Origin of the sequence: Frateuria sp. Soil773, assembly GCF_001428405.1 — a bacterium.
Taxonomy (GTDB): domain Bacteria; phylum Pseudomonadota; class Gammaproteobacteria; order Xanthomonadales; family Rhodanobacteraceae; genus LMSL01.
Genome location: NZ_LMSL01000035.1, coordinates 1 through 50,881, shown reverse-complemented (window position 1 = coordinate 50,881; position 50,881 = coordinate 1). Strand labels below are relative to the sequence as shown.

The window sequence follows — 50,881 nt, the reverse complement described above, 5'->3', positions numbered from 1 at the left end:
GAACGTCGCCGCCGGCACGGACGCGACCGATGCGGTGAACCGGGCGCAGCTGGACCTGGCGATCGCCGGGGTCGGCGGCGGCAGCAATCCGCTGGCGGTGGCCTACGACGATACGGACAAGGAGCAACTGACGCTTGCCGGCAACGGCGGCACCCGGATCGGCAACCTGCGTGCCAGCAACGTGCTGAGCGATGCGGCGACCGTGGGCCAGGTCGACGACCTGCTCGGGATCATCGGCGGCGGCGCCGCGCTGCAGGCCGGCGGTTCGATGGTTCTTCCCGGCTTCGCGGTCCAGGGCGATACCTACGGCAGCATCGGCGGCGCCTTCAGTGCGCTGGACGGAGCATTGAGCCGGGCGTTCTCCAGCATCGATGCGTTGCAGAGCCAGGTGGACCAGGGCGTCGGCGGCGGCAACCGCCACGTGGCCACCGACGGCGCCGGCAGCGGCGACGACGCGAGCGTTTCCGCCGGTTCCAGGGGCGTGGCCGTGGGCTCCGGGGCGAACGCGGGCGGCGACCACGGCACCGCGGTCGGCGGCGACAGCTATGCGGCCGGCCCCAACGATACGGCGATCGGCGGAAACGCCAGGGTCGCCGCCGACGGCAGCACGGCGGTGGGCGCTAACAGCAGCGTGACCGCCGCCGCCACCAACGCGGTCGCGGTGGGCGAGGGTGCCTCGGTGAGCGCAGCCTCGGGCACCGCCCTGGGCCAGGGCAGCAAGGCCACCGCCGCCGGTGCGGTGGCGCTGGGTCAGGGCTCGGTGGCCGACCAGGCCGATACCGTCTCGGTGGGCAATGCCTCGCAGCAGCGGCGCATCGTCAACGTGGCGGCCGGCACCGCCGGCACCGACGCGGCGAACGTGGCCCAGCTCGACGCCGGCGTGCAGGACGCGATCGCGCAGGGCAAGGCGTACACCGACGCCAATGCGGTGACCACGCTCAACAGCGCCAAGAGCTATACCGACAAGCGCGTCGCCGAGGCCAACTGGCAGTTCGACCGGCTGCGCGGCGAGGTCGACCGGCGCTTCCGCGCCGTGGATGCGCGGATCGACCGCGTCAACGCGATGGGTGCGGCCTCCACGCAGATGGCGATCAACGCCGCCGGCGCCAGCGGCAGCGGCCGGCTGGCGGCGGGCGTGGGTTTCTCCGGCGGCCGTTCGGCGCTCTCGGTGGGCTACGGCGCGCCGCTGGGCGAGCGTACGCGGATCAGCTTCGGCGCCACCGCGAGCGGTTCGGAAAGTTCGGCCGGCATCGGCTTCGGCGTGGACTTGTAGCAGCGCGCCAGCCGAAGGAGCGGGGCGTTAGGTGCCCCCGGGCGGCCTGTCATTCGGCAGGCCGTCCGTCCGGCGACCATTGCCTGCTCCTGCGGCAGGCACGACGTTGCGCCCGGCCATGGCCGGGCGTTCGCGTTCGTGGATTCAGGCGCCTGCCAGGGCCGCCAGCATCGCCTCCGCACCGGAGACGCGGAACTCGCCCGGCGCTTCCACGTGCAACTGGCGCACCACGCCGTCCTCGGCGTACAGCGCGAAGCGGCGCGCGCGCAGTCCCATGCCGTAGGCGCTGCCGTCCAGCTCCAGGCCCAGCGCCTGGGTGAAGCTGGCATTGCCGTCCGCCAGCATCTTCAGCCCCGGCGGCACCTGCTGGGCCGTGGCCCATGCCTTCATCACGAAGGCGTCGTTGACCGCCATGCAGAACACCTCGATGCCGCGTGCGCGGAAGTCCTCGAAGTGCGCCACGTAGCCGGGCAGGTGCTTGCTCGAGCAGGTCGGGGTGAACGCGCCGGGCACGGCGAACAGCACCGCCTTGCGGCCGGCGAACAGTTCGGCGGTGCGCTGGCGCCGGACTTCGTCGTCGCCGTCGATCACGGCGATCTCGACGTCGGGCAGGGACTGGCCGGTCTGTATGGTCATGGGCTCGAAACCTGAAGGATGGGCATCCGGCGGATGCTAAACCGCGGCGGCGGGCGTTGTCGCCTTGAATCGCCGGCGTCCGTACCTACTTTCCTTGGCAAGCGGCGCCGCTGCCGCAACTTTTCGAGGAAAACAGACGATGAGCCTTTACCGCAACCCGACCTGGCACTCCGCGCGCGTGTTCCCGCAGGACGTGCGCCATGCGTTCGACCGCTTCTTCGCGCCGGAGTCGCAGGGCCAGGGCGAAAGCGCGGCCGCGGCCGCCGGCCAGTGGGCGCCGCACGTGGACATCCGCGAGGACGAGCATCGCTTCGTGATCCTCGCCGACATCCCGGGCGTCGATCCGGCGCTGATCGACGTGAGCATGGACAAGGGCGTCCTCACCATCAAGGGCGAACGGCAGGCCGAGGCGCCTGTGCAGGGCAGCCGCTTCAATCGCGTGGAGCGGGCGCGCGGCGCCTTCCACCGGCGTTTTGCGCTGCCGGACACGGCCGACGCCGAGGGCATCACCGCCACCGGCCGCCACGGCGTGCTGGAGATCTCGATCCCGAAGAAGGCGCAGGCCGCGCCGCGCCGCATCGCCATCAACGCCGGCTGACCGGTCGCCTTGCATGCGGTTGGCCCGTGGCGGACGATGATCCGCCGCGGGCCGTGCCTTTTGCCCAGCCAGCGCGAGGGAGAGCTGAGTGGAGTTCAAAGATTATTACGACATCCTCGGCGTGAAGCCGGAGGCCAGCGAGGCCGAGATCAAGGCGGCCTACCGCAAGCTGGCGCGGCAATACCATCCGGACAAGAACAAGGAAGCCGGTGCCGAGGAGAAGTTCAAGGCCGTCAACGAGGCCAACGAGGTGCTGCGCGACAAGGAGAAGCGCCGTGCCTACGACCAGGTGCGCGCCGGCGGCTACCGCCAGGGCGAGCAGTTCCGGCCGCCGCCGGGCTGGGGCCAGGGCCAGGGGCAGGGCTTCGATTTCGGCGACAGCGGCAACGGGGATTTCAGCGATTTCTTCGAGAGCCTGTTCGGCCGCGCCGGCGGCGGTTCGCACGGGCAGCCGCGCTCGCGCCGCGGCCGCGACGTGCAGGCGCAGGTGCAGATCGACCTGCAGACCGCCTTCGACGGCGGCCGCACGCGCCTGGCGCTGCACGACGGCAACGGCGGCGAGCGGGTGCTGGAGGTGAAGATCCCCGCCGGCATCCAGCCGGGCCAGGTGATCCGCCTGTCCGGCCAGGGCCATCCGGGCTCCGCCGGCGGACCGAGCGGCGACCTGCTGCTCGAGGTGGGCATCCGCGACGATGTGCGGTTCAGGCTGGACGGCCGCAACGTGCTGCACGTCCTGCCGGTGGCGCCGTGGGAAGCCGCGCTCGGCGCCACGGTGCCGGTGCCGACGCTGGCCGGCACGGTCGACCTGCGCATTCCCGCCGGCTCGCAGTCCGGCCGCAAGCTGCGCCTGAAAGGTCGCGGCATGCCGGGCGCGCATCCGGGCGACCAACTGGTGGAAATCTCCATCCGCGCGCCCGCGCCGGACAGCGACGCGCAGCGCGCCGCCTACGAGGCCCTGCGCGGGCAGTTCCCGGGGTTCGATCCGCGGCAGTAGGTGCCGCGCGCGCATGCCGAGGAGTACCGAAGAAAAGCGGCGCCTGGCGGGCGGATGATCTTCCGGTCCGCTGGGAGCGCGTCGCGTACGGTGGCGCGTACCCGGCATGCCGAAGTCGAAAATTCCTGCCGGGCGAAGGCCGGCCGGTCAGGGCTTCATGCGTGGCTGCCGCGGTGCGCGTCGGACATGGCCAGCCTCGCCGCCCGTGGCGCCTCCCGGGCAGGCGTCCCTTGCCAGGTTCTCCATACAGCAACGGCGCCTCCCGGGCGCCGTCGTCGCGGATGCGTGGGGACCGGCCGCTGGCTCAGGCCGGCAGCAGGTCCTTCAGCGTGACCACCAGTTCTTCTTCCTTGATCGGCTTGGTCACGTAGGCCTTCGCGCCCTGGCGCATGCCCCACACCTTGTCGGTTTCCTGGTCCTTGGTGGTCACCAGCACTACCGGGATGTGCGCGGTGTCCGGGTCCTTGCTGATCGTGCGGGTGGCCTGGAAGCCGTTGAGGTTGGGCATCACCACGTCCATCAGGATCAGGTCGGGCCGTTCGCGGCGCGCCACCTCGACGCCTGCCGCGCCGTCTTCCGCGGTAAGGGCCTCATGGCCGAGCTTCTCGACGATGCGCTTGAGGCCCAGCAGTTGGGACGGTGAATCGTCGACGATCAGGATGCGTGCCATGAGATGGTGGTTCCCTTGTGGTTCAGGTGGATTCTAAGCCGCGCCTGCGGCGCTTCCAAGCTGCGGCGGTCAGGCCGCTTCGCCGAGGCGCACCACGGTGCGGCCGAAGGAGTCGCCGGCGAGCATGCGGGCGAAGGTGCCGTGCAGGTCGTCCAGGCCGATCTCGCGGGTGGCGATGCAGTCCAGGTGGCGAGGCTTCCAGTCGCTCGCCAGGTGCTGCCAGACCGCCTCACGGATCGCGCGGTCGGTGCCGGCCGAGGCAATGCCGAGCAGGCTGGCGCCGCGGATGATGAAGGGCATGACGGTGCTGTCGAAGGCGATGCCGCCGGCGTTGCCGCAGATCGCCACGTTGCCGTAGGGGGCGATCTGCGGCAGCAGGCCGGCCAGCATCGCGCCGCCGACGTTGTCCAGCGCGCCGCCGAAGCGGGCCGACTCCATCGGCTTGCCGCTGAAGGCGAGCTGGTGGCGGTCGATGCAGGCGCTGGCGCCCAGGCCGCGCAGGAAGTCGAAGTGGTCGGCCTTGCCGCTGATCGCGTGCACCTCGTAGCCGGCACGGGCGAAGATGTCGATGGCGAGCATGCCCACGCCGCCGCTGGCGCCGGTCACCGCGATCGGGCCGAGCGCGGGCGCCTGCCGGTTGTCCTGCATGCGCAGCAGGGCCAGCGCGGCGGTGAAGCCGGCGGTGCCGAGGATCATGCTTTCGCGCAGGCCGAGGCCGGCGGGCAGCGGGATCGTCCAGCGCGCGTCAAGCCGCACGTATTCGCCATAGCCGCCGTCGCGCGTCTCGGACAGGCCGCTGCCGGTGCACAGCACCGCGTCGCCCTCGCGGAAGGCCGGGTCGGCCGAGGCGGCCACGTGGCCGGCCACGTCGATCCCGCCGTTGAGCGGGAACCGGCGCAGGATCTTGCCCTTGCCGGTGCCGGCCAGGGCGTCCTTGTAGTTGACCGAGGACCAGGCGGCCTTGACCAGCACCTCGCCGGGCGAGAGCGCGTCGGCGGGCATCCGCTCGATGCCGGCGCGGTAGCCGGCGTCGTCGTCGTGGATGCGGAAGGCACGGAAAGTCGTCATCTCGGGTTCCTCTCCTCAGGCCCGGATGCTGGCCGGGCCGATCACGCGGGACGCATTGCCGCCATCGTAGCCGGCCATCCAGTCGAACAGGCCGTCCATCGATTCGCCGAACCATACGCTGTCGCGCTGGCCGGCGCGCACGAAGCCCTCGGCCACCATGTGGTCCATCATCGCGCGCAGCCCGCCGTAGTAGCCGCGCACGTCGAGGAAGGCGCAGGGATAGCGGTGCAGGCCGAGCTGGGCCCAGGTCAGCATCTCGAACATCTCGTCCATGGTGCCGAAGCCGCCGGGCAGGGCGACGAAGGCGTCGGACAGCTCGTACATGCGGGTCTTGCGCTGGTGCATGGTCTCGACCGTCACCAGCTCGGTGAGGCCCGGGTGGGCCACCTCGAGCTCGACCAACTGGCGCGGGATCACCCCGACCACCTTGCCGCCGCCGGCGAGCACCGCGTCGGCCACGGTGCCCATCAGGCCGACCTTACCGCCGCCGTAGACCAGGTCGATGCCCCGTCGCGCCAGCGCCGCGCCGAAGGCGCGCGCCTGTTCGGCGTACTCGGGGGAACCGCCACTGCTGGAGCCGCAGTAGACGCAAATGGCCGTAGGTTGGGGCATGTCGGGGGTCTAGTCGTTGGGCTGGGAAGTCGTCATTCCGGCGAAAGCCGGAATCCAGGGGCTTTTGCGATGGCTACCGAAGGCGCTGGATTCCGGCTTTCGCCGGAATGACGGTACGGAGTGCATCGGCGTACCAGGAAAACAAACGGCCCGCCGTGTCGCCACAAGCGGGCCGCATGCTCGCTGCCGCGGGCGGTCAGTTGCCCTTGTGGATGGCGCGCTTGTCGACCGACAGCGCGGCCTCGTGCACGGCTTCGGACAGGGTCGGGTGGGCGTGGACGATGCGGGCGAGGTCCTCGGCGGAGCCCTTGAACTCCATCGTCACCACGGCCTCGGCGATCAGCTCGGAAACGCCCGGGCCGACCATGTGCACGCCGAGCAGGCGGTCGGTCTCGGCGTGGGCGAGCATCTTCACCTGGCCGACGGCCTCGTTCATGGCGACGGCGCGGCCGATCGCGGCGAACGGGAAGGTGCCGACCTTGTAGGGGATGCCGGCATCCTTCAGTTCCCTCTCGGTCTTGCCGGCCCAGGCGATCTCCGGTTCGGTGTAGATCACCCACGGAATCGTGTCGTAGTTGATGTGGCCGGCCTTGCCGGCGATCCATTCGGCCACCGCGACGCCTTCCTCGGAACCCTTGTGCGCCAGCATCGGGCCGCGCACGGCGTCGCCGATCGCCCATACGCCGTCCACGCCGGTGTGGTTGTGCTCGTCCACCACGATGCGGCCGCGTTCGTCCAGCTTCACGCCGGCGTTCTCGGCCAGCAGGCCGTCGGTGTAGGCGCGGCGGCCCACGGCGACCAGCAGCTTGTCGACGACCAGGCTCTGCTCACCGTCCTTGTCGGTGTAGGTGAGGTGGACGCCGTCCTTCTTCGCCTCGGCCTTGTTGAGCTTGGCGTTGAGCTTGATCGACAGGCCCTGCTTGGCGAACTCCTTGGCGGCGATCTTGGCGATGTCCGCGTCGGCGGCGGCCAGGAATTCCGGCAGCGCCTCGATGATGGTGACCTCGGCGCCGAGGCGCTTCCACACGCTGCCCAGCTCCAGGCCGATCACGCCGGCGCCGATCACGCCCAGGCGCTTGGGCACCTCGGTGAAGTCCAGCGCGCCGGCGTTGTCGACGATCGCCTTGCCGTCGAACTTGGCGAACGGCAGCTCGATCGGCACCGAGCCGGAGGCGAGGATCACGTTGGCGGCGCTGATGGTCTGCCTGGCGCCGTCGCTGCCGGTGATCTCGACTTCGTTGCCGCCATCCTTGCCACGGCCGAGCAGCTTGCCCTTGCCGTAGAACGCGGTGACCTTGTTCGCCTTGAACAACTGGCCGATGCCGCCGGTGAACTGCTTGACGATCTTGTCCTTGCGGCCGATGAAGGTCGCCATGTCGACCTTCGGATTGTCGACGCTGATGCCGTGCACCGGGAAGTTGTGCGCGATGTTCCAGAACTGGCGCGAGGAATCCAGCAGCGCCTTGGACGGGATGCAGCCCACGTTGAGGCAGGTGCCGCCAAGCGCCTGCTTGCCGTCCTTGCCGGTGAAGGCGTCGACGCAGGCGGTCTTCAGGCCCAGTTGCGCGGCGCGGATCGCGGCCACGTAGCCGGCGGGGCCGGCGCCGATGACGATGACGTCGAATTTTTCGCTCATTTCATTCGCTCACTGCGGGATTCGGGATTGGGGATTCGGGATTCGCAAAAGCCGAAGGCGTGCGGCGCTGCGGCGAGTCCCGAATATCGTGCAGGATCCGGTGGGAGCGGCGGTTCGTGAGCGTCGCTAGGTGCGGCGCTTTTCCGAATCCCGAATCCCCAATCCCGAATCCCGGATGTTGCCGGGGCTCAGAGCCCCAGCAACATCCGCTGCGGGTTCTCCAGCTGGTCCTTGATGTCGACCAGGAACAGCACCGCATCCTTGCCGTCGATGATGCGGTGGTCGTAGCTGATGGCGATGTACATCATCGGCGCGGCGATCACCTGGCCGTTCTCGACGATGGCGCGTTCCTTGATCGTGTGCATGCCGAGGATGGCGCTCTGCGGCGGGTTGACGATCGGGGTGGAGAGCAGCGAGCCGAAGGTGCCGCCGTTGGTGATGGTGAAGGTGCCGCCCTGCAGGTCGTCCAGGCTCAGCTTGCCGTCGCGCGCCTTCTTGGCGTAGTCGGCGATGCCTTGTTCGATCTCGGCGAAGCCCATGTCCTGCACGTCGCGCAGCACCGGCGTCACCAGGCCCTTGTCGGTGGACACGGCGATCGAGATGTCCTGGTAGCCGTGATAGATGATGTCGTTGCCGTCGACCGAGGCGTTGACGATCGGGTGGCGCTTGAGCGCCTCCGCGGCGGCCTTCACGAAGAAGCTCATGAAGCCGAGCTTGATGCCGTGGGTCTTCTGGAACTGCTCGCCCAGCGACTTGCGCATCTTCACGACCTCGGCCAGGTTCACCTCGTTGAACGAGGTGAGCATGGCGATCGAGTTCTTCGACTGCATCAGGCGCTCGGCGATCTTGGCGCGCATGCGGGTCATCGGCACGCGCTCTTCCGGACGCGCGCCCGGGGTCGGCTTGGCGGCCGGCGCGGCGGCGGCGCTGCCGCCCTTGCCGTAGTTGACCAGGTCTTCCTTGGTGACGCGGCCGTCGCGGCCCGTGCCGGCGACCTTGGAGGCGTCGATGTTCTGCTCGGTGGCGACGCGCAGGCCGGCCGGCGAGAGGTCGGCGTTGCCTGCGGCGGCCTTCGGCGCGGCGGCCGGAGCCGGAGCAGGGGCGGCAGCGGCCTTGGGCGCTTCCGCGGCGGGCGCCGGGGCCGGCGCGGCGGCGCCTTCCTCGATGATCGCGATCACCTGCTGGCTGTTCACCGTGGCGCCGGTGTCCTGCTTGATCTCCTTGATCACGCCGTCGACCGGCGAGGGCACTTCCAGCACCACCTTGTCGGTTTCGAGGTCGACCAGGTTCTCGTCGCGCTTCACCGCGTCGCCGGCCTTCTTGTGCCAGGTGGCGATGGTGGCGTCGGAAACGGACTCGGGCAGGACAGGGACTTTGACTTCGATGGACATGGGAATTTTCCTGGAGTCTCTTTATTCAGCGGAATGGTCGGTGCCGACCGGCGCGACCAGCGCCTGCTCGACGAGCGCCGCCTGTTCGGCGACATGGGTGTTGAGGTGGCCGGCCGCCGGTGCCGGCGAGCGCGCGCGCCCCGCGTAGGAGAGGCTGCGCTTGCTGCCGACGCAGGCCTGCAGATGGTGGCGGATCTGGAACCAGGCGCCCTGGTTCATCGGCTCTTCCTGGCACCAGACCACTTCCTTGGCGGAGGGGTACTTGTCCAGCTCGGCGGCGACCTCGGGACGCGGGAACGGATAGAGCTGCTCGACGCGCACGATCGCCACGTCGGCCAGGCCGCGCTTCTCGGCTTCCTCCAGCAGGTCGTAGTAGACCTTGCCGGCGCACAGCACGACGCGCTTGACCTTCTTGGCCGCCAGCTCGCGGTGCTCGCCGATCACCAACTGGAAGCGGCCGGCGGCCAGCTCGTCCAGGCTGGAGACGGCCAGCTTGTGGCGCAGCAGCGACTTCGGCGTCATCACGATCAGCGGCTTGCGCACCGGGCGCAGCATCTGCCGGCGGATCATGTGGAAGTCCTGCGCCGGCGTGGTCGGCACGCACACCTGCATGTTGTCCATCGCGCACAGTTGCAGGAAGCGCTCGAGGCGGGCGGAGGAATGCTCCGGGCCCTGGCCCTCGTAGCCGTGCGGCAGGTACAGCGCCAGGCCGCACAGGCGGTTCCACTTCGATTCGCCGGAGCTGATGAACTGGTCGATCACCACCTGCGCGCCATTGGCGAAGTCGCCGAACTGCGCTTCCCAGATGTGCAGGGTGTCCGGATCGGTGGTGGCGTGGCCGTACTCGAACGCCATCACCGCCTCTTCGCTGAGCAGCGAGTCGATCACCTCGACGTCGGCGCCGTCGCGCACGGTGGCCAGCGGCATGTAGGTGTGGCCGTCCTTCTGGTCGTGCAGCACGGCGTGGCGGTGGAAGAAGGTGCCGCGGCCGGAATCCTGGCCGACCAGGCGCAGGTTGTGGCCGTCGTCGATCAGGGTGGCGTAGGCCAGGTTCTCGGCGAAGCCCCAGTCGCCCGGCAGCTCGCCGCTGGCCATCTTGCGGCGGTCGTCGTAGATCTTCGCCACGCGCGGCTGCAGCGTCAGGTCCTTCGGCAGGTCGAGGATGCGATGGGCCAGTTCGACCAGCTTCTGCTTCGGCACGCCGGTATCGACCGGGCTGGACAGCTTGCCGCCGAGGAAGCGCGACCAGTCGACCTGCATGTCCTTGGCCAGCGACGGGTCGAGCTCGGTCATCGTGTCGCCGGTTTCCAGCCGGTCGCGGTAGGCGTCGAACTGCTTCGCCGCCTCGCCGTCGGCCAGCACGCCTTCCTTGACCAGCTGCTGCTGGTAGAGGTCGCGGGTGGTCGGGCGCTTGCGGATGATCTGGTACATCACCGGCTGCGTCGCCGACGGCTCGTCGGCCTCGTTGTGGCCGTGGCGGCGGTAGCAGACCAGGTCGATCACCACGTCCTTGCGGAAGGTCTTGCGGAACTCGTAGGCGAGGCGGGTCACCTCGATCACCGCTTCCGGGTCGTCGCCGTTCACGTGGAACACCGGCGCGTTGACCATCTTGGCCAGGTCGGTGCAGTACATCGTGGAGCGCGCGTCCTGCGGGTTGGAGGTGGTGAAGCCGACCTGGTTGTTCACCACGATGTGCAGGCTGCCGCCGATCTTGAAGCCGCGCGCCTGCGACATGTTGAACAGTTCCATGTTCACGCCCTGGCCGGCCAGCGCCGCGTCGCCGTGCACCAGCACGGCCATCGACTGGGTGTGCTCGCCGTCACCGCGGCGGACCTGGCGCGCATGCACCGAGCCGGCCACCACCGGGTTGACGATCTCCAGGTGCGAGGGGTTGAACGCCAGCGCCACGTGCACGCCGCCCTTGGGCGTCTTGACGTCGGCGGAGAAGCCCATGTGGTACTTCACGTCGCCGGAATGGGCCGGGTCGTCCGGATGCTCGAACTTGCCTTCGAACTCGTTGAACAGCGTCTTCGGCGGCTTGCCCAGGATGTTGACCAGCACGTTGAGGCGGCCGCGGTGGGCCATGCCGATCACCAGCTCCTTGATGCCGTTGTCGCCGGCGGCGCGGACCACGTCGTCCACCATCGGGATCAGCGAGTCGCCGCCTTCCAGCGAGAAGCGCTTCTGGCCGACGTACTTGGTGTGCAGGTAGCGCTCCAGGCCCTCGGCGGCGGTGAGGCCGTCGAGCACGCGCTGCTTGCCTGCCTTGTCCAGGCCGGCGCTGCCGTTGGCCTGTTCGAGGCGGCTGTAGATCCAGCTGCGTTGCTCATGGTTGCTGATGTACATGAACTCGGCGCCGATGGTGCCGGCGTACACCTTCTTGAGGCGGGCGAGCAGGTCGCGCAGCTTCAGGCGCTGGCCGCCGCCGGCATAGGTGCCGCAGTCGAATTCGGTGTCGAGGTCGGCGTCGGACAGGCCGTGGAAGGCGAGGCCCAGGTCCGGCGCCTCCATCTTGTGGGCGAGGCCGAGCGGATCGAGGTCGGCGGCGAGGTGGCCGCGCGAACGGTAGGCGGTGAGCAGGCGCAGCACGCCGGCCTGCTTGCGCGCATGGGCGTCGTCGACCGGGCCGGCCGCGGCGGCGTAGTGGCGCTGTTTCTGCGCGGCCTCGATGCGGGCGATCACGGCCGAATGCGGCACGTCGCCGGCTTCGCGGCCCTTGAAGGATTGGAAGTAGTTGGCCCAGTCGGCGGGGATCGACGCGGGGTCGGCCAGCCAGGATTCGTAAAGCTGTTCGACATAATCGGCGTTGCCGCCGGCGAGTTGGGAAGACTCGAAAAACTCGCGAATCAGATTTGTGCTCACGTCACCACCGGCAGGGAAGGGAGGCTTGGCTGCCCGTCTGAGCGAAGGCGGGCAGCGGGCTGGATATAATCTTAACGATTATAGCCCTTGGCTGCTGCGGCGCGGCAAGCCAAAGCATCCGACCAAAGTCGAGACCGGTGCGCCGGATTCGAGCGACGGTGCGGCCGGATTCGCCGGGCATGGCGATCTGGCGCGTTTTGCGCAGCGCGGTCATCGCGCGCGCGGGTTGCGATGGCGAGCCGGCTTGCGTTCAGTTACGCCGCTACAGGTCGAGCGGCTGCAGCATGGTGGCGCGCATCGACCGTTCCCACACTTCCTCGAAGTGCTGCCGCAGAGGAGCCTGCGCGGCGCGGTCGCCGTCGGCGGCGCGTCCCTGCGGGCGGGTGGCCTCGGGCAGGAACAGGTAGCCGCCGGCATCGTTGAGCAGGTAGGCCGAGGCATAGGCCAGGTCCGCATCTTCCACCGGCACGCGGATCTGCAGCGCGCTGGGCAGGCGCTGCGCCAGCGCGACCAGCCGATGGCCGTCGCGCAAGGCGCCCGCCGGGTCGTGCAGCAGGATGCGGATTTGCGCGCCGCGGCCGGAGGTGGCGACGCGCCGCCACTGGGCGAGTTCCTCGGCGCTGCCGTAGTCGCCGCCGGCCAGTTGCGGCAGGTACAGGTCCAGCCGGTGCCGTGCCGCGCGCAGCAGGTGCAGCCGCGCGGCAGCCACTTCGGTGCGGTCGCCGGCCGGCAGCGGCACGCGTTCCGGCAGCGGGGCGGTGGCGGGTTCGCGGTCCAGGCGGGGCTCCGGATTCAGCGGCGCCGCGGCTTGTGCGGCAGGAGGTGGCCGTCGTTGACCAATGCCAGCAGCGTGCCGGCCTCGGCGTCGGAATGGTCGTGGCCGCCGGCGTAGGCACGCTGTCCGCACAGGGCCTCGGCCAGCGCCGGCGTCGCGGGGTAGGCGTGGCCGCATGCATACAAGGTGGCGCCGTCCTTGCCGCGGCTCCAGGCCATGCGCGACCAGGGGTGGCGCAACAGGTGCGCGCCGGCGTCGAGCTGCCTGCGCAGGGCGGCCGCGGTCAACGGCTTGTCGAGCGGCACCGGCGCCTGCGCATTGCGGTAGCGGGTGATGAAGCGGCCGAACCAGTCGCGCAGGCTGGCCTCGTCCAGCGCCACGGCGAACGGCAGGGCGCTTTTCAGGCGGGCCAGCGCGGCCTTGTCGATCTCGCCGGCGGCACGGGCCGGCGCCAGGTCGGGGTCGGCGTAGCGTTGTTCCTCGGACAGGCGTTCGGCGAGGTAGTCGGCCAGGTCGCCGGTCAGCTCCGCCTGCGACGGCGCGCGCATGCCCACCGAGAAGGTCATGCAGGGGCCGCCGAAGGCGACGCCGTCGTGCGGCACGCCGGGCGGCAGGTAGAGCATGTCGCCGGGTTCCAGCAGCCATTCGTGGGTGGGCTCGAACTGCGCCAACTGCTTCAGCTCGATGTCCGGGCGAAAGTCCTTCGGCGCGTCCGGGTCGGTGCTGATCGCCCAGTGCCGCTGGCCCAGGCCCTGCAGCAGGAACACGTCGTACTGGTCCACGTGCGCGCCGACGCCGCCGCCCGGCTCGGCGTAGGAGACCATCACGTCGTCCACCCGCCAGCTCGGCAGGAAGCGGAAGTGTTCCAGCAACTGCGCCACGTCCGCGTCCCACTTGTCCACGTCCTGCACCAGCAGGGTCCAGTTCCCCGGCGGCGTCCCGGCGAAGTCGGCCTCGGCCAGCGGGCCGGTCTTCACCGTCCAGCGGTCGCGCTTTTCGTCGTGGACGATCAGGCGCGACAGTGCGCCGTCCTCGCAGGCCAGCCCGGCCAGGTCGTCCGGCTCGACCGGCGGCACGAAGCCAGGAAAGGCATTGCGGATCAGCAGCGGGCGCTTCTGCCAGTAGTCGCGCAGGAACTGCGCCGGCGGCATGCCCAGCGGCTGCCTGGCGGAACCGCGGACTTCGATGGGAAAGGGGGCGGGCTTGGTCATCCGCGCATTGTAGCGGCGCGCGGCGGCCGCGATACGTGTGATGGTGGCTATATAGACGGTGGCTACATAGGTAGGAGGCGGGAATATAAGAGGTGCGGGGTAATCCGCTTTTTGCCCGTCATTCCTGCGCAAGCAGGAATCCAGCGCCTTTAGTTTTCAGGACGGAAGGCACTGGATCCCAGCTTCCGCTGGGATGACGAGCCAGTGCCAAGATGGTGAGCTAATGCCGGTATGACGGGTGTTTGCCGGAATGGCAAAGACCGGGCTGGTGGGCAGGTGCCAGGCTGGCGGATGGGTTGTGCCTTTCTTAATGCAGAGCCTTCAGCACATTGTTGAGCCCAAGGCCCAGCACCGCGATGGCCGCCAGCAGCGTCGCCGCCCGTGCCGGCATGCGCCTGGCGAACAGGGCGCCCAGCGGGGCGGCGAGCACGCCCCCGACGATCAGCCCCAGCACGGCCAGGCCGTGCGTGGCGCCCACGTGCCACAGGAAGCCGGCGCTGGCGGCGGCGCTGACCACGCACTTGGCCAGGTGCACGGTGCCGATCACGGTGCGCGGCGTGGCGCCGCGGGCGACCAGGGTGGTCACGGTGAGCGCGCTCCAGCCGCCGCCGGCGACCGCATCGGCGAAACCGGCCAGCAACCCGAGCGGGCGGGTGGCGCGCGGTACGTGGTCGTCCGGCTGCCTGCCGCTGCGCCGGCCGCGCAACAGCAGGAACAGGCCCATGCCGAGCAGGTAGGGCGTCAGCGCCAGCCGCATCCAGTCCGCCGGCACGTGGCTGACCACGTAGACGCCGAGCGTCGCGCCGACCACCCCGGGCACGACCAGGGCCCAGAACAGCCGCCGCCGCACGTTGCCGGCGGCCAGGTGGCTCAGGCCGGAGGCGCCGCAGGTGAAGGTCTCCGCGTAGTGCACGCTGGCGCTCGCCGCCGCCGGCGGCAGGCCCAGGCCGAGCAGCATCGCGGCCGAGGCCACGCCATAAGCCATGCCCAGCGCGCCGTCCACCAGTTGCGCGAACGCGCCGACGGCGACGAAGGTCAGGAATTCGGGAAGCGGCGTCATTGCGGGGCTGGCATCCGTGCGTGGCGCAGGGGCAGCGAGTATCTGGCGGCGCGATTTAACGCGGAAATAAGGTGTCGGCATATGCACATTCCGACACATCCTTTTGCCGTTTCCGGCCCGGAGTCTATGTTTGGACGGTAAGACGTATGGACGTCCAAAGGATTCGAGTGTGAATGCTGTCGTCGTGCCGGAGCTTCCGGCGGTTGCCATCGAGCCGGGCCGGCTTGCCCAGTTGGCGCAGGGACTGGAAGGGCTGACCCCGGCCCAGCTTTACTGGGTGGCCGCCTGGAGCGCGTCGCTGGCGGCACAGGCGCAGCCGGGTGGCACGGTTCCTGCCGCCGCCGGCAAGGCCGCGGCGGCGCGGCTGACCATCGTCTACGGCAGCCAGACCGGCAACGCCAAGCGCATCGCCGAGCAACTGGCCCGGCGCGGCGAGGCGGCGGGACTGCCGCTGCGGCTGCTGCGCGCCGACGCCTACCCGCAGCGCGAGCTGGCGCAGGAGCGCCACCTGGTCGTGGTCATAAGCACCCAGGGCGACGGCGAGCCGCCGGACGACGCCCGCGGCCTGTTCGACTTCATCGCCGGCAAGCGCGCGCCCAGGCTGCCCTCGCTGCAGTTCGCCGTGCTCGGGCTGGGCGATTCGAGCTACCCGCAGTTCTGCACCATCGGGCGCCAGCTCGACGCCCGCCTCGCCGAGCTGGGCGGCAGCCGCTTCGCCGACTTCGGCGAGGCGGACGTGGAGATCGAGCCGGTCTCCGAGCCGTGGACCGAGCGGGCGCTGGAGCAGGCGCGCGAGTTGCTGAAGCAGGCCGGGCAGCCGGCACAGCCGGCGCGGGTTCCCCCGCTGCACGCGGTGCCGCGCAGCAGCCATTCCCGCGAGCAGCCGTTCGCCGCCGCCGTGCTGGCCAACCAGCGCATCGTGGCGCGCGACAGCCTGCGCGACGTGCGCCACGTCGAGCTGTCGCTGGAAGGCTCCGGCCTGCACTACCAGCCGGGCGACGCGCTCGGCGTGTGGCCGCGCAACCCGCCGGCGCTGGTCGCGCAGTGGCTCGACGCGCTGCGCCTGGACGGTGCGAAGGAAGTGGCCCACCAAGGGCGCACGCTGCCGCTGCGGCAATGGCTGGAGCGCGAGCGCGAGATCACCCGGCTCGGCCGCCCGTTCATCGTGGCGCTGGCCGCGGTCAGCGGGGACGAGGCGCTGGCCCGCGTGCTGCGGCCCGAGCAGTCCGCCGAGCTGGCCGTGCTGCTGGCCAACGACCAGCCGATCGACCTGCTGCGCCGCCACCCGGCGCCGTGGCAGCCCGAGGTGCTGCTGGCCGCGCTGCGGCCGCTGGCGCCGCGGCTGTACTCGATCGCCTCCAGCCAGAAGGCGGTCGGCGAGGAAGTGCACCTGACCGTGGCGGTGGTCGACTACGAGGCGCACGGCAGCACGCACTGGGGCGCGGCGTCCACCTTCCTCGCCGCCGCCGACGAGGACGGCAAGGTGCCGGTCTTCATCGAGTCGAACGAGCGCTTCCGGCTGCCGGCCGACGGCTCGCGCGACATCGTCATGATCGGCCCGGGCACCGGCGTGGCGCCGTTCCGCGCCTTCGTGCAGGAGCGCCGGGAGAGCGGCGCGAGCGGGCGCAACTGGCTGTTCTTCGGCAACCGGCATTTCACCAGCGACTTCCTCTACCAGGTGGAGTGGCAGCAGGCGCTGAAGGACGGCGCGCTGCATCGGCTCGACCTGGCGTTCTCGCGCGACCAGGCCGACAAGGCCTACGTGCAGCATCGCCTGCGCGAGCGCGGCGCCGAGCTGTACGCCTGGCTGAAGGACGGCGCCCATCTCTACGTCTGCGGCGATTCCGCCCACATGGCCAAGGACGTCCATGCCGCCCTGATCGACATCGCCGCCACCCACGGCGGACTTTCCCCCGACGAAGCCAAGGCATGGCTCGCCGACCTGCTGACCCAGGGCCGCTACGCCCGCGACGTGTACTGACATGGCCGCCAAGCTCTCCGAACTCGAATACATCAAGGAAAACAGCCGGCAACTGCGAGGCTCCATCGCCGAAGGGCTGGCCGACACGGTCACCGGGAGCATCGCGGAAGCCGACACCAAGCTGCTGAAGTTCCACGGCAGCTACCAGCAGGACGACCGCGACCTGCGCGAGGAGCGCCGCAAGCAGAAGCTGGAGCCGCTGTACGCCTTCATGCTGCGCGCGCGCTTGCCCGGCGGCGTGGTCACGCCGGCGCAATGGCTGGTGTTCGACCGGCTTGCCTGCGACTACGCCAGCAGCGGCCTGCGCATCACCACGCGCCAGACCTTCCAGTGGCACGGCATCCTCAAGCGCGATCTCAAACCCACCATCGCGGCGATCAACCACGCCATGGCCAGCACCATCGCCGCCTGCGGCGACGTGCTGCGCAACGTGGTGGCGACGCCGCTGCCGCAGCAGTCCTCGGCGCACGCCGAGGCCTACGACTGGGCCGCCCGGCTGTCGGCGGAGCTGGCGCCGCAGACCACCGCCTACCACGAGCTGTGGCTGGACGGCGAGAAGCTGGTGGGCGAGGCGGAGCCCGAGCCGCTGTACGGCAGGACCTACCTGCCGCGCAAGTTCAAGATCGGCATGGCGATCCCGCCGCTCAACGACATCGACGTGTTCGCCCAGGACCTTGGCCTGATCGCGATCCGCGAGGGCGGCGCGCTGGCCGGCTTCAACCTCGCCATCGGCGGCGGCATGGGCGCCACCCATGGCGATCCGTCCACCTATCCGCGGCTGGCCGAGGTGATCGGCTTCGTCACGCCCGGGCAGTTGCGCGAGGCGGCCGAGCAGGTCATCGCCATCCAGCGCGACTGGGGCGACCGCGTCCAGCGCAAGCACGCGCGCCTGAAGTACACCCTGGACAACCGCGGCACCGATGCGTTCAAGGCCGAGCTGGAGCGCCGCCTGGGCTTCGCCCTGCGGCCCGCGCGGCCGTTCCGCTTCGACCACAACGGCGACCGCTACGGCTGGCTGGAAGGCGAGGACGGCCGCTGGCACCTGACACTGCATATCGAGTCCGGGCGCCTGCTGGACCGCGGCGAGCAGCGCCTGCTCACCGGCATGCGCGAACTGGCGAAGGTCCATACCGGCGATTTCCGCCTCACCTGCAATCAGAACGTGATCGTCGCCGACGTGGAAGCGGCCGACCGGGCGCGCATCGACGCCATCGTCGCCGCGCACGGCATGGACGGCTACCGCCAGCAGAGCGCGATCCGCCGCCACGCCATCGCCTGCGTCGCGCTGCCCACCTGCGGCCTGGCGATGGCCGAGAGCGAGCGCTACCTGCCGACGATCCTCGGCAGGCTCGAAGCGCGGCTGGAACACCATGGCCTGCTCGACGCGCCGATCCTGCTGCGCCTGTCCGGCTGCCCGAACGGCTGCTCGCGGCCCTACCTGGGTGAGATCGCCCTGGTCGGGCGCGGCCCGGGGCGCTACGACCTGCGCCTGGGCGCCGACTTCGTCGGCCAGCGGATGAACCAAACGTACCGCGAGAACGTGGACGAGGCGGCGATCCTCGAGGCGCTCGACCCGCTGTTCGCCCGCTATGCCGCCGAGCGCGCGGAGCACGAGGGCTTCGGCGACTTCCTGCTGCGCAGCGGGATCCTCGTGCCGGCGCCGGCGCGGCGCATCCCGGCCGGGGTGGTCGCATGAACGCGGTGCGACTGGCACAGGAGCCGCACGAGCCGCGCGCACTGGCGGCGTTGAACGCCGCGCTCGCCCGGCTCGACGCCGAGCAGCGCGTGGCCTGGGCGCTGGAGCACATCCCGGGCGAGCACGTGCTGTCGTCCAGCTTCGGCGCGCAGGCGGCGGTGTCGCTGCACATGGTGACGCGCCAGCGGCCGCAACTGCCGGTGGTGCTGATCGATACCGGCTACCTGTTTCCCGAGACCTATCGCTTTGTCGACGAGTTGACCGAGCGGCTTGCGCTGAACCTGAAGGTCTACCGCTCGCCGCTCAGCCCCGCCTGGATGGAAGCGCGCCATGGACGGCTCTGGGAGCAGGGCGTGGAAGGGCTCGACCGCTACAACCAAATGCGCAAGGTCGAGCCGATGCAGCGTGCGCTGGCCGAGCTGGACGTGGCCGCCTGGTACGCCGGGCTGCGGCGCGGCCAGTCGCGCAGCCGCGCGGCGATCGACTTCGCCGAATACCGGCACGGCCGCTGGAAGTTCCACCCGCTGGCCGACTGGAGCGACCGCGACGTCGGCCAGTACCTCGCCCGCCACGACCTGCCGTACCACCCGTTGTGGCACCAGGGCTACCTCTCCATCGGCGACACCCATACCAGCCACCGCTGGGAGCCGGGCATGGACGCCGAGGACACCCGCTTCTTCGGGCTCAAGCGCGAATGCGGACTGCACAGCATCGCGTAAGCCATCCGCCATCGCCCGCGATGGCTTCCTCACTCCCGACCGGAACTCCACTGCCATGAGCCAGACTGCGCTTGCTTCGAACCCCGACATCGTTCCCGACGACGGCCTGATCGCCCCGCACGGCGGCGTGCTGAAGGAACTGTACCTGCCCGCCGCCGAGGCCGAGGCGCTGAAGCAGCGCAGCGCCCGGCTGCCGGGCGTGGACCTCAACACCCGCCAGTTGTGCGACCTGGAGCTGCTGCTGAGCGGCGCGTTCTCGCCGCTGGAAGGCTTCCTCGGCCGCGACGACTACCAGCGCGTGGTCGAGGAACTGCGCCTGGCCGACGGCACCCTATGGCCGATCCCGATCACCCTGGACGTGAGCGAGGCCTTCGCCGCCACCCTGAACGAGGGCGACGAAGTCGCCCTGCGCGACAGCCAGGGCGTGCCGCTGGCGGTGCTGGAAGTGCAGGACATCTACTGGCCCGACCGCCTGCACGAGGCCAAGCGCGTCTTCGGCAGCACCGACCGCCTGCACCCGGGCGTGGCCGAACTGCTCGACCGGACCCTGCCGGTGGCGCTGGGCGGGCGCGTCCGCGGCATCCAGCGGCCGGCGCACTACGACTTCGGCGAACTGCGCGACACCCCGCGCAGCCTGCGCGAATGGTTCGCCGCCAACGGCTGGAGCCGGATCGTGGCGTTCCAGACGCGCAACCCGATGCACCGCGCGCACCGCGAGCTGACCCTGCGCGCGGCGCAGCAGGTCGGCGCGAAGCTGCTGATCCAGCCCTCGGTGGGCCGCACCAAGCCGGGCGACGTCGACCACTACACCCGCGTGCGCTGCTACCGCGCGCTGCTGCCGCAGTACCCGGCCGACAGCGTGAAGCTGTCGCTGCTGCCGCTGGCGATGCGCATGGGCGGCCCGCGCGAGGCGCTGTGGCACGCGATCATCCGCAAGAACCACGGCGCCAGCCACTTCATCGTGGGGCGCGACCACGCCGGCCCGGGCAAGGATTCGACCGGCCAGCCGTTCTACGGGCCGTTCGATGCGCAGTTGCTGCTGGAGCGGCACCAGGCCGAGCTGGGCATCCAGATCGTGCCGTTCCCGGCGATGGTCTATGCGGCCAACCGCGACGCCTATCTGCCGTCGACCGAGGTGACGCCGTCGGACGAGGTGCGCGACATCTCGGGCACCCAGCTGCGCAAGCACCTGCACGAGGGCACCGAGATCCCCGCCTGGTTCAGCTTCCCCGACGTGGTGAAGATCCTGCGCGAGCGCCATCCGGTGAACGCGCCGCGCGGTTTCGCACTGTTCTTCACCGGCCTCTCGGGCGCCGGCAAGTCGACCATCGCGCAGGCCGTGGTGGCGCAGTTGCTGGAACACACCAGCCGTCCGGTCACTGTGCTGGACGGCGACGAGGTGCGCAAGCACCTGTCGCGCGGGTTGGGCTTCTCGCGCGAGGACCGCGCCGCCAACGTCACCCGCATCGGCTACGTCGCCAGCGAGATCGTGCGCCACGGCGGCATCGCGATCTGCGCGCCGATCGCGCCCTATGCGGACGCGCGGGCCGAGGCGCGCGCGCTGGTGGAGGCGCACGGCGACTTCGTGGAGATCCACGTCAATACCGCGCTGGAAGTGTGCGAGGCGCGCGACCGCAAGGGGCTCTACGCGCAGGCCCGCGCCGGCAAGATCGCCCAGTTCACCGGCATCAGCGATCCGTACGAGGTGCCGGAGCAGCCGGAACTGCGGCTGGACGGCGAGGCCGTCGAGCCGGCCGCGCTGGCCCGGCAGGTGCTGGCGCTGCTGCGCAACAAGGGGCTGATCGCGTCGTAGGTTGGGAGACTCCCGTGCACGGACGATTCCGTGCACGGGGGAATGGCATGGAGCCTGGAGCCCGGGTCGAGTACGCCCGGGCTTCTTTGCGCCCGGGGAGTGTGGCTGTCTGCGTGCGGCTGCACGATGGCGCAGGCGGTCGGCCGACTGCGCGGCCGTGCCGACGGCACGGCCGTCGTCGAGATTCTGGCGCGGGAGCCGTGGCGCGCGCCGCTGGACATTCCTATGAACACCAAGGGCGTGGGTGGCGGTTCGTACTCTCCATGCCGCAGCCTTCCTCCGGCTGAAGTCTTCTCCACATGGCCTCCAAAGGCCCTGTCGACTTGCCCGCAGGTCGGCATTGACGCGTCGACGGCGATTCCCCGCGTCAGTAGCGGCGCCGCCTCCAGTACCCTGCGTATACCCAAGCCTTGTTCGCGATCTCCGGGCATTTCCCATCGAGCGTCATCCCAGCGAAAGCTGGGATCCAGCGTCTTTGAGCTTTGAAGCACCAAGCCACTGGATTCCCGCTTGCGCAGGAATGACGAGGAAGCAGGAAGGAATGACGAGGATGTGGTTGGACTGCCGGATAGATCGTGAGCAGGTTCTAAGCCCTCTTGGTCACTGATCGGGCACCCGAAACAGGATGCCTTCTGGGGCGAACGGCCCTCTCAGGCCACATCCGCTTGCGGGATGGCCGGGCGTTCCCGCCAGTGCGGCACCGCCGACCATTCGGTCGGCGGCGTGTCGGAAGCCAGCGCGCGGACCACGTCGCGGCGGTCGAGGTGCGGCGCGAACTGGGTGATGAACTCCAGCACGTACTCGCGCAGCACGCTTTCGCGCCGCAGCACGATCCAGGTCGTGCACTGCGGGAACAGGTGGTCGACCGGCAGCGTGCGCAGGTCGGTGTCGCTTTCCAGCATCGCCATCTCGGCCAGCACGCCGACGCCAAGGCCGGCGCGCACGTAGGTCTTGATCAGGTCGGCGTCGCCGGCGGTCATCGCGATCTGCGGGCGCAGGTCGGCGGCGTCGAAGGCGCGGCGCAGCGAGGAATCGGCCTTCAGCGAGGATTCGTAGCTGACCAGCGGCAGCAGGGCCAGCTCGTCCAGCGACGGCGGCTGCCCGTCGCTGACCAGGGGGTGGTCCTGCGGCGCCACGATCACGCGGTGCCAGCGGTAGGCCGGCAGCGCGATGCCGGAAGCGGGCGGGGCGCCGGCGCTGCTGATCACCGCCAGGTCGACGCGGCCGGCCTCCAGTTGCGCCAGCACCTCGGTGTCGCGGCCCGGCTGCAGGTGCACGCTGACCTGGGGGTAGCTCTGCGCCAGCGCGCCGATCGCGACGGGCAGGGCGAAGCGGGCCTGGGTGTGGGTGGTGGCGATGCGCAGCTCGCCGCGCGCCTCGTTGCGCAGGTTGGCGGCGATCGAGCGGATGTTGGCAGCCTCGGCAAGGATCGTGCGTGCGCGCTCCAGCACGTGCCTGCCGGCATGGGTCACCGCGTCGAGGCTCTTGCCCTTGCGGATGAACAACTGGAAGCCCAGCTCGTCCTCAAGCTGCTTGAGCTGCTTGCTGAGGCCGGGCTGGGTGGCGTGGACCCGCTCCGCGGCGAGCGTGATGTTGAGGCCGGAGTCGGCGATGGCTACGAGATAGCGAAGCTGGGTCAGCGTCATGGCGATAGGCTCGTGGGCGTTCGTGGGCGGTGGGCGGGCGCGCGGACGGGGCACGGGTACATCGCTGGATGCGATTCGCCATCGGGGGTGCCGAAAGGAGGCCTGCCGCCTCGTGGCGGCGGCGGAAGGTTTCCCGGAATGAAATGGATATATGCATAAACGGACGTCTATACGTCCAATCATTGATCGTGTCAAGTGAAACGAATCGTTTCCGTGGCCGGCGCCGCGCCGCGTGCGGCGGTCATAACGCCATGGCATATGCGCCGCGGCACAAATCATTTGCCGGTCGGGGGGGCGCTTCGTAGCGTGACCCGGCCGCGCTGTTGCGGCGCTGGTGCCGGTTGCCGTCGTCATGAAGCTGTATCCGCTGTTCGCCCACCTCTCCCGTCGCGCCGTGCTGGTCGTGGGGGGCGGCACGGTGGCCGAGCGCAAGGTGGCCGCATTGCTGGCGGCGCAGGCGCAGGTGACGGTGAATGCGTACACGCTGACGCCGCAGTTGCAGCGCTGGGTGGACGAGGGGCGCATCGCGCATCGCGGCGACCCGTTCCAGGACGGCTGGCTCGACCGGGTCTGGCTGGTGGTGGCCGCCACGTCCGACCGCGAGACGAACCGCCTGGTGGCGACCCTCGCCGAATTGCGGCGGATCTTCGTCAACGTGGTGGACGACGCGGAGCTGTCGAGCTTCCACGTGCCGGCAGTGATCGACCGTGCGCCGCTGACCGTCGCGATCTCCAGCGGCGGCGACGCACCGATGCTGGCGCGCCTGCTGCGCGAGCGGCTGGAAACCCTGCTCGACCATTCGCTCGGCCCGCTGGCGGCGCTGGCCGCCAGGCTGCGCAAGCGCATCCGCATCCGCCATCCCGAGCCGGCGGCGCGGCGGCGCTTCTACGAAACCCTGTTTACCGGGCCGGTCGCGGCGCTGCTGCGGCAGGGCCAGCCGCAGGCCGCGCGCCAGGCCGCCGAGAAGGCGCTGGCATCGGCCACGGCGGAGCCGGGCGGCTCGGTGGTGCTGGTCGGTGCCGGCCCCGGCGATCCGGGCCTGCTGACCCTGCGCGCGCTGCGCGCGCTGAACGAGGCGGACGTGATCCTGCACGACCGGCTGGTCAGCGCCGAGGTGCTGGAGCTGGCCCGCCGCGACGCCGAGCGGATCGAGGTCGGCAAGCAGGCGGGCAACCACCACACCACCCAGGACGGCATCCACGCGCTGCTGCTGGAGCACGCCCGCGCCGGTCGGCGGGTGGTGCGGCTGAAGGGCGGCGATCCGTTCGTGTTCGGCCGCGGCGGCGAGGAACTGGAGTTCCTGCGCGACCACGGCATTCCCTACGAGGTGGTGCCCGGCATCACCGCCGCGGTCGCCTGCGCCGCCTATGCCGGCGTGCCGCTGACCCACCGCGACCACGCGCAGTCGGTGCGTTTCGTCACCGCCCATTGCCGCGCCTCGTACGACACCCTGGATTGGGCCGCGCTGGCGCAGGAGCGGCAGACGCTGGCGGTGTACATGGGCGTGGGCGAGCTGGGCACGTTGCAGGAACGACTGCTCGGGCACGGGCGCGCGGCCTCGACGCCGTTCGCGCTGGTTGAGAACGGCTCGCGCGCCGACCAGCGGGTCGTCACCGGCACGCTGGCGGAGCTGGCCGAGCGCGGCGCGGCGCACGCGGTGCGTTCGCCGGCGCTGCTGATCCTGGGCGAAGTGGCCGCGCTGGCGTCCTCGCTGGCCTGGTTCGGCCAGCCGCCCTTGCGGGACGCGCCGCAGCGTGCCGTCCGCCCGGCGCCGCCCCGGCCCGTCGTCGCCGTGCCGGCGGCGCAGGACGGGCTGCTGGCCGCCATCCACCGCGCGTAACGAAAAACCCGCGCCGCGCGGAGCACTATGGCTGCCGGCGCCGATCCCGCGTACCCATCCCAAGGAGCGTTTCCATGATCTACGACAGCATCCTCGACACCATCGGCGGCACGCCCATCGTCAAGCTGCACCGGCTGGCGCCGAAGCACGTCGACCTCTACGTGAAGGTGGAGGCGTTCAACCCGGCCGGCTCGGTGAAGGATCGCCTGGCGCTGGCGATCATCCTCGACGCCGAGCAGCGCGGTGCGCTCAAGCCGGGCCAGACGGTGGTCGAGGCCACTTCCGGCAACACCGGCGTGGCGCTGGCGGCGGTGTGCGCGGCGCGCGGCTACCCGTTCGTGGCGGTGATGACCGAGACCTTCTCGATCGAGCGGCGCAAGCTGATCCGCGCCTACGGCGGCAAGGTGGTGCTGACGCCGGCGGCGGTGCGCGGCACCGGCATGGTGGAGAAGGCGAAGGAGCTGGCGCAGAAGAACGGCTGGTTCCTGGCCAGCCAGTTCGACAATCCGGCCAACCCCGCCTATCACCGCCAGACCACCGCGGCGGAGATCCTGCACGATTTCGCCGGCCGCCGGCTGGATTACTTCGTCAGCGGCTGGGGCACCGGCGGCACGCTCACCGGCGTGGGCGAGGTGCTCAAGGTGGCGCGGCCCGGGGTGAAGGTGATCGGTGCCGAGCCGGCGGTGGCGTCGCTGCTGGGCGGCAAGGAATGGAACGCGCACAAGATCCAGGGCTGGACGCCCGACTTCCTGCCCGGCGTGCTCAACGGCAAGGTGGTCGACCGGCTGGTCGCCGTGGACGACACCGTCGCCCGCGACACCTCGCGCGCGCTGGCGCAGCGCGAAGGCATCTTCGTCGGCCTGTCCTCGGGCGCCACCGTGGCGGCGGCGCTGGAAGTGGCCAAGGACGCGCCGGAGGGTTCGGTGCTGCTGGCGATGCTGCCGGACACCGGCGAGCGCTACCTGTCGACCTTCCTGTTCGAAGGGGTCAACGAGGGTTCGGACGACGTCTGAGCCGGCCTTGCTCCGGAGCGACGGCCGCGCTCGCGTGGCCGCCGCCCCGGGCCGCTGCGCCGCCGCGCTCGGCACGGCCGCCCTGGACCGGGGCGCGTTTCTCCCATTCCGCGATCAGCTTCTGGCCCACCAGGGCCAGCGCCTGCACCGCCGGCAGCAGTTCGCGGCCGAGCGCGGTCAGCGCGTATTCGGCGGAGGGCGGCGAGGTATCCAGCGCGGATCGGGCCACCAGGCCGCGCGATTCCAGTTCGCGCAGGCGCGCGCTCAGCACGCGCGCGGAAATCCGCGGGATGTCGTGGCGCAGTTCGCCGAAGCGGCGCGGCTCCGCGCTCAGGCACCAGATCACGTTGGGCGCCCAGGCGCCGCGCAGCAGCGCCAGGCATTCGGTGAGCGGGCAGGCCGGCGGCGGGGTGACCTTGCTTTTGCGTACGGGCAGGCCCATGGGTGTCTTTCGGTAAGCCGGTAACCGGCGGGATACCGCATTTTCCCGCCAATCGGGCCTTGGCGGTATCCATCAGTAACCACGAGGGCTAGCATGCGGGCCTTGCCGCCGCGGCCGGCCATTCCGCCGATCCGCGGGCGGCGACTCTGCCCACCCGACCCCGGAGAAACCGCATGAAGCTCTACTACACCCCTGGCGCCTGTTCGCTGTCGCCGCACATCGTGGCGCTGGAAGCGGGCATCGACCTGTCGCTGGAGAAAGTCGACGGCAAGGCCAAGCGCACCGCGGGCGGCGAGGATTTCTGGCAGATCAACCCGAAGGGCTACGTGCCGGTGCTGGAGCTGGACAACGGCGAGCGGCTCACCGAAGGCCCGGCGATCGTGCAGTACCTGGCCGACCTCAAGCCCGAAAGCGGCCTGGCGCCGGCCAACGGCACCCTGGCGCGCTACCGGCTGCAGGAAATGCTCGGCTACATCAACTCCGAGCTGCACAAGACCTACAGCCCGCTGTTCAAGCCGGACACGCCCGAGCAGACGCGGGCCGAGCGCAAGGACTACCTGCGCCGCCGCTACGCGCTGCTGGAAGATGTGCTGGCGCGGCAACCCTTCCTGCTCGGCGACCGTTTCACCGCCGCCGATGCCTACCTGTTCACCGTCACCAACTGGGCGAAGCACGTCGACGTCGACCTGTCGGAATTCACCGCCCTGGGCGCATTCCAGCAGCGCGTGGGCGAGCGCCCGGCGGTGCAGGCGGCGCTGGTGGCCGAAGGGCTGAAGAAGGCGGGCTGACGCCTGCTGCTGGCGATGCGCGCATCCGGCCCTGCCGGGTGCGCGCAGGTAGCATTCCACGCGGCGACGCCGCCGCCCCGGCAACGGTCGGCGGAATGGTGCATGCTTGCCGGGTTCGCCAGGGGCGGCACGGGGACAGGGGGCGATATGCAACCAGCGTACAGGCCGTGGTCGGTCCTTTCGGGGGCGCCACTTCGTCGTGAACCTTGCCGCGCGGGGCGGAACCCATGCTGATCGGGGCTGCCCTGGCCCCAGCGCTGGCGCAGATCGCGGTCGTCCTCGTCATCGCCGGCCTGGTCTATGCGGCTTTCGGCCGGAAAGCCGGTTTTCGCCGTTATGTCGGCCTGTACCGCGCGCCGGTGCCGGTCGTATCGATCGGCATGGGAATCGGCATCGCGATCGCCGCCACGGCCGTCGCGTTTCCGTCGGTGCGCGCCGTCGCGGGCGGCGAGGGCACGGCGATCGCCGCCGTGTTGTCCGGCCCCGACCGGGCCGCGGCATGGATTGCCTTGGTGGTTACCGCGCTCCTCAAGACGGCGGCGAGCGAGGAAATCCTGTTCCGGGGCCTTATCGCCAAGGCGTCGATCCGCTGGCTGGGGTTTCCGGCCGGGAACGTGGTGCAGGCGGCGATATTCGGCTCCGTGCATCTTGCCCTGCTTGCCGTCGCGAAGGTCGACCACGTCATCGTCTTCGTGCTTTGCGTCAATGCAGGGGTACTCGGCTGGATCGCCGGATGGCTCAACGAGCGCCGCGCAAACGGATCGATCCTGCCCGGCTATGCGATGCATGCCTCGGCCAACCTGGTGACCTATTGCACGATCGCGTTGATGCTCGGTCGCTAGCAGGCGAGGCCGGACCCTCTGCCCTTGCCGTCATTCCAGCGAAAGCTGGAATCCAGTGCCTGTGCGCTTCGACGGGCCTGAAGCCGCTGGATCCCAGCTTTCGCTGGGATGACGGGGTCGGAGCGGGGCGGGGGCGGTCGGGGCGGTACGCGTTCTTTGGCAAAAGCTTCGAGCGCGGGCGTTTGCCGACATTCAAGCTCCTGCGTTCCCACCCCAGCTCTCGCCCATCTAAGCCCCGCGCCCTCATGCAACCCTCACCGTCATTCCAGCGAAAGCTGGAATCCAGTGCCTGTGCACTTCGACGGGCCTGGAGTCACTGGATCCCAGCTTTCGCTGGGATAACGGGTTCGGGGCGGGAAGCGGTCGGGGCGGTCGGGGCGGTACGCGGTCTTTGCAAAAGCTTCGAGCGCGGCTGTTTGCCGACATTCAAGCTCCTGTGCTCCCACCCCAGCTCTCGCCCATCTAAGCCCCGCGCCCTCATGCAACCCTCGCCGTCATTCCAGCGAAAGCTGGAGTCCAGTGCCTGTGCGCTTCGATGGGCCTGGAGCCGCTGGATCCCAGCTTTCGCTGGAATGACGGGGTCGAGTTGGGAGGGCATGAAGCGTTTCGAAACGATCCATCGTTCCCGCGTATCCCTGGGCAGGCCGCAATGCGATCCGCCCCAGGCCACACATTGGTGCACCGGCGACTCAGACGTCCCGAGCCAGCGCTTCGGCCAGCCCGACGTAGCCGCCCGGGGTGAGTTCGAGCAGGCGCTGCTTGGCGTCGGCCGGCAGGTCGAGGCCGTCGATGAAGTTGCGCATGGAATCGCGGGTGATGCCCTGGCCGCGGGTCAGCGCCTTCAACTGCTCGTACGGTTCCGGCAGGCCGTAGCGGCGCATCACGGTCTGCACGGCCTCGGCCAGCACTTCCCAACTGGCGTCGAGGTCGGCGGCGAGGCGGTCGGCGTTGACGGTGAGCTTGCCCAGGCCCTTCTGCAGGGATTCCAGCGCCACCAGGGTATGGCCGAAGGCGGTGCCCAGCGCGCGCAGCACGGTGGAGTCGGTGAGGTCGCGCTGCCAGCGGCTGATCGGCAGCTTCTCCGCGAAGTGGCCCAGCAGCGCGTTGGCGAGGCCGAAGTTGCCCTCGGCGTTCTCGAAGTCGATCGGGTTGACCTTGTGCGGCATGGTGGAGGAGCCGACTTCGCCGGCCTTCAGCGCCTGCTTGAAGTAGCCCAGCGAGATGTAGCCCCACACGTCGCGCGCCAGGTCGATCAGGATGATGTTGGCGCGGCGCACGGCGTCGCAGTATTCGGCGATGCCGTCGTGCGGCTCGATCTGGGTGGTGTACGGGTTGTAGTCGAGGCCGAGGCTCTCGACGAAGCGCTGCGAGAACGCGCGCCAGTCCACTTCGGGGTACGTGACGGCATGGGCGTTGTAGTTGCCCACGGCGCCGTTGATCTTGCCGGGAACCTCCAGGGCGGCGAGCTGCCTGCGCTGGCGTTCCAGCCGCGCGACCACGTTGGCCAGTTCCTTGCCCAGCGTGCTCGGCGAGGCGGTCTGCCCGTGTGTGCGCGACAGCATCGGCAGGGCCGCGTTGGCGTGCGCCAGCCCGCGCAGCGTGGCGATCAGCCGGTCGAAGGCCGGCAGCAGCACCTGTTCGCGGGCATCGCGCAGCATCAGCGCGTAGGACAGGTTGTTGATGTCCTCGCTGGTGCAGGCGAAGTGCACGAATTCCTTGGCCTGGGCCAGCGCGGGATCGGAGCCGATGCGCTCCTTGATGAAGTACTCCACCGCCTTGACGTCGTGGTTGGTGGTGGCCTCGATCGCCTTGATGCGGCTGCCGTCCTCGACCCCGAAGCCGGCGGCGATCGCCTTGAGCCGGTCCGCCTGCGCGGCGTCGAACGGCGGCAGCTCGGCGATGCCGGGATCGGCGGCCAGCGCCAGCAGCCACTCGATCTCGACGTGCACGCGCCGGTGCATCAGGCCGAACTCGCTGAAGATCGGGCGCAGCGCTTCGGCCTTGCTGGCGTAGCGGCCGTCCAGCGGCGACAGGGCGGTGAGGGCGTGGTGGGACATCGCGGGTGTTCCGGCAAGGGGAAACCGCCATTTTACATGGCTGGCGCGCCGTCCTGACCGGACGGCGCGCTTTATCGCAACGGCGACGGCGGGCGGCCTATAGTGGCGGAATCTTCTCCCCCCCAAGGACCCGCCATGAACGGTTTTCGCATCGAGCACGACAGCATGGGCGAGCTGAAGGTGCCCGCCGATGCGCTGTATGGCGCGCAGACGCAGCGCGCGATCGACAATTTCCCGATCTCCGGCCTGCGCCTGCCGCGCGAGTTCATCCGCGCCCTGGGCCTGATCAAGGCGGCGGCGGCCGAGGCGAACCTGGCCCTGGGCCACCTGAAGAAAGGGCCGGCCGCGGCGATCCGCAAGGCGGCGCTGACGGTGGCCGAGGGCCGGTTCGACGGGCAGTTTCCGATCGACGTGTTCCAGACCGGCTCGGGCACCAGCACCAACATGAACGCGAACGAGGTGATCGCCCATCTCGCCGCCAAGGCCGGCAGCAAGGTGCACCCGAACGACCACGTCAACTACGGGCAGAGCTCCAACGACGTGATCCCCACCGCGATCCACGTCAGCGCCACCCTGGCCGGCAGCGGACAGTTGCTGCCGGCGCTGAAGCACCTGAGGAAGGCCATCGACCGGCGCGCGCGCCAACTGAGGAATACGCCCAAGACCGGCCGCACCCACCTGATGGACGCGATGCCGGTGACCTTCGGGCAGGAGCTGTCCGGCTGGTCGGCGCAGATCGGCTCGGCGATCGAGCGCATCGAGGACAGCCTGAAGCGGATGCGCCGGCTGCCGCAGGGCGGCACCGCGGTGGGCACCGGTATCAACGCCGATCCGAAGTTCGGCCCGGCGGTGGCGCGCGAGCTGAAGAAGCTCACCGGGGTGAAGTTCGAGTCGGCCGAGAACTACTTCGAAGGCATGGCCTCGCAGGACGCCGCGGTGGAACTGTCCGGCGCGCTGAAGACGCTGGCGGTGGCGCTGATGAAAATCGCCAACGACCTGCGCTGGATGAACTCCGGCCCGCTGGCCGGCCTGGGCGAGATCGAGCTGCCGGCGCTGCAGCCGGGCTCGTCGATCATGCCGGGCAAGGTGAATCCGGTGATCCCCGAGGCCACCGCGATGGTAGCCGCGCAGGTGATCGGCAACGACGCGGCGATCACCATCGCCGGCCAGTCCGGCAACTTCCAGCTCAACGTGATGCTGCCGCTGATCGCGCACAATCTGCTGCAGTCGATCGGCATCCTCGCCAATGTCTCGCGGCTGCTCGCCGACAAGGCCATTGCCGGCTTCAAGGTCAACGAGGCGCGGGTGGACCAGGCGCTGGCGATGAACCCGATCCTGGTCACCGCGCTCAACCCGGTGATCGGCTACGAGAAGGGCGCGGCCACCGCCAAGCGGGCCTACAAGGAGAAGCGCCCGATCATCGACGTGGCGCTGGAGACCACCGGGCTGTCGAAGGAGGAGCTGAAGAAGCTGCTCGATCCGATGGCGCTGACCAAGGGGGGAATCCACGGTGGCGGAGGTGGCGGCGGCTGAGCGCCGTGGCCTGAGGGCACTGGATTCGGGCTTTCGCTGGAACGGCGAGGCCGCGAGGCGGCGTCGTGGTGCGTCACCCCAGCGTGCGTCACCCCAGCGAAAGCCGGGGCCGGCGTCCTGAAAGCCCACTGGCATCGGCGGCATGGACGCTGCTGGTGGTGAGCAGGCAGCACGCCAGCAGCAGTGCCGAAGCGAACGAAGACCTCCCCAACGAACTCATGGAACCCCTCGGTGTATGGCGGACGACCTGGCGGATCACTCCGGCGCGTTGCGTTCGAGGCCGCGCCGGCGTCCCGCCTCCGTGCGGAGACGCCGGCCGGCACAACCGAACTCAAGTGCCGATCGATCCTTGTCCACATTCCTGTCGCAGTCGTCGACGTCCAGCCGAGTCGTGGCGGCGCATGGGCGGCATGGGCGTACGGTCTCGGCTGGCCGGCGCGCCGCGGCGAACGCAACCGGCTTGCGCATGCCCGGCGGCGTCAATCCTTGGCGTCGCTTTCGCAGTCCGATACGTCCGAGGCGTCGATGATCTTCGCGTAGGGAGCGAAGGCGGCCAGTTGAGCGGCGAGCTGATCCTGCGTGGACTTGATGGCGGCCTGGGCCTTGCAGATGTCCCGGGTCAGCTTCTTGATCTCGCCGGCGCCGTCTTCGGCCGCCTTGTCCTGGGTGGACGAGAGCTTGGCCGCGACGGCCTTGGCCGCTATCTCGCCGCCGGTCATGCCCATGGCCAGGCCGGCCTCGTGCACGGAGTGCACGCTCCGGTTGTAGCTCGCCAGCAGCTCGCGTTCGGCCGGCGTGGTGGGGACGGTGTTGCCGTCCACCGTGAATGTGCCGTCGGCGTCGATCACCGCCTTCGGCGATCCGGTGACGCGCAGGGTCACCGTGTCGCCGCGCATCGTGATCGCGCCGTTCGCCATGGTGGTGTCGGGCATGTCGCAGGCGGCGAGGGCGCAGCCCAGCAGGGCGAGGAGGAGCGGGCGAACGTGAGCTTTCATGGAGGGTTCCTCTATTCGGGGCATGCGGCAGGATGCCATCGTCGGAGTGGCGCAGTCATGGCCGGCCGGCGGTGCCTCGGTGCACTGGGCAGGTCCGGCCGGCCGGGGCGGCGAACCGCCCGCGAGGTCATGGATGCGGATGGAGCAGGGCGGTGAGCTCGCCGGCCGGCAGGGCGAGCTTCGTATCGGCGTCTGGCATGCACGCCGGGGGCCCCGCCGTGGGCAGCGGGTTGGCCGGAGCGTGCGTCAGTCCGAGAACACGGCGAAACCCTTCTTGCCGTTCTCGTCCGTCATCTCCTCGCCGCAGTCGTCGACGTCCTTCTGCGTCATCGTAGCGTACGGCCTGAACTCGGCCATGGCCGCGGCCAGCTTCTGCTGCGAGGCCAGCAGGCCGGGCATGCGCCCGCACAACTGGAGGGCTGCGGCCTTGATCTTGTCCGTCTGCGGCTTGATGGACGCCTCGATCTCCTTGTCGCTGCTGCCCAGGAGCGAGCCCAGGATCGCCTTCCGGGCCATGCCGACGCCCAGGCTGGCGCTGTTCGCGCCGATGTCCATGCCGGCCTCGGCGATGCCGATGATCTGCTGGCGGTAATCCACCAGCATGGCGTGCTGCTCCGGCGTGGCCGACACTTCCTTGCCCGCGATCAGCAGGTTGCCTTGCGGCGTGATCACCGCCTTGGGGCGGGAATCGTTGTCGCTGCGCTCGTGGTCGTGGCCGATGCGCACGTTGTTGACGCTGATGTCCTCGGTGGCCAGCTCCTTCCTGGCTTGCTGGATGCCCTTCTGGATTTCCGCGGAGATCGCCGCGGGCGAGGTCTGCTCGCGCACTTCCTTCGCCGCCTGCGCCAGGCCGTCGGCGACGCCCGGCTGGGCGCCGTCCTGCTCGGACTGGCTGCACGCGGTCAGCGGCAGCAGCAGCGCCGACGCAAGGATGCCGATGGCGATTGGGTGGGTTTTCATGATGTTCTCCCCTTTCCGGTTTGGACGGATGTCAGTTGTCGTCACGCCAGCGGCGCAGCCAGATGGCGCCGGCGAGCAGGGCGAGGCCGAACGCCGCACCGACCCAGAAGCCCGGCGAGCCGGCCACGCCGTAGGCGTTGGCGAGGTTCAGGGCATCCAGCGCATGCGCCGAGTCGTTGCCCACGGATTCGTAATGGTTCGCGCCCAGCCAGCTGCCCGGGAACACGCTGAGCAGGATGCGGCCGCACACATGGCTCCAGTACCATCCGCTGCCCACCAGGCGGGTGCCCAGCAGGTTGAACCAGCCCAGCGTGATGCCCACCGCCACCGGCAGCACCGCGGCCCACAGGAACGGCTTGCTGCGCGCCCAGGCCGAGCAGAGCATCAGCCAGCCCACGCTGGGCAGCGCCCACAGCGCGTACAGCGGAATGGTGCCCACCAGGTTGGCGATGACCCGGAACGGATGGGCATAGGCCAGCAGGTGCCACACGCCGGTGCCGTGGAAGGACAGCGCGATCGCGAACATCAGCAGCATCGCGATGCCGGTGACCACGCCGCAGACCACGGCGATCAGCGGCGCCAGCAGGGTGCCGGCCACGACCTTGGAGAGTACCGTGGCGGAGTCCGACAGCGGCAGCGATTTCCAGAACAGCAGGCTGCGGTCGCGGCGGTCGTCGTACAGGGCGCCGAGGCAGTAGAAGAACACCACGAAGCCCAGCACGATGCTGATGATGAAGGTGGTCGAGTACATCACCACGTCCATCACCCTGCCGGCCTTGTCGATCTCGTCCGGGCTCAGCGCGTGGTCGAGGAAGTGGCCGTTGCTGAGCAGCGAATGGATGCCGTGCTGCGTGCCGAACATCTCGCCGGCGACGAGGCCCATCAGGTTCAGCAGCAGGAACACGCCGCCGGTGATCAGCGGCGCCCACAGGAAGCCGCCGCGGTGTTCCCAGAACTCGCGCTTCACCAGCCAGTAGAAGGTCTTCATGCGTGGGTTGCCTTCATGGTCGGGATTCAGACGGAGCTTTCGGTGCGCCAGCGGCGCAGCCAGGCGGCGACGGCGAGCAGGGCGAGGCCGATGACGACGCCGGCCCAGAGCTCGGTGCGGGCCAGGATCGGGCCGTAGACGTTTTCGGTGGCGATGTACTGCCCGAGCTGGGCCGCCTTGTCGACGTTCTCTATCTCGCCCAGCGGGCCCAGGCCGGTGGGAATGCCGTTGGGGAGCACGCCGAAGGCGCGTCCCACGATGTTCTTCCAGAACCAGCCGGTCTGCAGGCCGAACCCGCCGAGCATGTTGAACCAGCCGACGACGATGGCCGCCGCGACCGGCGGCACCACCGCCCACAGGAACGGCTTGCTGCGCGCCCAGGCGGAGCAGAGCATCAGCCAGCCGGCGGAGGGCAGCGCCCACAGCAGGTACAGCGGGATCATCGCCAGCATGCCCGAGACGGTGCGCAACGGATGGGCCATGGCGAGGATCGGCCAGACGTTGACGCCGTGGAACGACAGCGCGGTGGCGTACATCGCGAGCATCAGCAGGCCCGCCACGATGCTGGTGACGAAGGCGATGGCCGGGGCGACCACCAGGCCGGCGACCAGCTTGGAGGCGACCGTCTCGGTGTCCGACAGCGGCAGCGATTTCCAGAACAGCAAGCTGCGGTCGCGGCGGTCGTCGTAGAGCGAGCCGAGCAGGTAGAAGAACACCACGATGCCCAGCACCAGCTTCAGCAGCACGCTGCTCGATACCATCAGCGTGTCCACCACCATGGCGATCTTGCCGGCGTCGTTCGGGCCCAGGTGGTTCAGGGCGCTGGCGAAGTCCATCGAGCCGAAGCGGATGCCGTGCCGGAAACCGAACACTTCGCCGGTGACGATGCCCATCAGGTTCAGCAGCAGGAACACGCCGCCGGTGACCAGCGGCGCCCACAGGAAGCCGCCGCGGTGTTCCCAGAATTCGCGCTTGACCAGCCAGTAGAAGGTTTTCATGTGTAGGTCCCCTTCATGGTGGCGACGAACAGGTCGCTGACCGAAGGCCGGCGCAGCTCGCCCAGGGCCTCCAGCGCGGCGCGGTCGGCGCCGTCGAACAGGAAGATGCTCTTGCCGAACACCTGGCGCTCGTCCAGCGGGCCGAGCGCGCGTGCCGCGGCGGCCCGGTCGGCGTTCACCATGACCTCGGCGAAGCGCTCGCCGATGGCGTCCATGTCGGCGTCCAGCACGATCTTGCCGTCGCGGATGAACATCAGGTCGGTGAGGATGTGCTCGACCTCCTCGACCTGGTGGGTGGTGACGATGATCGTCTTGTTCTCGTCGAAGTAGTCCTCCAGCAGGCTCTGGTAGAACTGCTTGCGGTAGAGGATGTCCAGGCCCAGGGTGGGCTCGTCCAGCACCAGCAGGCGGGCGTCGATCGCCATCACCAGGGCCAGGTGCAACTGCACGATCATGCCCTTGGACATCTGTCGCACGCGCTGGTCGGGGGTGAGCTTGGTGCGGGCGAGGAAGGCCTCGCACTTCTTGCGGTCGAAGCGCGGATGCACGTTGGCGACGAAGTCCACCGCCTCGCGCACGCGGATCCAGCGCGGCAGCACGGCGACGTCGGCGATGAAGCAGACCTGCTCCATGAGCTGGCCGCGCTGCTTGCGCGGGTCGAAGCCCAGCACGTTGAGCGAGCCCTGGAAGTCGGTCAGGCCCAGGATCGCCTTCAGCGCGGTGGTCTTGCCGGCGCCGTTCGGGCCGATCAGGCCGACGATGCGTCCGGAAGGGATCTGGAAGCTGACGTTGTCCAGCGCCGCGGTGTTCTTGTAGCGCTTGCTCAGGCCGCTGGCAGTGACGACGGCGTTCATGGGGTCTTCTCCGTTTCGCCCGGCGCCTCGCGCAGCAAGGTCTTCAGGTCCAGGCCGAGCCGCTGCAGCCGGGCGTACAGCATCGGCCACTCTTCGCGCAGGAAGCGCTCCCGCTCGGACTTGAGCAGCGCCTCGCGGGCTCCATCGGTGACGAACATGCCCAATCCCCTCCTTTTTTCAACTAGTTGATCGTCGACCAGCTCCTGATAGGCCTTGGAGACGGTCAGCGGATTGATCTGGAAATCCGCTGCCACCTGGCGTACCGACGGCAGCGGGTCGCCTTCGTTCAAGGCGCCGTCCAGGATCATCGCCACTACGCGTTCGCGCAGTTGGCGATAGATCGGGACGCTGTCGTTCCAGGTGATGGTCATACGTTTATTCCTTGGTGATACGGCCGAACTTGGTGCCAAACGAATAGTAGGGCATGGCCAGTTGCGCCCCGAGCAGGCTGGCGCCGCTTTCGGCGCCGCGCACCACGCCCGGGACCGCGATGGCGGCGCTGGCGTTGCCAATCAGGGCGGCGGCGCGCAGGTCGTCGGCGCTGGGGCGCACGGTGACCGGGGCCAGGTCGACCACCTTGACGCCGTTGACCTCGCTCACCGGGCGGACGGAAACGTTCGAGTTGATGGCGGCCAGACCGGTGACGGTAAACAGGGCTGCGGCTGCCAGAGCGACCAGGTTCAGGTTCTGCGCTTTCATGACGGGCCTCCTTAGTGACCTCGTTGACCAGTGTTGTAGTGAACTATAACACCATATTTTGGACCGTCAATAGGCTCGTGGCGGATTCGCAACATGACTGATGGCCTATATGGAGCCCGCGCGCCGGCGCGCCCGCGGCCGCCTTCCTGCGCCGTACGGGGCAGGCGTGGTTGAATCGATGCCCACGGCGATCGGCAAGGCGGAGGCATCGATGGATCTCGAACTGGGCGGGCAGGTGGTCGTGGTCACCGGGGCCAGCAAGGGCATCGGCCTGGCCTGTGCGGAGGCTTTCGCGCGGGAAGGCGCCCTCGTGGTCGGCGTGGCGCGCCAACCGGCCGGCCTGCAGGCGGCGCAGCGGCAACTGGAGACGCTTGGCCTGCGCATGGCGGTCGAGGCCGCCGACCTGCGCGACAGCACGGCCACCGCGGCGGCGGTCGCGCGCATCGAAGAGGCGCACGGCGCGATCGGCGTACTGGTCAACTGCGCCGGTGCGGCCCGCCGCATGCCGCCGGACGAGCTGGACGCCGCGGCGCTGCATGCGGCGATGGAGGCGAAATACTTCACCTACATGCACGCGATCGACGCGGTGATCCGCCGCATGGCGGCGCGGGGCCAGGGCAGCATCGTCAACGTGGTCGGGCAGGGCGGGCGGCAGGCCAATCCCATGCACATCGGCGGCGGCTCGGCCAATGCGGCGCTGATGCTGGCCTCGGTCGGCTACGCCAGCGCCTACGCCGGGCGCGGCGTGCGGGTGAACGCGATCAACCCCGGGGTGACCCGTACCGGGCGGATGGAGGAGGGGTTGGCCGCTTCCGCGCGCGCCAGCGGGCGCTCGCGGGAGGAACTGCTGGCCGAGCAGGTGGCTGGCATCCCGCTCGGGCGCCCCGCGGAGCCCGGCGAGATCGCCAGCGTCGCGGTATTCCTGGCCTCGCCGCGGGCCAGCTACGTCACCGGCGCGGTGATCCCGATGGACGGCGGCAAGGTCGCGGCGATCTAGCGCTTGCCTCTCATGCGGGCGGGACCGGCCGTACGGCCGGCCCCGTCCGGACGCGCCGCATGCTCAATCGTGCGCGGCGTAGACCTGCTTGCCGCCGACCCAGGTCTGCAGCACCTTGGTCTTCCAGATGTCGGCCGGCTTGCCGGCGAAGATGTCGCGGTCGACCAGGATGAAGTCCGCCCACTTGCCCGGCTCCAGCGTGCCGAGCGTCTTCTCGGCGTGGCCGGCATAGGCCGCGTTCAGCGTGAAGGCGCGCAATGCCTCGGTGGGCGTCATGTCCTGCTGCGGATACCAACCGCCCGGCGGACGGCCCTGGTGGTCCTGCCGGGTCACCGCGGAATACAGGCCGTAGAACGGGTTGGGCGACTCCACCGGGAAGTCCGAGCCGCCGGCGATCACCGTGCCCTGCTTGAGGAAGCGCTGCCAGGCGTAGGCGCCCTTGATCCGCTCGCGGCCGATGCGGTCCTCGGCCATGTTCATGTCGGAGGTGGCGTGGGTGGGCTGCATGGAGGCGATCAGGTGCAGCGGCACGAAGCGCGGGATGTCCTGCAGCGACACGATCTGCGCGTGCTCGACCCGGTTGCGCAGGGCGATGCCGTCCGGATGGGACTTGTAGGCGGCGGCGAAGCTGTCCAGCACCTCGCGGTTGGCGTGGTCGCCGATCGCGTGGATGCATACCTGGTAGCCCTTGCCCATCGCCTTGTCGACCATCGCGGTCAGCTCGGCCGGCTGCTGGAACAGCAGGCCGCTGTTGTGCGGATCGTCGGAGTAGGGCGCGAGCATGGCCGCGCCACGGCTGCCCAGCGCGCCGTCGGCGAACAGCTTCACCGCGCGCACGGTGAGGAAGTCGTTGCCGTAGCCGATCAGCGGCCCTTCCTTGCTGATGGTGTCGAAGTCGCCGCCGGTGCCGCGGATCATCGCGTAGATGCGCGCGGTGAGCTTGCCTTGGTCGGCGTACTGCCGGTAGAGCCGGTAGGTGGGCAGGTCGATGCCCGCGTCGTCCACGCCGGTGAGGCCCACGCTGGCCATCTCGGCCAGCGCGGTATCCAGCGCGGCGGACATTTCCCGCGCGGTGGGCGCCGGCAGCTTGTCGTAGATCAGCGCGGTGGCGCCGTCGACGAAGACGCCGGTGGGGTTGCCCGCGGCGTCGCGCTCGATGCGCCCGCCGGCGGGATCCTTGGTGTCGCGTGTGATGCCGGCGGCCTTCATGGCGGCGGTGTTCGCCCAGGCGGCGTGGCCGTCCACGCGGCTCAGCCACACCGGCCGGTCGGCCACCACGGCGTCCAGTTCCTTCGCGGTGGGAAAGCGGCCCAGCTTCCAGATTTCCTGGTTCCAGCCGCCGCCCAGCAGCCATTTCGCATCCGGATGCGCCGCAGCGTACGCTTTCACCCGCGCCAGCGCCTCGTCCAGCGATTGCGTGCCGGTGAGGTCGGCCTGGTTGCGCGCATAGCCCAGTTCGAGCACGTGGCCGTGGGCGTCGATCAGCCCCGGCAGCAGGGTGCGGCCCTGGCCGTCCACCACCCGGGCGCTGCCGGCCTGCTTGTCCAGGGCGGCACGGCTGCCGGTGGCGACCACCTTGCCCTGGTCCACCAGCAGCGAGTCGAATTGCCTGAGCTTGCCATGGCTGTCGAGCGTGTAGCCCTTGACGTGGGTCACCAGCAGGTCGGCGGCGGACAGCGTGGGAGCGAAAACCAGCGAGGCAAGCAGCGCGAAACAGGGAAGGCGGTTCATGCGGTCGGATTCCTCGGCACCGGAACGAACCGGCAGTGTGTCCGGCCGCGGCCGCTTTTTCCACCTGTGCGCGCCATGCCGCGCCCGCCGCAAGCGAAGACGGCCCCGAAGGGCCGTCGTGGTCGTCCGATCCGCCCGCGTCAGGCGGCCTTGGCCAGGCTGCCGATGCTGGCGCCCGCCTGCTTCAGCGCCTCGGCCTTGCTCTCCGGGCCGAGGTTGACGCCCTCGGCGCGCACGAACTCGATGTCGGTGATGCCGATGAAGGCGAATGCCGCGCGCAGGTAGGGCTCCTGGAAATCCAGCGCGGCGCCGGGCCCCTGGCTGTACAGGCCGCCGCGGCTGGAAGCGACGATCACGCGCTTGCTGCCGGCCAGCCCTTCCGGGCCGTTGGCGGTGTAGCGGAAGGTCTTGCCGGCCACCAGGATGCGGTCGATCCACGCCTTGAGCTGGCTGGAGATGGTGAAGTTGTACATCGGCGCGCCGACCACGATCACGTCGGCGGCGAGGAATTCCTCCAGCACGTCGTTGCCGAGCAGGGCGGCCGGGTCGTTGGCGTCGGCCACCGGCGTCCAGTGCGGCAGCGGCTGCGCGGCGAGGTCGCGGTAGCGCACCTGCAGGTTTGGCTGGCTGCGCTTCAGCTCGGCTACGATGTCGGCGGTCAGGCCGCGCGAAACGGAGTGGTTGCCCAGCGCGCTGGAATCGACATGCAACAGTTTCATCGTATTGGCTCCGAGACGGGCCGGCAGGGTTGCCGGCGACGGAGATAACGATAAAACTGGAACAATCAATCGATAAGTCTGCTTGTTCTGGACTTATAGTTCCAAATGGGAAACGATGATGATCGGTCTGGACGGCGCCCTGCAGGACCTCAACGATCTCTATTTCTTTGCGGCGGTGGTGGAGCACGGCGGTTTCTCGGCAGCCGGTCGCGCCCTGGGGATTCCTAAGTCGCGCCTGAGCAAGCGGATCGCGCAACTGGAAGAGCGGCTGGGCGTGCGCCTGCTGCAGCGGACCACCCGGCGCTTCGTGGTCACCGAAGTCGGCGAGCGCTTCTACGGCCATTGCCGCGCGGTGCTGGAGGAGGCCCGCGCCGCGCAGGAGGCGGTCGACGAGCTGCGCGCCGAGCCGCGCGGCGTGGTGCGGATGAGCTGCCCGGTCTCGCTGACGCAGACCATCGTGGCGCACGTGCTGCCGGACTTCATGGCGATGTACCCGAAGGTGCAGGTGCGCGTGCTGTCCAGCAACCGCCGGGTCGACCTGGTGGGCGAGGGCTTCGACCTCGCCATCCGCGTGCGCAGCAAGCTCGACACCGACGCCAACATGGTCATGCGCACCTTCGGCCTGTCGCGCGTGCTGGCGGTGGCCAGCCCCGGGCTGCTGGACGGCGTCGGCCGGCCCAGGGTGCCTGCGGACCTGGCGCGACTGCCGGCGCTGTCCATGCAGGAGCACGAAGGCGCGCAGGTGTGGGAGCTGACCGGGGCGGACGGCGAGCGCACATCGGTGGAGATGACCGCGCGCCTCATCACCGGCGATTTCGCCATCCTGCTCGAATCCGCGCGCCGCGGCCTGGGAGTGACCCTGCTGCCGGAATTCGTCTGCGCCCCGGCGATCACCCGCGGCGAGCTGGAAGTGGTGCTGCCAGACTGGAGCGCGCCCGACGGCACCATGCATTTCGTCTATCCCAGCCGTCGCGGCATGCTGCCAGGCGTGCGCGCGCTGGTGGATTTCCTCGCCGAGCGCCTGCCCGAAGCCACCCGCCTGAAACACGAGCAGTGCAAGGTGCGTCCGCTGGACGCGCTGCCGGCCGCGGGCGGGGATGCCGCCTGAGGCGTGCTAGCATTTCCGTTTGGACATCCATACCGCCGAGCCCATGACTATCGAAACCAAGCTGCCCAAGGTGGGCACCACCATCTTCAGCGTGATGAGCCAGTTGGCGGTGGAGCACAAGGCCGTGAACCTCGGCCAGGGTTTTCCCGACTTCGAGCCGCCCGAGGCCTTGCGCGAGGCGCTGGCGCGGGCGATGGCCGACGGCCGCAACCAGTACGCGCCGGGCATCGGCACCCAGCCGCTGCGCGAGCAGATCGCCTTGAAGACCGAGCGCCTGTACGGCCACCGCGTCGACCCCGATGCGGAAGTCACCGTGACCTCCGGCGCCACCGAGGCGATCTTCGCCGCGATCGCCGCCGTGGTGCGCGCCGGCGACGAGGTGATCGTGTTCGACCCGGCCTACGACTGCTACGAGCCGGCGATCGACCTGCAGGGCGCGCGGGCGGTGCACATCCCGCTGACCGTGCCGAGCTTCGCGATCGACTGGCAGCGCGTGCGCGACGCGGTGACGCCGAAGACGCGCATGATCCTGATCAACAGCCCGCACAACCCTTCCGGCGCGGTGCTCTCGGCGGCCGACCTGGACGAGCTGGCGGCGATCGTGCGCGACACCGGCATCGTGGTGCTGTCCGACGAGGTGTACGAGCACATCGTCTACGGCGCGCCGCACCAGAGCGTGCTGCGCCACGCCGAGCTGGCCGCGCGCAGCATCGTGGTGTCGAGCTTCGGCAAGACCTACCACTGCACCGGCTGGAAGGTCGGCTATGCGGTGGCGCCGGCCGCGCTGTCGGCGGAGTTCCGCAAGGTGCACCAGTACCTCACCTTCTGCACCTTCCACCCGGCGCAGGCGGCGTTCGCCGAATTCCTCGCCAGCACGCCGCAGCACTACCTGGAGCTGCCGGCGTTCTACCAGGCCAAGCGCGACTACTTCCGCGAACTGCTGAAGCCGTCGCGGCTGAAGCTGCTCGACGTGCCGGGCGGCTACTTCCAGTTGGTCGACTATTCCGCGATCAGCGAGCAGGACGACCTCTCGTTCAGCCAGTGGCTGGTGAAGGAGGGCGGCGTGGCGGGCATCCCGCTGACGCCGTTCTACGAGACCGCCCCGGGCACGCACCTGTTGCGCCTGTGCTTCGCCAAGAGCGACGCCACCATGCAGGCGGCGGCGGAGCGTCTATGCCGACTGTGAGCATGCAACCCCTGGCCGTTTCCCTGGTGCAGGGCGCGACGCGCTGGCACGACGCGCCGGCCAACCGCGACTACTACGGCGAGCTGGTGCGCCGCGCGCGCGGCAGCGACCTGATCGTCCTGCCGGAAACCTTCCTGTCCGGCTTCAGCAACGACATCCAGGCCAGCGCCGGGACGATGGACGGCGAAGGCGTAGCCTGGCTGCGGGCGCTGGCCGAAGAAGTCGGCGCGGTGGTCTGCGGCAGCCTGGCGATCCGCGAGAACGGCACCGTCTACAACCGCCTGCTGTGGGCGCGGCCGGACGGCAGCTACGCGCAGTACGACAAGCGCCACCTGTTCCGCATGGCCGGCGAGCACACCCGCTACGGCGGCGGCAGCGAGCGCCTGATCGTGGAGCTGAAGGGCTGGCGCATCCTGCCGCAGGTCTGCTACGACCTGCGTTTCCCGGTATGGCTGCGCAACCGCCGGCTGGAAGGTGCCGCCGGCGGCATGGACTACGACCTCGCGCTGTTCGTCGCCAACTGGCCGGCCCCGCGCCGGCAGCCGTGGCGCACCCTGCTGCGTGCGCGGGCGATCGAGAACCTGGCCTACGTGGTAGGCGTGAACCGGGTGGGCGTGGACGGCAACGACTTGCCCTATGCCGGCGACAGCGCGGCGATCGACGCCGTCGGCGAACCGCTGGTCGAACTGGGCGCACAGGAACAGGTCGTCACGGTACGGCTCGATCCTGCGCCGCTGCTGGCGCACCGCGAGCGGTTCCCGGCATGGATGGACGCGGACGATTTCAGCCTGAGGCCATGACCATCGATGGTTGTCTGGCAATCGAGGCAAGACTTGCCTCGGTTGCGCTTGCTCGCTGACTCGATATCGCACGCACGTCCATCGGTGCGTGCTTCTTCCTCATTGACAACCAAGCTTCCCTGCGCATAGTACTGCGGCGGCACCGTGCAAGGCGGGCCATATCAAACAGGGGAGTTGGCATGCAGTGGATGCTGAAGAGGCATTTGGCGCGCGTCGTTGCGCGTTCGGCGTGGGGATGGATGGTGGCGTGCAGTCTGGTTCACGCCCAGGCCGCGCAGCCGGTGACGCCCGAAGAGGAATACAAGAAGAACATCCGTGTCAGCGAAGACATCCAGCCGCTGGGCGAGAACCCGTTCGGCGAAAGCATCAGTTTGTATACCGGAGGCCTCTCCTTCGAGCAGACCGATATAAGCCTTCGGGGTACAGGTCCTACGCTGTCGCTGAGCCGCCGCTATGAGCTGCCCGCGCAGGGCGAGCACATCGACCTTCTCGATAACGCTTTCGGCAGTTGGGATCTGGACCTGCCGCGAATAACCACGATCACGGCAAATCAGCAGAACGTCACCGGCTGGGTCGTTGCCGGCGGGAACAAGGCGATCTGCAACAACTTCAGCGCGCCGCCCAGCGTCAATCCACCGCTCGGCGATACCCAGCGGCGTCCGTGGGCGCCGTCCCAGTGGTGGCACGGATACCAACTGGTCATCCCGGGCCTGGGCAGCCAGGATCTGCTCAAGCGCGGTGCGGCCAACACGCTGGCGCCAGCGATGGTTGGCATGACCTTCCCCATCGTTACCAAGCAGCACTGGCAGATCAGTTGCCTGTTACAGGCGGAGAATGACAGTACGCGTGAAGCGTTCCTGGCGGTGGCGCCGGACGGTACGAAGTACTGGTTCAATCACCTGGTCTACCGTTACGCGCCCAATATGGATCGCGGGCTCAACTCGGTGGCCATGCTCACGATGGCGGCACAGGGTGGTGGCATGCATCCGATGGCTGCGCCTTCTGACTTTCTTCTGCGCCGTGAGGCGTCGATGCTGGTCACCCGCATCGAGGATCGCTTCGGCAACGCACTCGTCTACAGCTACGACAGCAGCAATCGCCTGACCGGGATTACCGCGCCAGGCGACGGGCGTGCGTTGAGCGTGCAATACAGCGACAGCACGCCATTGATCCGGTCGATAACGCTGCAGCCAGGCAATAGCAAACCGAGGACTTGGACCTATACCTACGATCCGGGGGTATGGGGAGCGTCAAGCAGGGAGCTGGCACGTGTTACCCTGCCCGATGCGTCATTCTGGGAATTCAAGCTTTCCACGCTGACCGGCGATGCATGGGTGGACACCAGGGATACTCCGTCCATCTGCAATAGCATCGCGACGCCCAACAATCTGGGTACCAGCTACAGCGGCAGCATTACGCATCCGTCCGGACTGAAAGGCACGTTTACCGTTACGCCGGTCAAGCGCGGGCGCTCATACGTGGTGCGCAGTTGCTGGGCCGGCCAGGTGGGTGGGTCGAATGCGCCGACGGCGCCCAACAGCTTCGCCACCACGCCCAGTGCCTGGTATGCCATGGCGATATCGCAGCGCCAGTACAGCGGCGCCGGAATGCCTACGCGAACCTGGACCTATGCCTATTCGCCGTCCAACGAAAGCTGGACGGCGGACAGTTGCGCCAGCGCGGGCACATGCCCGACCACGGTGTGGACGGACGAAACCGATCCGAACGGCGACGCCATCCGGCGCACGTTCAGCAACAAATACGATGCCAGCGAAAGCCTGTTGCTGAGCACCGATTACTACGCGGGTGCAGTGGGCGGCAGCTTGATCCGCTCCGAGGTCGACCATTACGCCAACCCCACCGGCGGTCCCTGGCCCGCATCGCTGGGAAGCAATCCACAATCCAATATCAACAAGGATCAAACCACCACGCTGTCCCCGCAGGACCAGCGATCGATCACCCAGGAGGGCGACACTTACAAGTGGCAGGCCGAGGGGTTCAATGAATTTGCCCAGGTGACCAAGGCCAAGCGCTGGAACACCATTGCCGGGCAGGGTGCCGTCGAGGAACAGACGAGCTATCTCAACGACCTGCCGCATTGGCTGTTGGGCTTACCGTTGCAGACGGACAACTTGACGACGGGTGAAGTCGTCAGCTCGAACGCCTATGACTCCAGTGCAATACTTCAGGAGCGCTCGTCTTTCGGCCGGAAGGTGATGAGCTATGCCTTCGACTCGAAAGGGCGGCTTACCCGCTTTGCCGATGGCAATGAGCATGCCACCACCCTGGGCAGCTACAAGTTGGGCATACCGCAGGCCATTGGCTACCCCGATGGTACTTCCCAAAGCCTGACGGTCGACGATTTCGCACAGATCAAGAGCATTACCGACCAGGCCAATTTCACCACTTCCTACGATTACGATCCTGTAGGTCGCCTGACCAGTATCACCTATCCCTCGGGTGACGAGCAGGCTTGGCACCAGAAAACCTTCGCCTACGACTTCGTCGCCGGCAGCGAGCGCGGTATCGGCGGCAGTCATTGGCGACGCACGATGACTCGTGGTGACCAGCGGCAGGTCACTTACTTCAGCGCGGAGTTGCAGCCGGTCCTCTCTGATACCTACATCGATGGCCGCGCCGATTCGCACAGCAACGTGCGCAGGGACTTCGACTACAAAGGGCAGGCGACGTTCGTGTCCTATCCCAAGGAGGGTGTGCCTGGCCTGGGCGATCCCATGAAGGGAACGCACAACACGTTCGATGCGATCGGGCGCCAGGTGCTGATCCAGCAGGACTCCGAGCTGCCCAACCCGCTCACGACGCGCATCGATTACCTGTCGGGAGCCCGCAAGCAGGTGACGGACCCCGGCAATCACGTCACCACGAGTACTTTCCAGGTTTTCGATACCCCTTCGTACGAAACCGTGCTGAAGGTCCAGGCACCTGAGGACGTTACGCAGACCATCGTGCGCGACGTGTACGGCAACCCGTTGAGTATCGCCCAGGCCGGCACGTATGGAACGACACCGCTCAACGTGACCAGGACGCTGGCCTACGACGCGTACCATCGGTTGTGCCGGACCACGGAGCCAGAGAGCGGCAGCGAGGTGATGTCCTATGACAACGCCAACAACATCCTATGGAGCGCGGCCGGGCAGGCCATCGGCAACAATATTTCCGGATGCGGTCAGGAACTGGTTGCGGATGCGGCAAGGACGACGCGCACCTACGATGTCATGAACCGCGTGAAGTCCATTGTCTATCCGGGAGACACCGACGGGATCGACTACGAATACTGGCCTACGGGATCCGTCAAGACGGCCAAATCCGGTATCGCGTTGTGGACCTACGAATACAACGGCCTGTCGCAGCTGAAGGCGGAGACGCTGGATGTCGAGGGATACCATTGGCCCGTTCGCTACGCGCACGATCCGTATGGCAGCGTCGCCTCGGTGACCTATCCGGACGGCAAGCAGATCGGCTATGCCCCCGATGCGTTGGGGCGCGCCACCAAGGCAGGAGCCTATGCCTCGGACATCGCATTCTTCCCGGATGGGAACGTGCAGTACTACCGGCTGGGGAACGGCACGGAGTACCTGGCCGAGGAAAACGATCGCCGCTCATTGGGCAGCATCAACTATTTCCACGGCGGAACCACCTCCGTGATTGCCCAGCAATACACCTACGATCCGAGCGGCAACCTGCTCGTCGTGGACGACCAGGTGAACAACCGCCGCGACAAGACGTTCGGCTATGACGCCCTCAACCGCCTGACCTCGGCCCAGGCTCCCAATCTCTGGCAGACGGAAACCTATCGCTACGACCCGTTGAACAACCTGCGCGAGCTGAACAGCGACGGGATCAATCGCGTCTATGCATATGACGCGTCCAACCGTCTGGCAACGATAAAGAATGGCGCCACGGTGCTGCACAGCTATGCCTATGACCCGCAAGGCAACGTCTCTCAGAAAGACGGCGCCAGCCTGCTGTTCGACAAGGCGAACCGGTTGACCCAGATAGTGGGCGTCGGCAGCTATGCCTACGACGCGTCCGGGCGACGGGTAAAGAAAACAGGGGCGGCAGGCAACGAGACCTACTACGCCTACAACAACGATGGGAAGCTGCTGTACCAGTTCGACGCATCGACTGGCGTGACGACGGATTACGTGTATCTGGGTCGCAACCTCGTGGCCGAGGTACGCAGGAACAATGGCGATATCGTCCTGAATCCGCCTTCGGCTATCTACTTCGATGCCAGCCCCAACGATGGCAGCTATACGGTGAGCTGGTACGCGGTAGGCACCGCCAGCTATGAATTGCAGGAAAGCTACGACGGCGGCGCTACCTGGCAGGGTGTCTACAGCGGTACGGCCAGCAGCAAGAATTTCAGCGGCAAGGCCGGCGGCAGCTACCTGTATCGCGTGCGGGCCTGCCAGGGCGAGTGCAGCGAATGGCGAAGCTCGGCGACGCTTGGCGTACGGCCGGTGTTGGCTGCGATCACCGTGCCTTCCGGGATACAGGGGGCAAGCGTGGTTGTCGGGTGGGCGCGTCCCGCCTCGGCGGCAAGCTTCGATGTCGAGGAGCAAAAGAGCGGTGGTACCTGGGTCCGGGTTGCCACGGATACGACCGCCACCTCCATCACCCGGACCAATCTTGCCGCAGGCAGCTATCTCTACCGGGTTTCGGCGAAGAACGGTTTCGGCAGCCGTGGCTGGGCCGTGTCGGGGGCGGTTACGGTGCTGTATCCGCCTGCTGGAGCGCCTGCCGTCAGCGTTCCGGCATCGAGCAGTACCGGTGGCTACACGGTGAGCTGGAATGCTGTGGCGGGGGCCAACCGCTACGTCTTGCAGGAGCAGTTGAACGGCGGAGCCTGGAGCACGGCCTACGATGGCGCCGGCCTCTCCATGGCTTTCAGCGGAAGGTCCAACGGCGCTAAGTACGGCTACCGCGTACAGGCCTGCAATGCTGCGGGATGCTCGGTGGCAGGCGCCGCGGCCACGGTAATGATCGCCATTCCGCCTCCGGCACCGACGGGTGTTTATGCCAACGATCTGGTCGTGAATGCCAAGCTCGAGACGATAACGCTGGTCTGGAATGCCTCGGCCGGTGCCACCAGCTACGAGGTGGAGAACGCCGATACGGGTGTTGCCGTCACCAGCACGACAGGCACCTCCATCGAGGTCGAGCGTGGCTTCAACGAACCGATTCCCCACAATTCGTACGCCGTACGCGCCTGCAATGCATATGCCTGCAGCAGTTGGGTCAGCGCCAGTCATCGGTACGTCTACATGGCACCGTCGACCGCACCGAGCCTGAGCGTCCCGGGCAGCAGTACGGGCAGCTATACCGTGAGCTGGGGCTCGGTCTATCAGGCTGCCACGTATACCTTGCAGGAGAGCGCGAATGGCGGGGCCTGGACGACGGTGTACAGCAATAGCGGGCAATCCATGGCGTTCAATGGCAGGGCCATTGGCAGTTATGGATACCGGGTGCGCGCTTCCAATAGCGGCGGCGATGGTCCATGGAGCGCCACCGCGACGGTTCCCGTATCGGATTTGGCCGGTGTCACGGGGCTTACGGCAACGGTCAAGTTGATAGCGGTGCAGGTCGATTCGCTCAATGCGGGCAAGCCGGATGCGACGAGCGTGAGCGCCAAGGCCATTGGGGAAACAGTCGTTCCCATGGCGCCGCCACCACCCGTCAAGGAATGGCACTGGTTCATTTCCGCGAACTGGAACGCGGCAGCCAATGCCACCCGCTACGAAGTGAAGGTCGAAGTGCTGGAGACGGCGAGTACGAACGCCAGCGTCACGACTTACAACGTGACAACCCTCTACCTGGGGGCCAAAGAGGTGCCGGGCTCGGCCATCGTTGTTTCCGTAAGGCCGTGCAATGCCCGGGGTTGTGCCGGATGGTCCAGCCCGGTGACGGCTACGGTAGTGCGGTAGGGAGGGAACCATGGAATTTCACATGAACGGAAAGATAGCCGGCCACGGATGCAACGCGGCCTCGACCGGATCGAGGCCGCGTGGTCGCTGGACGTGGGCCGTCCTCTGGATCGCCATTCTCGTCATGACGGTGAGCGGCACGGTGTCCGCGGCCGAGACCACGACCTACGTTCTGACCGATGCGCAAGGCACGGTGCTGGCACGGGAAGACGCCCACGGCACGACCCTGGGCGAATACGACTACCGCCCCTACGGTACGCTGCAGGCTGGTGCCGCATTGGCGGCGCCGGGGTATACGGGGCATGTAATGGACCCGGATGTTGGGCTGATTTACATGCAACAGCGCTACTACGATCCGGTTTGCGGATGCTTTCTGAGTGTTGATCCGGTTACCGTTTATGAAGGAAAAGATTGGCGGCTTTTCAATCGATATATTTATGCGTTTAATAATCCATATAGGTTCACGGATCCGGACGGGAGGTGCGCAAATCTATGCACTGCTGCTGTCGGTGCGGGTATTGGAGCACTTGTTGGATTTACAGTTGAAGGTTACTCACAAATAAAAAATGGTAGATTTGATGGCCGTAGTTTGTTGGTAGAAACGGGCAAGGGAGCTGCTGTCGGAGGACTTATTGGCCTGACTGGCGGGGCCGCTGCCGCTAGCGGCATGACGCTGGGGGCGCAGGCAGCTACCACCGGAGCTGTTGCTTTCGGCGTAGGGACTGGAGCCCATGCTGTAGGTGAGGTGGCGAAGGGGAAGGAGGCTCCAAGTATTGGAGAATCTATAAAAGTCGGAGCGGCGACAGCGGTGGGAGCTATTGCTGGAACAGCGGTTGGTCCAGTCACCGCTAAGCTAACAACAACGATAACCCCTGCTGTTTCCGCATACCCAGTAACTTCACTTAGCGGAAAGGTCTTCAATACGGTCAATATTCCTGCTCAGACTGTCACGCGGCCTATCAGTGCTGAAGTACTGAATAATGCTGCATCGGCGGTCGTTGAGGATCGCGTAAAGGATGTCGGTAGGTGATGTGCCATGCGTGAAATATTTATCGATGTGATCGATCGAATTTTGTATATGGGTGCTGCATTCTTTGCGGCTGTTTGTTTATGGAATATTATCAATTCGCTGAGGCGTGGATACGTCTTCATTAATGGAAGGAAGGCTTTTAGATCGCAAGATGCTTTAGGGTTTTGGCTAGTGACATGTAGTTGGGTGGCTATATCATTTTTCTTCATATACTTGGTGGTGACCGCTTTTGGAAGAGGGGCGCTACCATGAGTTTTTTGCGCTGCCCTGTATGTAGAGACACTTCGATATTTCACATATGAAAGGTTGGCGATTTGACGAGCCTAGCTGTCTTCGAGTGTATACATTGATTTTCCTGCTATTACAGGGCGGCATTAGTATCTAAAAGGGTTAGTGTAAAGCAAGGTCATTGATTTCGGCGTGGCGCCCGCGGCCGGGACGACTGCCTGCGTTTTGACGGATGCGCAAGGTACGGTACTGGCGCGGGGAAGCGCCAAGGGCACGACCTTGGGTGAGTACGACTACCGTTCCTACGGGAAGCTAAAGGCTGGTGTCGCATTGGCGGCGCCGGGGTTGCGACTATATTTTGCAAGAAAGCAGGTCAAAGCCACCGGCCCTTTTACCTGAGGCTGGCCGCATTCGATACCAGATCGTAGCCTTCCCCTCACGCGACGTCATTTGAAAGGAGAACATCTGGCAGTCTTGGCTGACG

General features: G+C 68.3%; 39 protein-coding genes and 1 pseudogene. 18 read left to right on the top strand and 22 right to left on the bottom strand.

Annotated elements, in window-relative coordinates; genetic code table 11:
- A pseudogene (locus tag ASG87_RS11395) lies at positions 1-1,273 on the top strand (adhesin); the annotation flags it as partial.
- Positions 1,274-1,417: 144 nt separating this feature from the next.
- Here the strand turns inward: ASG87_RS11395 and ASG87_RS11390 are convergent.
- Positions 1,418-1,909, bottom strand: a complete 492-nt coding sequence (locus ASG87_RS11390; RefSeq protein ID WP_056004956.1) for a peroxiredoxin — start codon at positions 1,907-1,909, stop codon at positions 1,418-1,420.
- A gap of 139 nt (positions 1,910-2,048) precedes the next feature.
- Between ASG87_RS11390 and ASG87_RS11385 the strand changes: the two genes are divergently transcribed.
- Together ASG87_RS11385 and ASG87_RS11380 are read left to right on the top strand one after the other, a co-directional pair.
- The gene (locus ASG87_RS11385; protein ID WP_056004955.1) at positions 2,049-2,507 is read left to right on the top strand and encodes an Hsp20/alpha crystallin family protein; all 459 of its coding nucleotides are present in this window, start codon (positions 2,049-2,051) and stop codon (positions 2,505-2,507) included.
- A gap of 88 nt (positions 2,508-2,595) precedes the next feature.
- Positions 2,596-3,501, top strand: coding sequence for a DnaJ C-terminal domain-containing protein (locus tag ASG87_RS11380; RefSeq protein WP_056004953.1), 906 nt, complete (start codon positions 2,596-2,598; stop codon positions 3,499-3,501).
- Positions 3,502-3,805: 304 nt separating this feature from the next.
- Here the strand turns inward: ASG87_RS11380 and pilH are convergent, their stop codons facing one another.
- The 9 genes from pilH to ASG87_RS11330 all read right to left on the bottom strand — a co-directional run bounded on the left by pilH (position 3,806) and on the right by ASG87_RS11330 (position 14,786).
- A complete protein-coding gene (pilH, locus tag ASG87_RS11375) occupies positions 3,806-4,171 on the bottom strand; it encodes a twitching motility response regulator PilH (RefSeq protein ID WP_056004951.1) in 366 nt (121 codons plus the stop codon).
- A 69-nt stretch (positions 4,172-4,240) separates the two neighbouring features.
- Entirely contained in the window at positions 4,241-5,239 is a 999-nt protein-coding gene (locus ASG87_RS11370; protein ID WP_056004949.1) for a YhdH/YhfP family quinone oxidoreductase, read from the bottom strand.
- Positions 5,240-5,254: 15 nt separating this feature from the next.
- Entirely contained in the window at positions 5,255-5,851 is a 597-nt protein-coding gene (locus ASG87_RS11365) for a TIGR00730 family Rossman fold protein (protein ID WP_056004946.1), read from the bottom strand.
- A 196-nt stretch (positions 5,852-6,047) separates the two neighbouring features.
- A complete protein-coding gene (gene lpdA, locus ASG87_RS11360) occupies positions 6,048-7,487 on the bottom strand; it encodes a dihydrolipoyl dehydrogenase (RefSeq protein WP_056004944.1) in 1,440 nt (479 codons plus the stop codon).
- Between the two features lie 188 nt (positions 7,488-7,675).
- On the bottom strand, positions 7,676-8,878 hold the full coding sequence (odhB, locus tag ASG87_RS11355; protein WP_056004943.1) for a 2-oxoglutarate dehydrogenase complex dihydrolipoyllysine-residue succinyltransferase: 1,203 nt from the start codon (positions 8,876-8,878) through the stop codon (positions 7,676-7,678).
- 21 nt (positions 8,879-8,899) lie between these two features.
- A complete protein-coding gene (locus tag ASG87_RS11350; protein ID WP_056004941.1) occupies positions 8,900-11,740 on the bottom strand; it encodes a 2-oxoglutarate dehydrogenase E1 component in 2,841 nt (946 codons plus the stop codon).
- Between the two features lie 262 nt (positions 11,741-12,002).
- The gene (locus tag ASG87_RS11340) at positions 12,003-12,479 is read right to left on the bottom strand and encodes a hypothetical protein (protein ID WP_235499630.1); all 477 of its coding nucleotides are present in this window, start codon (positions 12,477-12,479) and stop codon (positions 12,003-12,005) included.
- Positions 12,480-12,532: 53 nt separating this feature from the next.
- Positions 12,533-13,726 (bottom strand): cupin domain-containing protein, encoded by a 1,194-nt coding sequence (locus tag ASG87_RS11335; protein ID WP_056004937.1) that lies wholly within the window; start codon positions 13,724-13,726, stop codon positions 12,533-12,535.
- Positions 13,727-14,033: 307 nt separating this feature from the next.
- Positions 14,034-14,786, bottom strand: coding sequence for a sulfite exporter TauE/SafE family protein (locus ASG87_RS11330; RefSeq protein ID WP_056004935.1), 753 nt, complete (start codon positions 14,784-14,786; stop codon positions 14,034-14,036).
- Between the two features lie 169 nt (positions 14,787-14,955).
- On the opposite strand from ASG87_RS11330, the gene ASG87_RS11325 reads away from it, so the two are divergent.
- The 4 genes from ASG87_RS11325 to ASG87_RS11310 are packed head-to-tail and all read left to right on the top strand — an operon-like array spanning position 14,956 to position 20,995.
- Positions 14,956-16,767, top strand: coding sequence for an assimilatory sulfite reductase (NADPH) flavoprotein subunit (locus ASG87_RS11325; protein ID WP_082582920.1), 1,812 nt, complete (start codon positions 14,956-14,958; stop codon positions 16,765-16,767).
- Between the two features lies 1 nt (position 16,768).
- The gene (gene cysI, locus ASG87_RS11320; protein WP_056004931.1) at positions 16,769-18,463 is read left to right on the top strand and encodes an assimilatory sulfite reductase (NADPH) hemoprotein subunit; all 1,695 of its coding nucleotides are present in this window, start codon (positions 16,769-16,771) and stop codon (positions 18,461-18,463) included.
- A complete protein-coding gene (locus tag ASG87_RS11315) occupies positions 18,460-19,182 on the top strand; it encodes a phosphoadenylyl-sulfate reductase (RefSeq protein ID WP_056004929.1) in 723 nt (240 codons plus the stop codon). The genes cysI and ASG87_RS11315 overlap by 4 nt, the downstream gene beginning before the upstream one ends.
- Positions 19,183-19,237: 55 nt before the next feature.
- Positions 19,238-20,995, top strand: a complete 1,758-nt coding sequence (locus ASG87_RS11310; RefSeq protein ID WP_056004927.1) for a bifunctional sulfate adenylyltransferase/adenylylsulfate kinase — start codon at positions 19,238-19,240, stop codon at positions 20,993-20,995.
- A gap of 650 nt (positions 20,996-21,645) precedes the next feature.
- Here ASG87_RS11310 and ASG87_RS11305 read toward each other — a convergent pair.
- Positions 21,646-22,641 (bottom strand): LysR substrate-binding domain-containing protein, encoded by a 996-nt coding sequence (locus ASG87_RS11305; RefSeq protein ID WP_056004925.1) that lies wholly within the window; start codon positions 22,639-22,641, stop codon positions 21,646-21,648.
- 352 nt (positions 22,642-22,993) lie between these two features.
- On the opposite strand from ASG87_RS11305, the gene cysG reads away from it, so the two are divergent.
- Both cysG and cysK read left to right on the top strand, forming a co-directional pair.
- Complete coding sequence (cysG, locus tag ASG87_RS11300) at positions 22,994-24,481, top strand: siroheme synthase CysG (RefSeq protein WP_056004923.1); 1,488 nt, start codon at positions 22,994-22,996, stop codon at positions 24,479-24,481.
- Between the two features lie 74 nt (positions 24,482-24,555).
- Complete coding sequence (gene cysK / locus ASG87_RS11295; RefSeq protein WP_056004921.1) at positions 24,556-25,494, top strand: cysteine synthase A; 939 nt, start codon at positions 24,556-24,558, stop codon at positions 25,492-25,494.
- Here the strand turns inward: cysK and ASG87_RS11290 are convergent.
- A complete protein-coding gene (locus ASG87_RS11290; protein WP_082582919.1) occupies positions 25,469-25,936 on the bottom strand; it encodes a helix-turn-helix domain-containing protein in 468 nt (155 codons plus the stop codon). The genes cysK and ASG87_RS11290 overlap by 26 nt on opposite strands.
- A 173-nt stretch (positions 25,937-26,109) precedes the next feature.
- On the opposite strand from ASG87_RS11290, the gene gstA reads away from it, so the two are divergent.
- Together gstA and ASG87_RS11280 are read left to right on the top strand one after the other, a co-directional pair.
- Positions 26,110-26,724, top strand: coding sequence for a glutathione transferase GstA (gstA, locus tag ASG87_RS11285; protein ID WP_056004919.1), 615 nt, complete (start codon positions 26,110-26,112; stop codon positions 26,722-26,724).
- Positions 26,725-26,951: 227 nt separating this feature from the next.
- Positions 26,952-27,566, top strand: a complete 615-nt coding sequence (locus ASG87_RS11280) for a CPBP family intramembrane glutamic endopeptidase (RefSeq protein WP_056004917.1) — start codon at positions 26,952-26,954, stop codon at positions 27,564-27,566.
- Positions 27,567-28,255: 689 nt separating this feature from the next.
- On the opposite strand, the gene purB is transcribed toward ASG87_RS11280, so the two are convergent.
- On the bottom strand, positions 28,256-29,623 hold the full coding sequence (gene purB / locus ASG87_RS11275) for an adenylosuccinate lyase (protein ID WP_056004915.1): 1,368 nt from the start codon (positions 29,621-29,623) through the stop codon (positions 28,256-28,258).
- Between the two features lie 135 nt (positions 29,624-29,758).
- Between purB and ASG87_RS11270 the strand changes: the two genes are divergently transcribed.
- Positions 29,759-31,156: a class II fumarate hydratase gene (locus tag ASG87_RS11270; RefSeq protein WP_056004913.1), complete on the top strand. Its 1,398-nt coding sequence runs from the start codon at positions 29,759-29,761 to the stop codon at positions 31,154-31,156.
- 479 nt (positions 31,157-31,635) lie between these two features.
- Here the strand turns inward: ASG87_RS11270 and ASG87_RS11265 are convergent, their stop codons facing one another.
- From ASG87_RS11265 to ASG87_RS11235, 7 genes are all read right to left on the bottom strand, one after another.
- A complete protein-coding gene (locus ASG87_RS11265) occupies positions 31,636-32,151 on the bottom strand; it encodes a hypothetical protein (protein WP_056004911.1) in 516 nt (171 codons plus the stop codon).
- Positions 32,152-32,397: 246 nt separating this feature from the next.
- A complete protein-coding gene (locus tag ASG87_RS11260) occupies positions 32,398-33,111 on the bottom strand; it encodes a hypothetical protein (protein WP_056004909.1) in 714 nt (237 codons plus the stop codon).
- Positions 33,112-33,142: 31 nt separating this feature from the next.
- Positions 33,143-34,099 (bottom strand): hypothetical protein, encoded by a 957-nt coding sequence (locus tag ASG87_RS11255; RefSeq protein ID WP_056004907.1) that lies wholly within the window; start codon positions 34,097-34,099, stop codon positions 33,143-33,145.
- Between the two features lie 26 nt (positions 34,100-34,125).
- On the bottom strand, positions 34,126-35,097 hold the full coding sequence (locus ASG87_RS11250) for a hypothetical protein (protein WP_056004904.1): 972 nt from the start codon (positions 35,095-35,097) through the stop codon (positions 34,126-34,128).
- Positions 35,094-35,951 (bottom strand): ABC transporter ATP-binding protein, encoded by an 858-nt coding sequence (locus ASG87_RS11245; protein ID WP_056004902.1) that lies wholly within the window; start codon positions 35,949-35,951, stop codon positions 35,094-35,096. Before ASG87_RS11245 ends, ASG87_RS11250 begins: the two co-directional genes overlap by 4 nt.
- Entirely contained in the window at positions 35,948-36,322 is a 375-nt protein-coding gene (locus tag ASG87_RS11240) for a GntR family transcriptional regulator (RefSeq protein ID WP_056004899.1), read from the bottom strand. The genes ASG87_RS11245 and ASG87_RS11240 overlap by 4 nt, the downstream gene beginning before the upstream one ends.
- Positions 36,323-36,326: 4 nt before the next feature.
- Positions 36,327-36,650, bottom strand: coding sequence for a hypothetical protein (locus ASG87_RS11235; RefSeq protein WP_056004897.1), 324 nt, complete (start codon positions 36,648-36,650; stop codon positions 36,327-36,329).
- Positions 36,651-36,861: 211 nt separating this feature from the next.
- Between ASG87_RS11235 and ASG87_RS11230 the strand changes: the two genes are divergently transcribed.
- Entirely contained in the window at positions 36,862-37,647 is a 786-nt protein-coding gene (locus tag ASG87_RS11230) for an SDR family oxidoreductase (protein WP_056004962.1), read from the top strand.
- A 63-nt stretch (positions 37,648-37,710) separates the two neighbouring features.
- Here the strand turns inward: ASG87_RS11230 and ASG87_RS11225 are convergent, their stop codons facing one another.
- Entirely contained in the window at positions 37,711-39,378 is a 1,668-nt protein-coding gene (locus tag ASG87_RS11225; protein WP_056004895.1) for an amidohydrolase, read from the bottom strand.
- Positions 39,379-39,518: 140 nt separating this feature from the next.
- Complete coding sequence (locus ASG87_RS11220; protein ID WP_056004893.1) at positions 39,519-40,097, bottom strand: FMN-dependent NADH-azoreductase; 579 nt, start codon at positions 40,095-40,097, stop codon at positions 39,519-39,521.
- 118 nt (positions 40,098-40,215) lie between these two features.
- On the opposite strand from ASG87_RS11220, the gene ASG87_RS11215 reads away from it, so the two are divergent.
- The 5 genes from ASG87_RS11215 to ASG87_RS19430 all read left to right on the top strand — a co-directional run bounded on the left by ASG87_RS11215 (position 40,216) and on the right by ASG87_RS19430 (position 50,169).
- Positions 40,216-41,205, top strand: coding sequence for a LysR substrate-binding domain-containing protein (locus ASG87_RS11215; RefSeq protein WP_056004960.1), 990 nt, complete (start codon positions 40,216-40,218; stop codon positions 41,203-41,205).
- A 43-nt stretch (positions 41,206-41,248) separates the two neighbouring features.
- Positions 41,249-42,391 (top strand): pyridoxal phosphate-dependent aminotransferase, encoded by a 1,143-nt coding sequence (locus ASG87_RS11210; protein WP_056004958.1) that lies wholly within the window; start codon positions 41,249-41,251, stop codon positions 42,389-42,391.
- A gap of 2 nt (positions 42,392-42,393) precedes the next feature.
- Positions 42,394-43,191, top strand: a complete 798-nt coding sequence (locus ASG87_RS11205; protein WP_200949073.1) for an amidohydrolase — start codon at positions 42,394-42,396, stop codon at positions 43,189-43,191.
- Between the two features lie 179 nt (positions 43,192-43,370).
- A complete protein-coding gene (locus ASG87_RS11200) occupies positions 43,371-49,139 on the top strand; it encodes a hypothetical protein (protein WP_157511048.1) in 5,769 nt (1,922 codons plus the stop codon).
- Between the two features lie 22 nt (positions 49,140-49,161).
- Positions 49,162-50,169 carry an RHS repeat-associated core domain-containing protein gene (locus tag ASG87_RS19430; RefSeq protein WP_235499629.1) on the top strand — a complete coding sequence of 336 codons (1,008 nt, stop codon included), beginning with the start codon at positions 49,162-49,164 and terminating at the stop codon, positions 50,167-50,169.
- Positions 50,170-50,881 lie beyond the last annotated feature (712 nt).

What these genes read in the sequence shown, in the direction of transcription:
- ASG87_RS11370 (WP_056004949.1), bottom strand. Translation starts at nt 5,239, where the DNA reads ATGACGACTTTCCGTGCCTTCCGCATCCACGACGACGACGCCGGCTAC.
- ASG87_RS11245 (WP_056004902.1), bottom strand. Translation starts at nt 35,951, where the DNA reads ATGAACGCCGTCGTCACTGCCAGCGGCCTGAGCAAGCGCTACAAGAAC.
- ASG87_RS11215 (WP_056004960.1), top strand. Translation starts at nt 40,216, where the DNA reads ATGATCGGTCTGGACGGCGCCCTGCAGGACCTCAACGATCTCTATTTC.
- ASG87_RS11365 (WP_056004946.1), bottom strand. Translation starts at nt 5,851, where the DNA reads ATGCCCCAACCTACGGCCATTTGCGTCTACTGCGGCTCCAGCAGTGGC.
- ASG87_RS11205 (WP_200949073.1), top strand. Translation starts at nt 42,394, where the DNA reads ATGCAACCCCTGGCCGTTTCCCTGGTGCAGGGCGCGACGCGCTGGCAC.
- ASG87_RS11315 (WP_056004929.1), top strand. Translation starts at nt 18,460, where the DNA reads ATGAACGCGGTGCGACTGGCACAGGAGCCGCACGAGCCGCGCGCACTG.
- ASG87_RS11385 (WP_056004955.1), top strand. Translation starts at nt 2,049, where the DNA reads ATGAGCCTTTACCGCAACCCGACCTGGCACTCCGCGCGCGTGTTCCCG.
- ASG87_RS11310 (WP_056004927.1), top strand. Translation starts at nt 19,238, where the DNA reads ATGAGCCAGACTGCGCTTGCTTCGAACCCCGACATCGTTCCCGACGAC.
- odhB (WP_056004943.1), bottom strand. Translation starts at nt 8,878, where the DNA reads ATGTCCATCGAAGTCAAAGTCCCTGTCCTGCCCGAGTCCGTTTCCGAC.
- ASG87_RS11220 (WP_056004893.1), bottom strand. Translation starts at nt 40,097, where the DNA reads ATGAAACTGTTGCATGTCGATTCCAGCGCGCTGGGCAACCACTCCGTT.
- ASG87_RS11230 (WP_056004962.1), top strand. Translation starts at nt 36,862, where the DNA reads ATGGATCTCGAACTGGGCGGGCAGGTGGTCGTGGTCACCGGGGCCAGC.
- cysG (WP_056004923.1), top strand. Translation starts at nt 22,994, where the DNA reads ATGAAGCTGTATCCGCTGTTCGCCCACCTCTCCCGTCGCGCCGTGCTG.
- ASG87_RS11250 (WP_056004904.1), bottom strand. Translation starts at nt 35,097, where the DNA reads ATGAAAACCTTCTACTGGCTGGTCAAGCGCGAATTCTGGGAACACCGC.
- ASG87_RS11280 (WP_056004917.1), top strand. Translation starts at nt 26,952, where the DNA reads ATGCTGATCGGGGCTGCCCTGGCCCCAGCGCTGGCGCAGATCGCGGTC.
- ASG87_RS11240 (WP_056004899.1), bottom strand. Translation starts at nt 36,322, where the DNA reads ATGACCATCACCTGGAACGACAGCGTCCCGATCTATCGCCAACTGCGC.
- purB (WP_056004915.1), bottom strand. Translation starts at nt 29,623, where the DNA reads ATGTCCCACCACGCCCTCACCGCCCTGTCGCCGCTGGACGGCCGCTAC.
- ASG87_RS11255 (WP_056004907.1), bottom strand. Translation starts at nt 34,099, where the DNA reads ATGAAGACCTTCTACTGGCTGGTGAAGCGCGAGTTCTGGGAACACCGC.
- ASG87_RS11305 (WP_056004925.1), bottom strand. Translation starts at nt 22,641, where the DNA reads ATGACGCTGACCCAGCTTCGCTATCTCGTAGCCATCGCCGACTCCGGC.
- ASG87_RS11260 (WP_056004909.1), bottom strand. Translation starts at nt 33,111, where the DNA reads ATGAAAACCCACCCAATCGCCATCGGCATCCTTGCGTCGGCGCTGCTG.
- lpdA (WP_056004944.1), bottom strand. Translation starts at nt 7,487, where the DNA reads ATGAGCGAAAAATTCGACGTCATCGTCATCGGCGCCGGCCCCGCCGGC.
- ASG87_RS11335 (WP_056004937.1), bottom strand. Translation starts at nt 13,726, where the DNA reads ATGACCAAGCCCGCCCCCTTTCCCATCGAAGTCCGCGGTTCCGCCAGG.
- cysK (WP_056004921.1), top strand. Translation starts at nt 24,556, where the DNA reads ATGATCTACGACAGCATCCTCGACACCATCGGCGGCACGCCCATCGTC.
- ASG87_RS11290 (WP_082582919.1), bottom strand. Translation starts at nt 25,936, where the DNA reads ATGGGCCTGCCCGTACGCAAAAGCAAGGTCACCCCGCCGCCGGCCTGC.
- ASG87_RS11265 (WP_056004911.1), bottom strand. Translation starts at nt 32,151, where the DNA reads ATGAAAGCTCACGTTCGCCCGCTCCTCCTCGCCCTGCTGGGCTGCGCC.
- ASG87_RS11200 (WP_157511048.1), top strand. Translation starts at nt 43,371, where the DNA reads ATGCAGTGGATGCTGAAGAGGCATTTGGCGCGCGTCGTTGCGCGTTCG.
- ASG87_RS11390 (WP_056004956.1), bottom strand. Translation starts at nt 1,909, where the DNA reads ATGACCATACAGACCGGCCAGTCCCTGCCCGACGTCGAGATCGCCGTG.
- ASG87_RS11330 (WP_056004935.1), bottom strand. Translation starts at nt 14,786, where the DNA reads ATGACGCCGCTTCCCGAATTCCTGACCTTCGTCGCCGTCGGCGCGTTC.
- cysI (WP_056004931.1), top strand. Translation starts at nt 16,769, where the DNA reads ATGGCCGCCAAGCTCTCCGAACTCGAATACATCAAGGAAAACAGCCGG.
- ASG87_RS11235 (WP_056004897.1), bottom strand. Translation starts at nt 36,650, where the DNA reads ATGAAAGCGCAGAACCTGAACCTGGTCGCTCTGGCAGCCGCAGCCCTG.
- ASG87_RS11210 (WP_056004958.1), top strand. Translation starts at nt 41,249, where the DNA reads ATGACTATCGAAACCAAGCTGCCCAAGGTGGGCACCACCATCTTCAGC.
- ASG87_RS11270 (WP_056004913.1), top strand. Translation starts at nt 29,759, where the DNA reads ATGAACGGTTTTCGCATCGAGCACGACAGCATGGGCGAGCTGAAGGTG.
- ASG87_RS19430 (WP_235499629.1), top strand. Translation starts at nt 49,162, where the DNA reads ATGAACGGAAAGATAGCCGGCCACGGATGCAACGCGGCCTCGACCGGA.
- gstA (WP_056004919.1), top strand. Translation starts at nt 26,110, where the DNA reads ATGAAGCTCTACTACACCCCTGGCGCCTGTTCGCTGTCGCCGCACATC.
- ASG87_RS11225 (WP_056004895.1), bottom strand. Translation starts at nt 39,378, where the DNA reads ATGAACCGCCTTCCCTGTTTCGCGCTGCTTGCCTCGCTGGTTTTCGCT.
- pilH (WP_056004951.1), bottom strand. Translation starts at nt 4,171, where the DNA reads ATGGCACGCATCCTGATCGTCGACGATTCACCGTCCCAACTGCTGGGC.